The 55060-nt window shown below is 73.8% G+C and carries 53 protein-coding genes and 1 pseudogene (1 of these 54 running past the window's edge); 19 read left to right on the plus strand and 35 right to left on the minus strand.

The window, feature by feature from the left end:
- Positions 1-172: 172 nt before the first annotated feature.
- From CYJ76_RS13040 to CYJ76_RS00565, 6 genes are all read right to left on the minus strand, one after another.
- The gene (locus CYJ76_RS13040; RefSeq protein WP_269148587.1) at positions 173-295 is read right to left on the minus strand and encodes a hypothetical protein; all 123 of its coding nucleotides are present in this window, start codon (positions 293-295) and stop codon (positions 173-175) included.
- Positions 296-636: 341 nt separating this feature from the next.
- Entirely contained in the window at positions 637-906 is a 270-nt protein-coding gene (locus tag CYJ76_RS13180) for a class I SAM-dependent methyltransferase (protein ID WP_202820442.1), read from the minus strand.
- Positions 907-1012: 106 nt separating this feature from the next.
- A complete protein-coding gene (locus tag CYJ76_RS00555; protein ID WP_238138098.1) occupies positions 1013-1660 on the minus strand; it encodes a class I SAM-dependent methyltransferase in 648 nt (215 codons plus the stop codon).
- The gene (locus CYJ76_RS12315) at positions 1657-1809 is read right to left on the minus strand and encodes a hypothetical protein (RefSeq protein ID WP_168168473.1); all 153 of its coding nucleotides are present in this window, start codon (positions 1807-1809) and stop codon (positions 1657-1659) included. The genes CYJ76_RS00555 and CYJ76_RS12315 overlap by 4 nt, the downstream gene beginning before the upstream one ends.
- A 167-nt stretch (positions 1810-1976) precedes the next feature.
- A complete protein-coding gene (locus tag CYJ76_RS00560) occupies positions 1977-3545 on the minus strand; it encodes a M4 family metallopeptidase (RefSeq protein WP_101848933.1) in 1569 nt (522 codons plus the stop codon).
- 218 nt (positions 3546-3763) lie between these two features.
- On the minus strand, positions 3764-4486 hold the full coding sequence (locus CYJ76_RS00565; protein WP_070705264.1) for a PIG-L deacetylase family protein: 723 nt from the start codon (positions 4484-4486) through the stop codon (positions 3764-3766).
- Between the two features lie 55 nt (positions 4487-4541).
- Between CYJ76_RS00565 and CYJ76_RS13130 the strand changes: the two genes are divergently transcribed.
- The gene (locus CYJ76_RS13130; RefSeq protein WP_168168467.1) at positions 4542-5966 is read left to right on the plus strand and encodes a GNAT family N-acetyltransferase; all 1425 of its coding nucleotides are present in this window, start codon (positions 4542-4544) and stop codon (positions 5964-5966) included.
- Positions 5967-5999: 33 nt separating this feature from the next.
- Here CYJ76_RS13130 and CYJ76_RS00575 read toward each other — a convergent pair whose 3' ends face one another.
- Together CYJ76_RS00575 and CYJ76_RS00580 are read right to left on the minus strand one after the other, a co-directional pair.
- The gene (locus CYJ76_RS00575) at positions 6000-7649 is read right to left on the minus strand and encodes an ABC-F family ATP-binding cassette domain-containing protein (protein WP_083323572.1); all 1650 of its coding nucleotides are present in this window, start codon (positions 7647-7649) and stop codon (positions 6000-6002) included.
- Between the two features lie 207 nt (positions 7650-7856).
- Positions 7857-9146 carry an MFS transporter gene (locus tag CYJ76_RS00580; protein WP_070705263.1) on the minus strand — a complete coding sequence of 430 codons (1290 nt, stop codon included), beginning with the start codon at positions 9144-9146 and terminating at the stop codon, positions 7857-7859.
- Positions 9147-9553: 407 nt separating this feature from the next.
- On the opposite strand from CYJ76_RS00580, the pseudogene CYJ76_RS12725 reads away from it, so the two are divergent.
- Positions 9554-10311 (plus strand): annotated as a pseudogene (locus tag CYJ76_RS12725) (glycerate kinase); the annotation flags it as partial.
- Positions 10312-10315: 4 nt separating this feature from the next.
- On the opposite strand, the gene CYJ76_RS00595 reads toward CYJ76_RS12725, so the two are convergent.
- Both CYJ76_RS00595 and CYJ76_RS00600 read right to left on the minus strand, forming a co-directional pair.
- On the minus strand, positions 10316-11590 hold the full coding sequence (locus tag CYJ76_RS00595; RefSeq protein ID WP_101848935.1) for an MFS transporter: 1275 nt from the start codon (positions 11588-11590) through the stop codon (positions 10316-10318).
- Between the two features lie 10 nt (positions 11591-11600).
- Entirely contained in the window at positions 11601-12083 is a 483-nt protein-coding gene (locus CYJ76_RS00600; RefSeq protein ID WP_070705266.1) for an SRPBCC family protein, read from the minus strand.
- Between the two features lie 138 nt (positions 12084-12221).
- Between CYJ76_RS00600 and CYJ76_RS00605 the strand changes: the two genes are divergently transcribed.
- From CYJ76_RS00605 to CYJ76_RS00615, 3 genes are read left to right on the plus strand one after another with little or no spacing between them, the layout of a single operon-like run.
- Positions 12222-13919, plus strand: a complete 1698-nt coding sequence (locus tag CYJ76_RS00605; RefSeq protein ID WP_070705259.1) for an ABC-F family ATP-binding cassette domain-containing protein — start codon at positions 12222-12224, stop codon at positions 13917-13919.
- The gene (locus CYJ76_RS00610) at positions 13916-15007 is read left to right on the plus strand and encodes a YihY/virulence factor BrkB family protein (RefSeq protein ID WP_101848936.1); all 1092 of its coding nucleotides are present in this window, start codon (positions 13916-13918) and stop codon (positions 15005-15007) included. The genes CYJ76_RS00605 and CYJ76_RS00610 overlap by 4 nt, the downstream gene beginning before the upstream one ends.
- Before the next feature lie 35 nt (positions 15008-15042).
- Entirely contained in the window at positions 15043-15750 is a 708-nt protein-coding gene (locus tag CYJ76_RS00615; protein ID WP_070705257.1) for a GTP pyrophosphokinase, read from the plus strand.
- 39 nt (positions 15751-15789) lie between these two features.
- Here CYJ76_RS00615 and CYJ76_RS00620 read toward each other — a convergent pair whose 3' ends face one another.
- Positions 15790-16020 (minus strand): hypothetical protein, encoded by a 231-nt coding sequence (locus CYJ76_RS00620; RefSeq protein ID WP_070705256.1) that lies wholly within the window; start codon positions 16018-16020, stop codon positions 15790-15792.
- A 91-nt stretch (positions 16021-16111) separates the two neighbouring features.
- Between CYJ76_RS00620 and CYJ76_RS00625 the strand changes: the two genes are divergently transcribed.
- On the plus strand, positions 16112-17962 hold the full coding sequence (locus CYJ76_RS00625; protein WP_180802158.1) for a diacylglycerol kinase family protein: 1851 nt from the start codon (positions 16112-16114) through the stop codon (positions 17960-17962).
- Between the two features lie 6 nt (positions 17963-17968).
- Here the strand turns inward: CYJ76_RS00625 and CYJ76_RS00630 are convergent, their stop codons facing one another.
- A complete protein-coding gene (locus CYJ76_RS00630) occupies positions 17969-19213 on the minus strand; it encodes a CapA family protein (RefSeq protein WP_070703481.1) in 1245 nt (414 codons plus the stop codon).
- Between the two features lie 94 nt (positions 19214-19307).
- Between CYJ76_RS00630 and CYJ76_RS00635 the strand changes: the two genes are divergently transcribed.
- Positions 19308-20681, plus strand: coding sequence for an AI-2E family transporter (locus tag CYJ76_RS00635; RefSeq protein WP_237769697.1), 1374 nt, complete (start codon positions 19308-19310; stop codon positions 20679-20681).
- Between the two features lie 111 nt (positions 20682-20792).
- Here CYJ76_RS00635 and CYJ76_RS00640 read toward each other — a convergent pair whose 3' ends face one another.
- The 5 genes from CYJ76_RS00640 to CYJ76_RS00660 form a co-directional block, all read right to left on the minus strand.
- Entirely contained in the window at positions 20793-21143 is a 351-nt protein-coding gene (locus CYJ76_RS00640) for an RNA polymerase-binding protein RbpA (protein WP_070703482.1), read from the minus strand.
- 247 nt (positions 21144-21390) lie between these two features.
- Positions 21391-22026 (minus strand): FxsA family protein, encoded by a 636-nt coding sequence (locus tag CYJ76_RS00645; RefSeq protein WP_237769698.1) that lies wholly within the window; start codon positions 22024-22026, stop codon positions 21391-21393.
- Positions 22023-22817 (minus strand): polyprenol monophosphomannose synthase, encoded by a 795-nt coding sequence (locus tag CYJ76_RS00650; protein WP_070703483.1) that lies wholly within the window; start codon positions 22815-22817, stop codon positions 22023-22025. Before CYJ76_RS00650 ends, CYJ76_RS00645 begins: the two co-directional genes overlap by 4 nt.
- Positions 22818-22886: 69 nt before the next feature.
- Complete coding sequence (lnt, locus tag CYJ76_RS00655) at positions 22887-24494, minus strand: apolipoprotein N-acyltransferase (RefSeq protein ID WP_180802159.1); 1608 nt, start codon at positions 24492-24494, stop codon at positions 22887-22889.
- Between the two features lie 288 nt (positions 24495-24782).
- The gene (locus tag CYJ76_RS00660) at positions 24783-26348 is read right to left on the minus strand and encodes an amidohydrolase (protein ID WP_144043003.1); all 1566 of its coding nucleotides are present in this window, start codon (positions 26346-26348) and stop codon (positions 24783-24785) included.
- Between the two features lie 66 nt (positions 26349-26414).
- On the opposite strand from CYJ76_RS00660, the gene CYJ76_RS00665 reads away from it, so the two are divergent.
- Positions 26415-26906 (plus strand): aminoacyl-tRNA deacylase, encoded by a 492-nt coding sequence (locus tag CYJ76_RS00665; RefSeq protein ID WP_070703486.1) that lies wholly within the window; start codon positions 26415-26417, stop codon positions 26904-26906.
- Between the two features lie 6 nt (positions 26907-26912).
- Here CYJ76_RS00665 and CYJ76_RS00670 read toward each other — a convergent pair whose 3' ends face one another.
- On the minus strand, positions 26913-27377 hold the full coding sequence (locus CYJ76_RS00670; RefSeq protein WP_070703490.1) for an Lrp/AsnC family transcriptional regulator: 465 nt from the start codon (positions 27375-27377) through the stop codon (positions 26913-26915).
- Positions 27378-27446: 69 nt separating this feature from the next.
- Here CYJ76_RS00670 and CYJ76_RS00675 point away from each other — a divergent pair, with 69 nt between their 5' ends.
- Positions 27447-28379 (plus strand): 5'-3' exonuclease, encoded by a 933-nt coding sequence (locus CYJ76_RS00675; RefSeq protein WP_101848992.1) that lies wholly within the window; start codon positions 27447-27449, stop codon positions 28377-28379.
- Positions 28380-28428: 49 nt separating this feature from the next.
- Here CYJ76_RS00675 and CYJ76_RS00680 read toward each other — a convergent pair whose 3' ends face one another.
- The 7 genes from CYJ76_RS00680 to CYJ76_RS00710 all read right to left on the minus strand — a co-directional run bounded on the left by CYJ76_RS00680 (position 28429) and on the right by CYJ76_RS00710 (position 36422).
- Positions 28429-31281 carry a DEAD/DEAH box helicase gene (locus CYJ76_RS00680; RefSeq protein WP_101848940.1) on the minus strand — a complete coding sequence of 951 codons (2853 nt, stop codon included), beginning with the start codon at positions 31279-31281 and terminating at the stop codon, positions 28429-28431.
- 105 nt (positions 31282-31386) lie between these two features.
- On the minus strand, positions 31387-32208 hold the full coding sequence (gene tatC, locus CYJ76_RS00685; protein WP_141494654.1) for a twin-arginine translocase subunit TatC: 822 nt from the start codon (positions 32206-32208) through the stop codon (positions 31387-31389).
- A gap of 5 nt (positions 32209-32213) precedes the next feature.
- A complete protein-coding gene (locus CYJ76_RS00690) occupies positions 32214-32585 on the minus strand; it encodes a twin-arginine translocase TatA/TatE family subunit (protein ID WP_070703924.1) in 372 nt (123 codons plus the stop codon).
- A 41-nt stretch (positions 32586-32626) separates the two neighbouring features.
- Positions 32627-33637: a helix-turn-helix transcriptional regulator gene (locus CYJ76_RS00695; protein ID WP_101848941.1), complete on the minus strand. Its 1011-nt coding sequence runs from the start codon at positions 33635-33637 to the stop codon at positions 32627-32629.
- Complete coding sequence (locus CYJ76_RS00700; protein WP_101848942.1) at positions 33637-34692, minus strand: helix-turn-helix transcriptional regulator; 1056 nt, start codon at positions 34690-34692, stop codon at positions 33637-33639. The genes CYJ76_RS00695 and CYJ76_RS00700 overlap by 1 nt, the downstream gene beginning before the upstream one ends.
- Complete coding sequence (locus tag CYJ76_RS00705) at positions 34692-35078, minus strand: FKBP-type peptidyl-prolyl cis-trans isomerase (protein WP_101848943.1); 387 nt, start codon at positions 35076-35078, stop codon at positions 34692-34694. Before CYJ76_RS00705 ends, CYJ76_RS00700 begins: the two co-directional genes overlap by 1 nt.
- Positions 35079-35183: 105 nt before the next feature.
- Positions 35184-36422 (minus strand): FKBP-type peptidyl-prolyl cis-trans isomerase, encoded by a 1239-nt coding sequence (locus CYJ76_RS00710; RefSeq protein WP_101848944.1) that lies wholly within the window; start codon positions 36420-36422, stop codon positions 35184-35186.
- Positions 36423-36574: 152 nt separating this feature from the next.
- Between CYJ76_RS00710 and CYJ76_RS00715 the strand changes: the two genes are divergently transcribed.
- A complete protein-coding gene (locus tag CYJ76_RS00715) occupies positions 36575-36991 on the plus strand; it encodes a DUF3054 domain-containing protein (RefSeq protein ID WP_101848945.1) in 417 nt (138 codons plus the stop codon).
- Positions 36992-37020: 29 nt separating this feature from the next.
- Here CYJ76_RS00715 and CYJ76_RS00720 read toward each other — a convergent pair whose 3' ends face one another.
- On the minus strand, positions 37021-38094 hold the full coding sequence (locus CYJ76_RS00720; RefSeq protein WP_269148592.1) for a tRNA (adenine-N1)-methyltransferase: 1074 nt from the start codon (positions 38092-38094) through the stop codon (positions 37021-37023).
- A 40-nt stretch (positions 38095-38134) separates the two neighbouring features.
- Positions 38135-39274, minus strand: coding sequence for a M50 family metallopeptidase (locus CYJ76_RS00725; protein WP_101848946.1), 1140 nt, complete (start codon positions 39272-39274; stop codon positions 38135-38137).
- Between the two features lie 138 nt (positions 39275-39412).
- Between CYJ76_RS00725 and CYJ76_RS00730 the strand changes: the two genes are divergently transcribed.
- Positions 39413-40288 (plus strand): RecB family exonuclease, encoded by an 876-nt coding sequence (locus CYJ76_RS00730; protein ID WP_101848947.1) that lies wholly within the window; start codon positions 39413-39415, stop codon positions 40286-40288.
- On the opposite strand, the gene CYJ76_RS00735 is transcribed toward CYJ76_RS00730, so the two are convergent.
- Positions 40278-41033 (minus strand): HAD family hydrolase, encoded by a 756-nt coding sequence (locus CYJ76_RS00735; RefSeq protein WP_269148593.1) that lies wholly within the window; start codon positions 41031-41033, stop codon positions 40278-40280. The two genes, CYJ76_RS00730 and CYJ76_RS00735, sit on opposite strands and share 11 nt — an antisense overlap.
- A gap of 539 nt (positions 41034-41572) precedes the next feature.
- Here CYJ76_RS00735 and CYJ76_RS00740 point away from each other — a divergent pair.
- Complete coding sequence (locus CYJ76_RS00740) at positions 41573-42433, plus strand: PAC2 family protein (protein ID WP_101848948.1); 861 nt, start codon at positions 41573-41575, stop codon at positions 42431-42433.
- Between the two features lie 12 nt (positions 42434-42445).
- Here the strand turns inward: CYJ76_RS00740 and mshC are convergent, their stop codons facing one another.
- Positions 42446-43744, minus strand: a complete 1299-nt coding sequence (mshC, locus tag CYJ76_RS00745) for a cysteine--1-D-myo-inosityl 2-amino-2-deoxy-alpha-D-glucopyranoside ligase (protein WP_070704889.1) — start codon at positions 43742-43744, stop codon at positions 42446-42448.
- Positions 43745-43831: 87 nt separating this feature from the next.
- Here mshC and CYJ76_RS00750 point away from each other — a divergent pair, with 87 nt between their 5' ends.
- Positions 43832-44803: a magnesium and cobalt transport protein CorA gene (locus tag CYJ76_RS00750; protein ID WP_070704892.1), complete on the plus strand. Its 972-nt coding sequence runs from the start codon at positions 43832-43834 to the stop codon at positions 44801-44803.
- A gap of 2 nt (positions 44804-44805) precedes the next feature.
- Here CYJ76_RS00750 and CYJ76_RS00755 read toward each other — a convergent pair whose 3' ends face one another.
- Positions 44806-45165, minus strand: a complete 360-nt coding sequence (locus tag CYJ76_RS00755) for a hypothetical protein (protein ID WP_101848949.1) — start codon at positions 45163-45165, stop codon at positions 44806-44808.
- 62 nt (positions 45166-45227) lie between these two features.
- On the opposite strand from CYJ76_RS00755, the gene CYJ76_RS00760 reads away from it, so the two are divergent.
- On the plus strand, positions 45228-45503 hold the full coding sequence (locus CYJ76_RS00760) for a DUF5703 family protein (protein WP_237769750.1): 276 nt from the start codon (positions 45228-45230) through the stop codon (positions 45501-45503).
- Between the two features lie 144 nt (positions 45504-45647).
- On the opposite strand, the gene CYJ76_RS00765 is transcribed toward CYJ76_RS00760, so the two are convergent.
- The 5 genes from CYJ76_RS00765 to CYJ76_RS00785 form a co-directional block, all read right to left on the minus strand.
- Positions 45648-47066 carry a M20/M25/M40 family metallo-hydrolase gene (locus CYJ76_RS00765; RefSeq protein WP_083323514.1) on the minus strand — a complete coding sequence of 473 codons (1419 nt, stop codon included), beginning with the start codon at positions 47064-47066 and terminating at the stop codon, positions 45648-45650.
- A gap of 67 nt (positions 47067-47133) precedes the next feature.
- On the minus strand, positions 47134-47640 hold the full coding sequence (locus tag CYJ76_RS00770; protein ID WP_070704896.1) for a ferritin: 507 nt from the start codon (positions 47638-47640) through the stop codon (positions 47134-47136).
- A gap of 139 nt (positions 47641-47779) precedes the next feature.
- Complete coding sequence (locus CYJ76_RS00775) at positions 47780-48169, minus strand: hypothetical protein (RefSeq protein ID WP_070704899.1); 390 nt, start codon at positions 48167-48169, stop codon at positions 47780-47782.
- Positions 48170-48196: 27 nt separating this feature from the next.
- A complete protein-coding gene (locus tag CYJ76_RS00780; protein WP_101848950.1) occupies positions 48197-48796 on the minus strand; it encodes a hypothetical protein in 600 nt (199 codons plus the stop codon).
- Between the two features lie 339 nt (positions 48797-49135).
- A complete protein-coding gene (locus tag CYJ76_RS00785) occupies positions 49136-51184 on the minus strand; it encodes a neutral/alkaline ceramidase (protein ID WP_101848951.1) in 2049 nt (682 codons plus the stop codon).
- Between the two features lie 126 nt (positions 51185-51310).
- On the opposite strand from CYJ76_RS00785, the gene CYJ76_RS00790 reads away from it, so the two are divergent.
- The 5 genes in view from CYJ76_RS00790 to CYJ76_RS00810 are tightly spaced (each overlapping or abutting the next) and all read left to right on the plus strand, a layout consistent with a single transcriptional unit that may run on beyond the window.
- Positions 51311-52201, plus strand: coding sequence for a phytoene/squalene synthase family protein (locus tag CYJ76_RS00790; protein ID WP_101848952.1), 891 nt, complete (start codon positions 51311-51313; stop codon positions 52199-52201).
- Positions 52198-53895 (plus strand): phytoene desaturase family protein, encoded by a 1698-nt coding sequence (gene crtI, locus CYJ76_RS00795; RefSeq protein ID WP_101848953.1) that lies wholly within the window; start codon positions 52198-52200, stop codon positions 53893-53895. The genes CYJ76_RS00790 and crtI overlap by 4 nt, the downstream gene beginning before the upstream one ends.
- Positions 53895-54239, plus strand: a complete 345-nt coding sequence (locus CYJ76_RS00800; protein WP_101848954.1) for a lycopene cyclase domain-containing protein — start codon at positions 53895-53897, stop codon at positions 54237-54239. Before crtI ends, CYJ76_RS00800 begins: the two co-directional genes overlap by 1 nt.
- Entirely contained in the window at positions 54236-54550 is a 315-nt protein-coding gene (locus CYJ76_RS12110; protein WP_070706232.1) for a lycopene cyclase domain-containing protein, read from the plus strand. Before CYJ76_RS00800 ends, CYJ76_RS12110 begins: the two co-directional genes overlap by 4 nt.
- Positions 54547-55060, plus strand: the 5' portion of a protein-coding gene (locus CYJ76_RS00810) for a prenyltransferase (protein WP_144043004.1). Its footprint extends 353 nt past the window's final position; only the first 514 of its 867 coding nucleotides appear in the window; the start codon lies at positions 54547-54549; its stop codon lies off the right edge, out of view. The genes CYJ76_RS12110 and CYJ76_RS00810 overlap by 4 nt, the downstream gene beginning before the upstream one ends.

The following is a 55060-nucleotide window of genomic DNA, read 5'->3' on the forward strand; positions in this document are numbered from 1 at the left end:
CCAGCCCAGGGCGGCCCCGTAGAAGGCACGGGCTGCGGGGACGTCGGTGACGTTGATCTCGAACTGCACGGGGCGGTACGTGCTGGCTCTGTCGGAGGGGATGGGGTGTCCACCCTGCCCCTCAGCAGGTCGCCGCGGAACGGGTCGCCACCTGACCTGCGCCGCAGCCGGCTCAGGCCTCGGGCAGCTCCCTGAACGCCTTCTTCGCGGCGCGGTACCAGCCCATGCCCTTCACCGGGTTGCGCCACCGAGCCTTCATGTCGTCGCCGGCCCTCCGCGTGTCGATGCCGTGCACCGACGCCTCTGAGCATGCTGCACGGTCGCGCTCACCTCCCTCGTCGTCTGCGCTGGGCGGTCTCGTCCACTCGAGGGTGTACCTGAATGCCTCCCGCCGGCGCACCCGGGCGCCGGGGAGGTGCTCGCGGGCGACCGCGCGCACCTCGCGCAGCGAGTGCTGTGGATCCCGCACCGGGAACGGGGGCGGCCCCGCCGGCGCCTGGTTCGCAAGCGGGTGCTTCACCACACCGATGACGGGGTTGCTGATGGCGCACGCGATCTCCCACGCGGTGTCCGTGTGGGACTCCCTGCGGGCCAGCCCCACACACAGAAATCGCCCACCGGGGGCCAGGACGCGACTCACGTGCTGGAGGGTCTCTCGGAGCGGGAGGTGATGGAGCACCGCGCCATGACGACGGCGTCCACCGAGCCGCTCGGGAGGTCCGGGAGCTGGGCAGCCCCTACGAGCACGTTCGTGGCACCCAGTGCCGCCGCCCGTTGCAGGGTGGCCTCCCGCATCGCCGGATCGGTGTCACTGGCGATGACCTGCGCCGACCGGCACGCCAAGGCGACGGCGAGCTCACCTCGCCCGCACCCGATCTCGACGACCGTGGAACTCCCCGAGGGCACGCGCCGCAGGACCCAACCGTGGAAAAGTGGGCGTTGTGGCTCCAAGGATGGCGGTCGTTGAACCTTGTCAGGGCACGGATGGCCGCCGGCCCGAGGTCACGCATCCTCACGGCCGGCGGGCGGCGAGCACGAGGGCGGCGCCGTGGTCGTGCCCGGCCGGCAGACGCAGGTCGGCCACCGGCTCGAGGCCGGCCTCCCGCACGAGCCGGGAGAGCTCCTCGGGCTGCCAGCGGTGGGTCGTCCAGTCCACCGGCACCCCGTACGCCTCGGTGCGTCGCACGTCCTCGTGGCCGGCGTGGGTGGTCACGAGGAGCATCCCGCCGGGCACCAGCCACCCGGCCGCCCGGGACAGCACCTCCCCCACCGTCGGGCGGGGCAGGTGGAAGAGCGACCACCAGAAGAGCACCCCACCGAGCGACGACGGCTCGACCTCCAGCTCGGTGTGGCCCGCCACCTCGAAGGACAGGTGCGGGTGCCGTCGCCGCGCGTGCTCCACCATCGCCGGGGAGAGGTCCGTGCCGCGCACCTCCAACCCCAGCCCGTCCAGGTAGGCGGTCACCTGGCCGGGGCCGCAGCCGGCGTCCAGCACCGGGCCCAACCGGCGCACCTCTGCGGCGAAGGCGTCGAGGCACCCGCGCAGCCACGGCTGGCGGCGTACGTCGCCCATGCCCACGGACTCCAGCAGGTCCACGTACGCGCCGGCGGCCCGGTCGTAGGACGACCGGACCGCCTCGAGGTCGTGCGGGGAGCTCACGCGCCGGCGAAAACGAACTGGCCGGCGTCCATCACCTTCTGGTTGAACGCCCCGGTGTCGGCCCAGCGGGCGGCCATCTCGTCGGCGCTCTCCCCGGTGTGCGCGGTCTGGCAGGGGCCACCCAGCTGGGCGCAGGTCATGGTCTTCACGGTCGTCTCCTTCTGGACGGGGCGGGCGGTCCGTCGCCCACCACTCTCGAGCCTTGCACCACGTGTCCGCGGCGGACAACACCGGCCCCGCCGAGCACGCACGAGGGCGCCCCGCACCAGCTGGTGCGGGGCGCCCTCCCCAGAAGAAGATGCCGTGCGGCCGGCGGTCAGTCGCGGGTCAGCGCGGTGGAGCCGGAGCACTTGGCGGTGCCGGCCGGCACGTCGATGGCCGTCATGGCGGCCTCGGCGGCCTTGCACTCGGCCGAGTCGGCGCCGAACAGCTCGATGGCCGACTCGATGACGCCCTCACGGGCCTCGGCGTAGCCGGAGGACGAGGTCAGCTTGGTGGAGAGCGTGGTGTACCAGATCTTCTCCATCGCCTCGCGGCCCCCGCCCTCGACGGTCGAGCCGTCGCAGGTGGGCGAGTCGTACTTCACACCGTCGATCTCCTTGGCGCCCGAGCCCTCGGAGGCCAGGAAGAACCAGTGGTTCAGCGGACCGGAGCCCTGGTGGGGGTCCATGGAGTCGACCTCGGCCGAGTAGCAGCTCGGCGAGGAGCCGTCCTTCTGCGGGTCGTCCATGTAGCGCAGCGGGGTGCCGTCGCCGTTGATGTCGATCTGCTCGCCGATGAGGTAGTCGCCCTTGTCCTGCGCGTTCTGGGCGTGGAACTCCACGGCGGTGCCGAAGATGTCCGAGGTCGCCTCGTTCAGCCCACCGGACTCGCCGCTGTAGACGAGATTGGCCGTGGCCTCGGTGACGCCGTGGCTCATCTCGTGGGCCGCCACGTCCAGGGCCACCAGCGGGTTCTGGTTGCCCTCGCCGTCGCCATAGGTCATCTGCTGGCCGTCCCAGAAGGCGTTGACGTAGTTGTCGCCGTAGTGCACGCGGCTCGTGGCGCCCTTGCCGTCGTCCCAGATGCCGGCACGCTTGTGCACGGCCTCGAAGTAGTTGTAGGTGGACTGGGCGCCGAAGTGGGCGTCCACGGCGGCCGAGGCCGGGTCCTTCATGGTGCCGTCGCCCCAGGCGTTGTCCTCGTCGGTGAGCACCTCGCCACCGGACTGGGCGTTGCCCATGTCGACGGTCTGGTGGCCCTTCTCGTCCTCCATGGTGAAGGCGCCGTCGGAGCCCGCGGTCTCCATCTTCACGTCACCCACGTAGATGCCCTTGCCGGTGCCCTCCACGTGCTTGATCTCGTCCCAGGAGCCCAGCACCTCGCCGGTCTCGGCATCGACGTAGGACTTCACGCGCGAGGGGGTCTGGTCGGCGCGGACGCCGGTGGTGGTCACCTCGTAGGCCAGACGCGGCTCGTCGCCGTGGGCCCAGACCACCAGCTCGCCCTTGCTGGCGTTCTCGGTGGAGGCGGCCTTGCCCTTGGAGAGGGCGGCGGCCTTGGAGAGCTTGGGGGTGGTGCTGGCCACGGCGACCTCGGCGGAGGCCTTGTGGGTGTCCTTGACCTGGCCCTGGCCGTCCACGGCCACCACCATGTCGCCGCCGATGACGCGCAGGCCCTTGTAGGTGCGGTCGTAGCGGACGTGCTCGAAGCCGTTGGCGTCGGTGACGCTGCCCTTCTTCACCAGGACCTCGTCGGAGCCGGCGCCCAGCTGCTGGGCCACGGAGGGCTGGGCGGCCGCGGTGCCGTCGGCCAGCGGCAGGGCGTGCGCGGTCGGCAGCACCATGCCGGCGGTGGCGATGGCGGCAGCGACCCCCAGCGAGCTGCTTCGGACGGTGCGGAACATGGTGCCTCCTTGGTCAGGGCCGCCGCGTGGCGTTCCCCGGTCGTGTGTCGTGCGGCGGCCTCTCCCGTCGCGGTGCCCACACGCTCACCCGCTGGTGTGACCTGGGACAACCCTGTTGACCGAGCCGTGGTCCGTGGCCGAAGAACTCTTGACCGTTCGTGGGGGCGAGCCCGGGACGGCAGCGGTGGACGACGGCCGGAGTTGACCGTCGCCGGCCCTCACCCGAGGTCGAAGACGCGCACCGGCAGGCCGAGCCCGTGGTCGGTGCCCTCCCCGCCGCCACGCAGCATCGCGGGGATGAACTCGGCCGGGTCCGGGTGGTCCGGCAGGGCCTCGAGGTAGGCGGCGTGCTGCTGCAGGGAGGCCACGGCCCGCTCGGCGTCCTGCGGCTCCAGCGCGATGACGTGGTCCGGCTCGGCCGCGCCGGTCACCACCACCCAGCGGGTGCTCCACGGGTCGAGGCCCTCCTCGTCCACGAGCTCGGGGAAGATCCACCGGTTGCCCGCCGCGGCCACGGCATCGACCGCGGTCAGCCCGGCGACGCGGTGGTCGGCCTGGTTGAGGCCCCACGGCGCCACGTCCGCCCAGGTCGTGGTCATGACCAGCTGCGGGCGCACCTGGCGGATGACCCGGGCGATGTCGCGCCGCAGCGCCAGGGTGGGCTCGAGCACGCCGTCGGGGTGGTCGAGGATGCGCAGGTCCCCCACGCCCACCTGGCGGCAGGCGCTGCGCTGCTCCTCCGACCGGATGCGGCGCACCGTGTTGGGCTCCTGCGGCATGCCCGCCTCCCCGTGGGTGAGCAGCAGGTAGGACACGTCGACACCCCGGGAGGTCCAGTGCGAGACCGCCGCCGATGCGCCGTACTCCATGTCGTCGGGGTGGGCCACCACGCACAGTGCGCGTTCGAGGCCGTCGGGGGCGAAGGGCTGCAGTCCGCTCATGCGCCCACTGTGGCACCGCGTCGGCCACGGCGGAACCGCTGGCTACGCTGGCGCGGTGTTCCGCCAGCTGCCGCCCTCCACCCGCACCGACCTGCAGGTCGACGCCCTGTCCGGCTCGGTCGTGACCGATGCCGGGGACCACCTCGTGGTGCGCACCCCCGCCAACCCGGAGTACCACTGGGGCAACGCCGTCCAGGTGACCTCCGGGGACCCGGACGACGCCGCCCGCTGGGTGGCGGTGTTCGAGGCGGAGTTCCCCCAGGCGACGCACCGTGCCATCGGCCTGCCGCGCGAGCCCGACCCGACGGCCTGGGCCGGCACGGGGCTGGAGCCCGACGTGGTGGAGACCCTCACCGCCACGTCGACCCCCTCCCCCACCCCGGTGCCCACCGGCTTCACGGTGCGCCCGCTCGACGACGCCGCCTGGGAGCAGCGCCTGGCGCAGGAGCTCGCGGAGAACGCCGCCACGGGTGAGTACCCGGCCGATGAGTACGCCACGTTCATGGCCGGGCAGGTGGCCGCCCGGCGCCGTCTCGTGGACGAGGGGCGTGCCCACTGGGTGGGGGCCTTCACCGCGCAGGGCGAGCTCGCGGCCTCGTTGGGGGCGGTGGTGCTCCAGGGCGAGCCCGTGACGGCGCGGTACCAGTCGGTGCTCACCGCTCCGGCCCACCGTCGGCGGGGTCTGGCGCGCCACCTGCTCACGGTCGCGGCCGAGTGGGCGTGGGAGCGCGGCGCCCGCGAGCTGGTGATCGTGGCCGACGCGGACTCCGACGCCGGGCGGCTCTACCGCGCGGCCGGCTTCACGCCCGGGCCCCGCGGCCACGGCATGTACCGCGCGGCGGTCGAGCCGCGCACCGACACCCGCCCCGGCGAGGTGGTCGGCGGCACCACCACCTGGCCGGGACTCACCGACCCCGACCACTCCGCCTGGTACACCGAGCGCATGCGCTCGCTGGCCGCCAGCGGGCAGGACGTGCAGGGCGAGACGCGCCTGGTGGACGTCCTGGCGCCGCGCGGTGCCCGCCTCCTGGATGCCGGGTGCGGCCCCGGGCGGCACGCCGGCCACCTTCTGGGGCTGGGTTTCGACGCCGTGGGGGTGGACGTGGACCCCGCGCTCGTGGCCGCGGCCCGCGAGGACCACCCCGACGGCACCTGGTTGGTGGCCGACCTGGCCACGCTGGACCTCGCCGCCCACGGGCAGCCGGAGCCGTTCGACGGGGCCCTCATGGCCGGCAACGTGCTGGACTTCGTGGCGCCCGCGGCTCGTGGTGCGGTGCTGCAGCGGGTGGCCGCGCACCTGGTGCCCGACGGCTTCGTGGTGGTGGGCTGCCGCACCACCACCGGTTTCGACACCGCCGCGCTGGACGCGCTGCTGGCCCCGGCGGGCCTCACGCTGGAGCACCGCTTCAGCACCTGGGACCTGCGCCCGTGGACGCCCGAGGCCGAGTTCGCGGTGAGCGTGCTGCGCCGCCAGGGCTGAGGCTCATGCGGGGCCGGTGAGGCCGGGGCTGGCCTACCCCAGGTGGTGCCGTGGCCAGGACGAGATGTCCCGCAACAACTGGCGGTCGTGGGTCGCGACCACGACGGCGGCCGCGGTGCCCTGCATCCACTTGGTCAGGTCGTCCACCACCCCGGCCGAGAGGTGGTTGGTGGGCTCGTCCAGGAGCAGGAGGTCCGGGCGCTGCGCCAGCACCAAGTGCAGGTGCAGGCGCCGCTGCTGCCCCGGGGAGAGACGCCCCACGGGGGTGCGCAGGAGGTCGGCGTCCACGAGGCCGGAGGGTGCGGCGTGGCGGCCGCGCTGTTCGGCCAGGGTCCTGTCGATGAGGTGCTGCGCGGTCATCTCCTGTGGCCAGTCCGGCACCTCCTGCGAGAGCAGCACCACCCGGCCGGAGGGGTGCCGGTGGACCGTCCCGCCGGTGGGCTCCAGCGTCCCGGCCAGGAGTCGCAGCAGGGTCGACTTGCCCGCACCGTTGGCCCCGGTGACCACAAGGTGGTCACCACCACCCACGGTGAGGGTGGTGGGCACCAACCGCCCGGTCACGGCCACCTCATCGCAGTCCAGCAGGACGCGCGCGCCCGCTCCGGGGAGTTCGGGGAACCGCCGCTCGGCCGGGGGTGGCGGCACCGTCAGGGCGTACGCCTCCAGGGCCTCCTGCCGCCGGTTGAACGCCTGCACCGCACCCGCAGCCCGGGTGGCCCGCTGGTGCTTGCCGGTGCCCTTGTCCGGCCGCCACCCAGTGCGGAGGCGGCCGCGTGCCTCCTCGGCAGCCTGTTCCAGCTGGGCGCGTTCCTCGGTCTGCTCGGCGTACTCCTGCTCCCAGCGGGCGCGGTCCCGGCGGCGGCCCTCCACCCAGGCCTCGTGACCTCCCGCGTACAGGCGTGGCCGGCCGTTCGAGCTCGGGTCGAGGTCCAGGAAGGAGGTGGCCACGTCGTGCAAAAGCGCGCGGTCGTGGCTGACCACGGCCCATCCCCCGCGGTGCTCGCGCAGGCGGTCAGTGAGGAAGGCCAGGCTGGTGGCGTCGAGGTGGTTGGTGGGCTCGTCCAGCAGCAAAAGGTCGGAGTTCCCGCCCAGCGCGCAGGCCAACCGGACGCGGTACCGCTGGCCCACCGACAGCCTGGCCAGGGCGCGTTCGCGGTCGGTGCAGGCATCCAGACCGGCGAGGGCAACGTCAATGCGGCGCTCGGCATCCCAGGCGTCGAGCACCGTGGCCCGGTCCAGGGCGGCTGCGTACTCCTCGTCCGCCCCTGCGCGTTCCTCCGCAAGGGCCTGCGTAGCCCCATCGAGCCGTGACAGCGCGTCCAACGAGGGGGCGATGGCGTGACGCACCAGGGAGCCGACGGTCTCCCCCGCACGGGAGGCCAGGTCCTGCTCCACCAGGGTGAGGGTGCCCACCCGGCTCAGCTGCCCCGCATCGGGCTCGAGGGTGCCGGCCAGGACGTGGAGCAGGGTGGTTTTACCCCGTCCGTTCTCGCCGACGATGGCCAGCCGGGACCCGGCGGTCACGCTGACGTCGACGTCGGTCAGGAGGGTGCGGTGCCCCAGGGTGACGTGGATGCCCTCGGCGCGGATGTGGGCGCCGGCACCCGCCGGGACGTCTGGCTGGGAGGGCGCGGAGGAGGGCGTGTCAGGGGTGGATGAGGCGCGGTGATCGATGTTCTGCATGGTGCTCTCTTCGACTCGTCAGGGAGCCGGGCAGCACTGACAGGACCGCCCGGCGGGGACCGTGACGGCGTGCAGAGGAAGAAGGGTCGACTCCGCCGCCGTCAGCGGCGGGTGCGGAGCCTCATCGATGCGGTCATGCACCCATCGTAGGCGCGTGGGCCGGGCAGTGCAGCGAGTTTCCTGCGTCGCACCGGGGTGCCGCGTCGCTCAGGAGGCCGCGGCGGTGGCGCGACGGTCACGGGCGGCCACCCACAGCAGCGGGACCACGGCCAGGCCCAGCACCGCGCCGAGCCAGGACAGGCCCGCGAAGCTGCTGGCAGCCACGACCATGCCGGAGAAGGCACCTCCAGCGGCACCGGCCAAGGCGATGAGGACGTCGATGGTGCCCTGCGTCCGGGCGCGGTTGGCCGGGACGGTGCCGTCCACCACCAGGGCCGTGCCGGAGATGAGGCCCAGGTTCCAGCCCAGGCCCAGCAGTACCAGGGCCAGGACGATCCACCCCATCGACTCGCCCGGGGCCAGGGCGGCCACCACCCCGGCGGCCAGGAGCGTGGCGCCGGCTGCGGCGGCCATGGGCAGGCGCCCGACGCGGTCGATGAGGGCGCCGGTCACCAAGGAGGGCAGGTACATGGCGGCGATGTGGAGGCTGATGACCAGCCCCACGTCACCCAGGTCGTGGTGGTGGGCCCGCATGTGGACCGGGGTCATGGTCATGATCGCGACCATCACCACCTGGGTCATCACCATGACGCCGGCGCCCACCCAGGCGGTCGGACGTGCCGGGGGCAGAGAGGTGCTGGCGGTGACCGGTGCCGTGGCAGCCCCGCGTGTGTCTGGTTCGTGGGCCGCGGGGTCCGGATCGGCATCCGTTCCGGCCAGCGTCTTGGCCAGCAGGAAGGGGTCCGGTCGCAGCATGACCAGCAGGACGGCGCCCGCCGCCAGGTAGGCGACCGAGGCCAGCATGAACGGACCCGCCAGCGACGGAATCCCCCAGGCTCCGGCCAGTCGGCCCAGCGGTTCCACCAGGTTCGGTCCGGCGACGGCGCCGACCGTGGTGGACACCATGGCCATGCTCACCGCGGTCGCGCGGCGCTGCGGCGTGGCCAGGTCCGTGCCGGCGTAGCGGGCCTGCAGGTTGGTGGCTGTGCCGGCCCCGTAGACGAACAGAGCGAGGAACAGCAGCCACACCTGGCCCAGCACGGCCGCGAGGACCACGCCCGCGGCACCCACACCACCGACCGCGAAGCCGACCCCGAGGCCCATGCGTCGACCCCTGCCCTGGGTCACCCGGCCCACCAGGTAGGCCGCGAGCGCTGACCCCAGGGTCACGATCGCCACCGGGATGCCGGCCAGCCCCTGGGAGCCGAGCATCTCCTCGGCCAGCAGGGCACCGACGGTCGCGCCGGCCGCCAGTCCCGCGCCACCGAGCACCTGGCTGAGCACCACCACCCGCAGGGTGCGGGTCTGGATGGCGTCCCGTTGTTCCGGCGTGGACACAGCAGGGCCTTGAACAGCTGTGGGTGCGGTCACAGTGGTGCTCCTTCGGTCGGCCGCCGGTCATCCTGCCCCACGGGGAAGTGACCCCACGCGCCGCCGGCAGCATGCGCCTGTGGCAAGCACCTTCCAGGTCGTGACCGACACCCGGCACAGTCCCGCGCAGCTCTTCGAGCTGTCTCTGGACGTCGGCGAGCACGTGGGCTCCATGCGCAGCTCGGGAGAGATGGCCATCGCGGGGGTGACCTCCAGGATCCTCGACCTCGGCGACCAGGTGACCTGGCGTGCCCGCCACCTCGGCCTGTGGTTCCGGCTGACCGTGCGCATCACCGCCCTCGACCGCCCCCACCCGCGCCCTCACCGCCACCAGCACCGGGACCGGCGAGCTCGTCTCCGCCGCCCTCGATGCGGGGAACCGTCACCTCATCGTCGGCGTGGGTGGGTCCGCCTGCTCCGACGGCGGACTCGGCCTGCTCACCGCCCTGGGCGCCCATGTGCTCGACGCGGACGGTCAGCCCGTCCCGCCCGGCGTCCCCGGCCTGGAACGCGCCGCCCGCCTCGACCTGACGCCCGTCCGCGAGCGCCTCACCGGCATCCGCCTCACCCTGGCGGCCGACGCCACCAATCCCCTGCTCGGCCCCCACGGCGCCGCCGCCACGTACGGACCGCAGAAGGGCGCCGATGCGGTGACGGTCGACCGCATCCAGGCCGCCCTGACACGGTGGTCAGGTCTCCTGGTCGAGGCGGGGTGCCCGCCCGGGCTGGTCGAGTCACCCGGTGCGGGGCGGCCGGAGACGTGGGTCTGGCGTTGATGGCCCCGGGCGCTGAACGGGTCTCCGGTGTGGACATGCTGCTGGACCTCGCGGGGCTGGATGCGAACCTGTCCACCGCCGACCTGGTGGTGACGGGCGAGGGTCGCCTGGACGGTCAGACCCTCTCCGGCAAGGCACCCGCCGGGGTGCTGGAACGGGCGCGCCGGGCGGGTATTCCCGTGGTGGCCGTGTGCGGCACCACAGAGCTCAGCGAGGCCGAGGCCCGAGCGGCGGGGTTCACCGGCGTGGCCACCCTGCAGGAGCTCGAACCCGACCCCGCGCGGTGCCTGGCCGATCCCGCACCGCTGCTCCACCGCATCGGGGAGGACCTGGGGCGGCAGCTCAGCGCCGGCTGACCGCTCAGCGCGCGGCGGCCAGTTCGTCGTCCACCAGGACCTCGGCCGCACCGCGCCATCCGGCAAGGGCCAGCAGCACGCCGGAGAGCGCCATCAGCCACAGCACGATCGTCACGCTGCCGGTCGCGGCCACGATCGCCCCCACCGCCAGCGGCCCCACCGCCGCGAAGATGTAGCCCACCGGTTGCACGATGCCCGAGAGCCGCGCCGTGATCAGCGGGTCGGCGGTCCGGGCCGGCAGCAGCGCGATCACCATCGGGAAGGCGAAACCGCCGAGGCCCAGCACCAGCGCCCACACCAGGGCCAGCGAGTGCGGCGCCACGAGCAGCCCCAGGTACCCGATGGTGGTCAGCCCACCGCAGATCACCGCCAGCGTGCGCAGCGAGGACACCGTCTCGATGAGGCCGGGCATGATCCACCCGCCCAGCACGCCGCAGGCGGCGATGAGCGCGGTGTAGAAGCCGCCCATCCCGGCCGAGACGCCACCCTCGGTGTAGATGCGCGGCAGCCAGCCGAACTGGGTGTAGGCGTTGGTGGACTGCAGGGCGAACATCGCCGTGAGCGCCACGGCCGTCGGCGAACGCCAGATGCTCACGTGGGAGGCCTGCTCGGCCAGGGCGTTCCGCGGGAAGTCGTGGCCGGTCCGCCGGACGACCACCGCCCACATCGCCAGGGGCACCAGGGCGATCACCGCCCAGGCCAGCACCGAGATCCGCCAGTCGCCGCCGGAGGGGTCGGGTCCGTGACCGATGCGGGGCAGCACCGACGCACCCGGCAACCCGGTGAGTGGGATGGCCAGCATCGCGCCGGCCGAGCCGCCGATCGACAACACGGCCACGTAGACCGCCATCAGCTGCCGCTGCTGGGTGCCCGAGCTGTGCCGCTTCACCCACGCCGGCACGAGCACGTTGCCCAGCGCCCCGCCCACCAGGGCCAGGACGCTCAGGGCGAGGAAGATCCCCATCGAGCCGACCACCGGTCGCAGCGCCAGGCCCGCCACGGAGATCCCCAGCGCCGCCACGATGGCACCGCTCAGCCCCAGCCGGCGGCCAATGGGGACCGCCGCCAGCCCCAGCACGCCGAAGATGAAGGGCGGCAGCGCGGTCAGCACTCCGGCACCGAGCCCGCCCCCGCCGAGGTCGGCGGAGATGTCCGGCAGCAGCGGGCCCAACGAGGTGGCCGCGGGCCGCAGCATGAGCGCCACGGTGGCCACGGCCACGATTGCCACCACCGGACCCACGGGAAGACGGCGCCGGGATCCGATGGTGGGGGTGCTCATGGAGCGAACCTTAGGAGGCGGCCTCCTCCAGCGATGCCAGCGACTCCGCCAGGTAGTCCACCCCGAAGGCGGGCAGCGGCACCTCCTCGCGGAACCAGTCCGGGGTGTCGGTCCAGTCGTAGGTCAGCGTGACCTCGGTGGCCAACCCGCCGGCCTGGTCCACCGGCTCCAGCTCGTACCGCCAGGTCCACCACGTGTCCTCGGATAGGTGCCCGTCTCGCAGCATCCCCGGCGCCCACGCGATGACGCGCTCGGGCTCCAGCGCGATCACCCGGTTGTGCATGACGTACGGCTCGCCGTTCTGCGGGAAGGCCATGTTCATGCCGAACACCTGGCCCACGCGCGTCAGGGGCTCGGGCTCGATGGCGTCCCGCACCCAGTTGGTCGGCTCGGTGTCCTGGTGCCGGGCCGGGTCGCTCAGCACGGCCCACACCGCGGCGGCCTCCACGGGCATCCGGCGGGAGGCGGACATCACCTCACGGTCATCGCTCATGGAGCAACGGTCCCAGACAAACCCGTTGCGGTCCACGCCCACGGCTGTCAGGGTGACGCCATGGACTCCTGAGCTGACGCCCTCCCTCGTGACGCGGCATGCGCCCCGCGAGGAACGACGCTGCCCTCGGAAGGCCCCATGAACCACCCTCACCCCACGGACCCCACCACGTCCGCCGGCCACACGGCATCGGACCACCTGCGTCTGGACGGCATCTCCCGCACCTTCCCCGACCGCCGCGTGCTCACCGATGTCTCCCTGACGATCCCCGCCGGTCAGGTGGCCGTCCTCATCGGGGAGAACGGGTCCGGCAAGTCCACCCTCCTGCGCCTCGCCGCGGGCCTCGACGAGCCCGATGCGGGGACCGTCCACCGCACCGGGACGGTGGGCCTGCACCACCAGGAGCCACCGTTCGACCTGCACCTGACCGTCGAGCAGGTGCTCCAGCGGGCCACGGCCCCGGTCCGTGCCCTCATCGATGAGGTGGAGCGCGCCGGGCAGGAAGTCGCCGCCGACGTACCCGGGGCGACCGAGCGCCTGGCCGATGCCCTGGCCCGGGCCGAGCACGCCGACGCCTGGGAGATCGACCACCGCACCGACCGGGTGGTCGAGGGTCTGGGCATCTCCCGCATCCACCGCTCCCGCCGCGCGGACGAGCTGTCCGGCGGCCAGGTCTCGCGCCTGTCCCTGACGTGGTTCCTGCTGCGCTCGCCGCACACCCTGCTGCTGGACGAGCCCACCAACCACCTGGACGACGCCGCCGCGGGCCTGCTCACCGACCTACTGACAGCGTGGAAGGGGCCGGTCCTCCTCGCGAGCCACGACCGCACCTTCACCGACCAGGTGGCCGACGTGCTGTACGACCTCGACCCCTCTCCCCTGCCGTACGCGGACGTGGCGACCGACCACGACTCCCCCGGTTCCGGCCACGGCGTCACCCGGTTCACGGGTCGATGGGGTGAGTACCTCACCTGGCAGCGGCGCACGCGGGCCGAGTGGGAGACCCGCTTCCGCGACGAGCAGGCGGAGATCCGCCGGCTGGAACAGCGCGAGCGAGACGACCACACCGTCGGCCGCCCCGAGCGGGGACCGCGCACGGAGGCACGGGTTGCCAAGAAGTTCTACGCCGACCGCAACGCCAAGGTGGTGGCCCGGCGAGTCAACGACGCCCGCACGGCGCTGGAGCGACTCCGCGAGGAGCAGGTGCGCAAGCCCCCGGCCACCCTCACCTTCCGTGCCCTGGACGGGCTGTCCCGGGCGAGCGTGCCCCCGGGGCCGGTGCTCACCGCATCGGGCGTGGCCGTCACCGGACGCCTGGCGCCCACCTCGGTCTCGCTGACCGCCACCGACCGCCTGCTGGTCACCGGCCCCAACGGCAGCGGCAAGTCCACCCTGCTCGCCGTGCTGGCCGGCCCGCTGCGGCCCGATGCGGGGAGCGTCACCCGTGCGCCGCGGCTCACCACCGGCCTGCTCACCCAGGAACCGCGCCTGCCCGACGGCGACCCGACGGTCCGCGAGGCCTACCGGCTGGCCGTCGGCGACCGGGTGGCGCAGGAGGTGCCCCTGGCGGCCACGGGCCTGCTGGCCGGGCGCGACCTGGACCGCCCCGTGAGCCGCTTGAGCGTGGGGCAGCGCCGACGCCTGGACCTGGCCGTCGCCCTGGCCAGCCCGCCGGAGGTCCTGTTGCTCGACGAGCCCACCAATCACCTGTCCCTGCGGCTGGCCACGGAGCTGGAGGAGGCGCTGGTGGACTATCCCGGTGCCGTGGTGATCGCCACCCACGACCGCTGGCTGCGCGAGAACTGGGACGGCCGGGTGCTTGACTTGACCCCGTGACGCCCGCCTCCGCCGCCGACCACGCCGACCCGCCGCCGCGGCACCGGCGGGCTCGACGGGGTGGCCGCCGGGTGCTGGCCACGCTGGCCCGCACCCGGCTGGTCCGAGCGGCCCGCCGCTACCTGCTGGCGCACGGCAACGTGTACGCCGGGGGTGTGACGCTCTCGGCCATGATCTCGCTGGTGGCCGCGTTGACCCTGGGCGTCACGGTCTTCCGCCTGCTGCTGGGGCGCCACCCACGGCTCATGGACGCCCTCGTGGGCGCGGTGAACGACAGCTTTCCCGGACTGCTCGGCGACGAGGGACAGTCCGGCCTGGTCTCCACCGGGGACCTGGCCCTCCACGGCGGTCTCACCCTGGCCACCCTGGTGACCCTCCCGGTGCTGCTGTGGACGGCCACCAACGCGATGACGGACCTGCGCCTCTCGCTGCGCGCGATGTTCGGTCTGGGCTCGCTGCCGCTGCACCCCGTGCGGGCCAAGCTCTGGGACCTCGTGGGGATGCTGCTGCTGGGCACCTCCGTGGTGCTCACCGCACTGCTCTCGTGGGGCGCGACCTGGGCCACGCGCCAGGCCCTGGACCTGGTGCGGCTGGAGGCCGAGGCCGAGTGGCTCGTGCGCGGGGCCGCGCTCGCGGCGGCCGCCCTGGTGGACGCGCTCACCATCGGACTGCTCGTGCGGGTGGCGGCCAAGGTGCGCACCCCGTGGCCGCAGCGGTGGCGGGGTGCGCTGCTCGGTGCGCTCGGGTGGGGCGTGCTGCGCCTGGCCGGCACGTCCGTCATCGGGGCGTGGGACAACCCGCTGGTGGCCTCGTTCGCCGGCCTGGTGACCCTGGTGGTGTGGATCAACCTCGCCGTGCGGTGGGCCCTGTTCAGCGCGGCGTGGACGGCCGACCCGCCGGCACCCCGCGCGCTGGAGGGCGAGGAGGTGCACGCCGCCGAGGTGCCCAACTACGTCACCCTGGCCGCCCCGCACACGCTGCTGTGGCCCCACCACCGGGTGACCGGAGCCGTGCTCGCGCCCCGGGACGCGTGGCCGGACCACCGGGCCGGTGCCCACGCCCCGGGCCACGACCCGACTCCGGGTTGATGAATTTCCCAGCCGTCAGGTCTACCGTCCGGGACATGCCCCACGACGTGCCGATGACCTCGATCGACCTCGTCATGGCCCTGGCCGGTGACGACGTCGAGACCCGCGACCCCGACGAGGTGGCGCGCAGCATCGGGACCCGCCTGTCGGACTTCCGGCTGCGCTACAAGTTCGCGCTCGACGAGGTGCTCACCAAGATCGACATCCTGCGCGAGGAGGCCGAGGCCCGCGGGCAGCGCGGCCCCATCGAGCACGTGAAGCACCGGGTGAAGTCCTTCGACTCCATCCTCCACAAGATGAACCGCTTGGGCACCGGTCCGGACCTGGACGTGGTGGCCCGGGAGATCCGCGACATCGCCGGCGTGCGCGTGACCTGCCCGTACATCGAGGACACCTTCCGCCTGGCCGAGATGCTCATGGGCCAGCCGGACCTGACGGTGCTGGAGACCAAGGACTACATCTCCCACCCCAAGCCCAACGGCTACCGGTCGCTGCACCTCATCGTGAGCGTTCCGGTGTTCCTCTCCGAGGAGACGCTGGAGGTGCCCGTGGAGATCCAGATCCGCACCATCGCCATGGACTTCTGGGCCAGCGTGGAGCACGAGATCCGCTACAAGTACGCCGGCGGGCTGCCGCTGGAGGTGGCCGACACCCTGCTGGCCTCGGCGGCCACCGCGTGGGAGCTGGACCGGCAGATGTCCGGTGTGCGCCAGAGCGTGCGCTCCCTGGCGCCCCCGGCCTGAGGGCCGGCGCGCCCCGGGGCGGGGCACGCCGGCGCGGGCTCAGTCCTCCCGGCGCTCGTCCAGCTCGCGCTCGAGCTGCTCCACCGGGTTCTCCACCCGCGGCGGGTGCAGGATGGCGCGCGAGACGTTGTGGAACTCGTACCGGGCCAGCAGCTGGGCGGCGTCCTCCACCGGCAGCTCGTAGGCGTTGGCCAGCATGCGCACGTTCTCCGTGTAGAAGGCATGCAGCCGGTCCACGCTCTTGATGAACTCGATCTCCTTGGAGGCCATGGGGGGTCCCTTCGTCGGCGTGAACTTCAGCGTCCCCATCTTGCCCCACGACGCGATTCCGCGCACCCAGAATCGCACTAGGCTCCCCGGCATGGACACGTCCCCGCAGCTGGCCGTGGTCGTCAATCCCGTGCACGCCCTGTCCTCTCCCGCCGTCCGGGCCACGCGCGAGGTGGTGGCCGAACTCGGGTGGCCCGCGCCGCTCGTGCTGTCCACCACCCCCGACTCCCCCGGCGCCGAGCAGGCCCGGGAGGCGCTCGCAGCCGGGGCCACGCGCGTGGTCGTGGTGGGAGGCGACGGCACGGTGCGGCAGGTGGCCGACGCGCTGGCGGGCACCGAGTGCGTCCTGGGCATCGTGCCCACCGGTACCGCCAACCTGGCCGCCCGCAACCTCGGCCTGGCCCAGCTGACCCGCAAGGGCCTGCGCCACGCGGTGACGGCCGCGGTCACCACCGCCGGCGACCACATCGACGTCGGGCGCGCCACCTGGCGCGGCACCGAGGGGCTGCAGCGCGGCACCTTCCTGGTGACCGCCGGCATGGGTCACGACGCCGCGATCATCCAGGACGTGGAGAGTGCCGACAAGGAGCGCCACGGGTGGCGGGCCTACGTGCGCCCGGCCCTGGCGCGGGCCGCCGACCCCGGCTGGCCGGTCACCGTGGACGGCGAGGAAGGGGAACCGTGGAGCGTGCTGGTCACCAACTCCGGGGCCATCCCGTGGGGGCTCGGCGTCTCCTCGGCCCGCATGGACGACGGCCTGCTCCAGGTGGTCGTGGTGGACCCCGACCCGCTCGTGGAGTGGCTCACCGTGGCCCTGGCGGGGGTGCTGCCGCAGGTGCCGCGCCTGCCCGGCATCCGCCGGCACTCCACGGCGACCGCCACGCTGCGCCCCGACTCCCCCGCCCCGGCCCACCTCGACGGCGACCCGCTGGGCGAGGTGTGGGAGCTCACCTGCTCGGTGGAGCCCGCTGCCCTGTGGGTGGCCCGCCCCCACCCGGCGCGCGACTCCAGCCCCGCGCTCGACCCGCACGTGCTCACCAGCGCCACCCCCGCCGGGGTTGTCGCGGTCATCCGCTCCCTGCGCGAGGGTGGCATCACCCCGGCCGAGCGCGAGGCGGTGACCTCCGCCCTGCTGGCCCTCCAGGGCGAGCACTTCCAGGAGGTCAAGTACCTGCTCAACTCCGGCGGCGACGGGCACGACCTGGAGCACTTCGTCTACGACGTGCTCGATGCCGGGCAGCGGCGCCGGGTGCTCGACCACATCGCTGCCCAGGCGGTGCCGCACGACGAGCTGCGGGTGCTCAGCGACATCGACGACACCTTCAAGGCCAACCTCCACGACCGCCGGTACGACCGGGGCACCGTCTACCCGGGCGTGGTGGAACTGCTCGTGGCCCTGGACCGCTCCGACGCCGCGGGCGACGCCTCCCGCCCGGGCGACCTGACCTTCGTCACCGCCCGTCCCGCCGGTCCGCGCGACCTGCTGGAGCGCTACTCGGCCAAGGGCTTCACCGGGCTGGGGCTGCCGGCGCACACCATCCTCACCGGGACCGTCCGCGGGCTCGTGGACCGGGGACGGATGCGCGACGGCAAGGTGCGCAACATGCGCCGCGATGCCGCGCTGTTCCCCGAGTGTCGGCAGGTCTTCCTCGGCGACTCCGGCCAGGCCGATGCCGAGGTGGCCCTCGAGGTGCGCCGCCGCTGGCCGGATCACCTCACGGCGGCCTTCATCCACTGCGTCACCGAGGTGGACGAGGCCACCCGCGAGCGCTGGCGGGCCGCGGGAGTGCACCCCGTGGACGACTGGGCCCAGGCCGCGCGGGTGGCCGGGCAGCTCGGCCTCATCGACACCGCGGCGGTGCAGCGCGTGGAGGCCGCCGTCGCGGCCGGGGTGCCGGCGCTGGCCGACACCGACGGCACCCGGCCCGTCCCGGCCCGCTGAGCGGGCTCACTTCTCGAGGCGCTCCAGCCGGTCGAGGATCGCGCGGCCCCGCCCGGAGGTCTCGTCGAGGGCCACCGGGTAGCCGCCACGCAGCGCCACCGGCGTGAACGACAGGTCGGTCACGCCCTGGTCGTCCAGTGTGAGGTGCAGGATGGCCGAGTCGGTCTGCTCGGCGCCCTCGGGGTAGCCGTCGAACACGAAGTTGCCCAGCCCCCAGGCCACCGCCGTGCCGTCCTGCGGGTCCTGCCGGTAGCCCTGGAGCACGTGCGCGTGGTGGCCCAGGACGGCCGTGGCGCCGGCGTCCAGGGCGGCCTGTGCGATGGCGCGCTGTTCCTCCACGAGGAAGGTCTTGTTCTCCCGCCCGGCGTGCATCACCACGAGCACGTCGTCCACCTGGTCACGGACCGCGGCCACGTCCTGGGCCACCTGCTCGGGGTGTCCCCAGGCGACGCCGGCGCGCTGGGAGGTGGCCTCCCACTGCTTGTTGGAGAAGAAGATGCGGGCGTTGTCGGCAGGCACGTCCATGTAGCTGAGCACTGCGATCCGCCGGCCGTTGGCCTCCAGGACCGCTGGCTCGCGGGCGGCCCGGGGGTCGGCGCCGGCCCCCGAGTGCGGCAGCCCCGCCTGGTCGAGGGCACGGACGGTGGAGAGGATGCCGGGCTCGCCGAAGTCGTAGACGTGGTTGTTGGCCAGGCTCACGTGGTCGAAGCCGGCGTCCAGCAGCACCTCCGGCGAGGAGGGCGGCGACATGAAGGTGTACCGCTTGTGCTGCCGGTCGCCCTGGTCCCGGGCGGTGCCCAGCGTGGTCTCGAGGTTGCCCAGCGTGAGGTCGGCGGAGGCCAGCTCGTCGGCGACGCCGGCGAACACCCGGGACCCCCGGCCCGCGGTGATGTCACCGGCCGCCCGGTGGGCGAGCTTGAGGTCGCCGACGACCGCGAGGTGGACCGGGCCGGCGGCTGGGTCGTCGGGACGCTGCGCGGGCGGCACCACGGCACCCTCCGGGGCGGGGTCGGAGGAGGGCGAGGGCTCGGAGGAGCTGGGGGCCGACGGGTCGGCGGAGGCCGCGGTGGACGGGGAGTCCGACGGCTCGGACGACGCGGACTCCCCCGGCGAGCCGGTCACGGGCGAGGAGGCGGTGGTCGCGGTGGAGCCGGTGGACGGGTCCTGCCCGGACTGCTCGGCACACCCACCCACGACGATCGACGTGGTGGCGGCAGCGGTCAGGGCGAGGGTACGGCGCGGGGAGATCACGCCCGGCACCCTAGGGGGTAGCACTGTCAGTCGGCTGTCACGCCCCGCCGCGGTCCGGGTGCCTGCAGGCTGCCACCGTGACACCATGGCGCGCGTGAATCGACTGACACACCTGCGCAGGTGGGAACCCAAGGGTCTGGAGGCCCTGCGGGTCCGCAATGACGATGCCCGACGCGCACCGGATCGCGACCCCGACTCCGTGGGCGACCGCAGCGAGGTCATCGCCCGGGGGTTCCGCTCCACGGCGGCGTTCGCGGGCCGCCTCCTGCTCGTCATGGCGGCGCTGGGGGCCGTGCTGTGGCTCGTGGGCAAGCTCTGGGTGGGCGTCCTGCCCCTGCTGCTGGCCCTCATCCTGGCCTCGGTGCTCCAGCCGGTGGCCCGGCTGCTGCGCTCCTTCATGCCCAACGGTCTGGCGGCCCTGACCACGGTGCTCGGGGCGCTGGTGCTGCTGCTGGCGGTCCTCTCGGCCATCATCCCCTCGATGGTGGACCAGAGCGGCCAGCTGGCCGAGCGCACCGTCACCGGCATCGAGCAGGTGCAGGACTGGGCCTCCCGGCCGCCGCTGAACATCCAGGACCAGCAGGTCAACAAGGCGATCGACCAGCTGACCACCAAGATCCAGGACGCCAGCGGTGAGATCGGCAAGGGTGTCTTCAGCGGCGTCGCGGCCGTCGGGTCGGCCTTCGTGACGGCCCTGATGACCCTGGTGCTCACCTTCTTCTTCGTCCGCGACGGCGACCGCTTCCTGCCGTGGGTGAGCCACCTCTCGGGACGCGCCGCGGCCCCGCACATCACCGCCCTGGGCACCCGCCTGTGGAGCACCCTCAGCGGCTACGTGCGCAGCCAGGCCATCATCTCGGCGGTCGACGCCACCCTCATCGGCATCGGCCTGGTGGTGCTCGGCGTGCCGATGTGGGGTGCCCTGGCCATCCTCACCTTCCTCGGTGGCTTCGTGCCCATCGTGGGTGCCGTCACGATCGGTACGTTGAGCGTGCTCGTGGCGCTGGTCTCCGTGGGCCTCACCAAGGCGCTCATCCTGCTGGGCATCGTGCTCTTCGTGCAGAACGTGGAGGGCAACATCCTGCAGCCGATCGTGCAGGGCAAGGCCATGCAGCTGCACGAGGGCATCGTGCTGCTCTCGGTGGCCGTGGGTGGCTCCATGTGGGGCATCCCCGGCGCCTTCCTGGCCGTCCCGGTGGCCGCGAGCGTGGTGGTGGTGCTGCGCTACCTCAACGAGCAGGTGGACCTGCGCTCCATGGACGACCCGGAGACCCGCGCCCGCCGGCAGGACCTGCTGGAGGACGAGGAGACCCGCCGGGAGCAGGAGGAGTCCCGCGAACCGACCGCTGTGGTGCCGGTCTGCGTCGACTCCGACGGCCAGCCGCTGGACCCGCAGCCGGGTCCCGACGGTCCCCGCGACCGCGGCAGCGGAGCCACCGTGGAGGGGCTGGACCCCGAGCGCGGCTGAGGCCGCAGCGGGTCCTGACACGACGGAGCCCCACGCGCCGGAGGGGGGATGGTGCGTGGGGCTCCGTCGTGCGTGCCGGCCGAGGGGGTCGGCACGCGGCTCGGGGGATCGTCAGCTGGCCTTCTTGGTCACGCCGCGACGGTCGCGCAGGTACTGCAGGCGCTCCTCGAGGAGCTCCTCGAGCTCCGGGATGGAACGGCGCTCCAGGAGCATGTCCCAGTGGGTGCGCACCGGCTTGGTGGGCTTGCGCTCCGGCTCCGGGCCGTTCTCGAGCTTGGCCTCCTTGCCGCAGCGGCACTCCCACAGGGCGGGGAGTTCGGCCTCCACGGAGAAGGGCAGCTCGGTGACGTGGCCCTCGGGGCAGTTGTAGCGCACCAGCTGTCGCTCGCTGAAGGTGACGTTCTCGTCGCTCTCCATCGACAGGGCGGACAGGTTGGTGCCACGCAGGGAACGCTCGGCCATGCTTGTACTCCTGATGCCCCGGCGAGGGGGCGGACGCTGGGTGACTGGTGGTCCGTCGGTGGGCGTCGGCGCGGTCTCGTGACGCGCGACGGCCCGTGCCACGCACAGGTGAACGCACGGTGACGTGCGCGTGTTCCCGGGTGGCCACCCCGATGGGGTGTGAGGTGCCGCTGCAGAGCGGCAATCCGTCAGTGTGCCAGAGGTGCGGTGTTCACCGCCAGTTCACGGCCCCGTGGCGTGGCACACCTCAGCGCGACCACCGGGGCGGGTCGACGATCTCGCCCTCGAGCACCTCGTCCTCCCCCGCCGTGGCGGACCCTGACGTGCCCGCACCCGGGCGGGGCGGACTCGTGCGCGCGTCGTCGGTGGGGGTGCCGAACCCGGAGGGTCCCGCGGGGCCACTCCCCCAGGCGCCGAAGCCCATCGGCTCCTCGCCGAAGGGGTCGCCGCCGATGAGGCCGCCGAGGAGCTTCTTCTCCACCACGCGCTGCAGCACCCGGCGCGTGATCGGCCGGGTGAAGGGCACCACGAGGAACAGGCCCATGGCGTCGGTCACGAAGCCGGGGGCCAGCAGCAGCGTGCCGCCCACCAGCACCAGCGCGGCGTCGGTGAGCTGCCGCGAGAGCTCGTGGCCGGTGGCCAGGGAGTTCTTGAGCAGCTTCCAGGTGCGCGAGCCCTCGCGCGTGACCAGCCAGGCGCCGAGGCTCGACCAGAAGACGAGCATCAGCAGTGTCCACCCGATGCCGATCTGCTGGCCGACGCTGATGATGACGGCGACCTCCAGCATCGGCATGACCAGCAGCAGCACGCTGAGGGCCACCATCCAGCGGGGGCGACGGCGCCGGGTGCGCCCGGCGCCGGAGGAGATCACACGGGGGCTCACCGGTGGCCCAGCTCCTGAGTCCGGCCGCGGCCCAGGGCGCGGCGCACCTGGCCGAGGCGGTGCTCCACGGCCCAGCGTGTCACCCGCACCAGCGACTCCTTGACGATGGAGGAGTCCATCTTGGAGTTGCCGCGCTCGCGCTCGATGAACTCGATCGGCACCTCCACCACGCGCATGCCGGAGCGGACCGCACGCCAGGCCATGTCCACCTGGAAGCAGTAGCCCACCGAGTCCACGGTGGTGAGGTCCATGGCGCGCAGGGCGCTGGCGCGGTACACGCGGTAGCCGCCGGTGGCGTCGCCCAGCGGCATGCCCAGGGCGATCTTGATGTACAGGTTGCCCGCCATCGAGATGATCTTGCGGTCCAGCGGCCAGTTCACGACGCTGCCGCCGGGCACCCAGCGGGAGCCCAGCACCAGGTCGGCACCGCGGTCGGCGGCCTCCAGCAGCAGGTGCAGCTGCTCGGGCTGGTGGGAGCCGTCGGCGTCCATCTCCACCGCGGCGTCGTAGCCCTGCTCCAGGGCCCACGCGAAGCCGGCGAGATAGGCGCGTCCGAGGCCCTCCTTGCCCTTGCGGTGCAGCACGTGCACCTGCGGGTCGGCAGCGGCCATGCGGTCGGCGATCTCACCGGTGCCGTCCGGGGAGTTGTCGTCCAGCACCACCACGTCCACCTGCGGGGTCGCGGCGCGCACGCGCCCGACGATCCACTCGATGTTCTCGGCCTCGTTGTAGGTGGGGATCAGGACGGCCACGCGCTGCAGGGGCGCGGTGCGGGCGGTGGTCTGGCTCACGGGGTCTCGTTCTCCATCGGGTCTGGGGTGGTCGCCGGTGCAACACCGGGAGACGTCCGGGTCATCCCATCATGCCGCGCGGTGTGCGCCGGTCCCCCGAGGGGCCGACGTCGCCGTGGCGCGGCGCGTCAACAGCCCGGCGCTGGTGCCCAGGGCCGCGACGGCGCCGAGCACCCAGGTGGGCCAGTTGCCCAGGCGGGTGGCCGGCGTGGTCGCGTCGTTGAGCGGGGCGGTCACCGAGAGCAGGGCGGGCTCGTACAGGCCGGTCTGCGTCCGCCCGTCGTGGGTGGTCAGGGTGCGCCCGTCGGGGCCGATGACGGCGCTGGTGCCCATGGTGCTCACCTGCGCCACCGTGCGGGCGTGCTCCACGGCCCGCACCCGGCTGATGGCCAGCTGCTGGGTGGACTGGGCGCCGTGGCCGAAGCTCGCGTTGTTGGTGGGCACGAAGAGCATGCCTGCCCCGCGCTCCACCGGGTCGCGCATGAGGTCGTCGTAGGCCACCTCGAAGCAGATGCCCAGGCCCAGGCGCAGCACCCCGTCCTGTGAGACCTCCCGGCGCACCGGCAGGTCCATCACCCCCGGGGCGGCGCCGGCCACGAAGTCCTGCGGCACGAGGTCGGCCTTCGCGGTGATCGCCCGGACGAGGGGCCGCAGCGGCACCCACTCCCCGAAGGGCACGAGGTGCTGCTTGTCGTAGCGGGCCACGGGACCCTGCCCGGGCAGGTACTGCAGCACCGCGTTGCTGGGGCCCGGGCCGGGCTCGCGCGGGATGGCGCCGAGCAGCATCGGGGCGTCGACGGCCAGGCTCGCCTCGGCCACCAGCTCGGCGGCGCGCTGGTCGGTCAGCGGGTTGGCGTCGGCGGCGTTCTCCGGCAGCAGCACCACGTCCGGGGCGGGGCGCGTGCCGTCCGCCACCTCGCGGGCGGCCTGCTGCACCAGGGCGGTGTGGTTGGTGAGCACCTGGCGGGCGCCGTGGTCGAACTGGAAGCCGGTCTGCGGGGCGTCGCCCTGCACCGCCAGCAGCTCGACCTCCGGGCCGGTGGGGGTGCTCAGCGGCAGCAGCAGCGGCGATGCCGTGAGCGCACCGGCCGCCGCGAGCGACCCGGCCGCATGCCCCCATCGCGCCCGGGCCGCGGCGAGCACGGCGACGGCCAGCACTCCCCCGGTGGCGGCCACCCAGGCGGAGAGCCCCGCGGCGGTGAGGTACTGCGCCACCGGCAGCGTGGGGGCGTGGGACTGAGAGAAGGCCAGTCGGGCCCAGCTGAAGCCGCCCCACGGCTGGGATCCGCGCAGCCACTCCTGGGAGACCCACAGCGCGGCGGTGAGCACGGGCAGGGCCACGGCCTCGGCGGCCGGCCGCAGCCGGGAGGTCCACCGCTGGGTGGCGGCCAGGGCCCACCCCATCGGCACGAGGTAGACGGCTTGGAAGACCGCGAGGGCGAGCCACGCCTCGACGCCGAGGTAGACGCCGGACCACGGCAGGAGCGGCACGAAGGTGCACAGGCCGGCCAGCAGGCCCAGCAGGGCGCCGGTGCGCAGCCGGGCACCGCGGGTGGCCAGGGTGAGGAGCGCGACCCCCGGGGCGGCGGCCCACCAGAGGTCGGCGTCGGGGTGCGCGAGGTACACGAGCGTGCCGCCCACGGCGGCGGCGAGCACGCATTGGAGGAGGGCGACCACGCCGGGAGTGTAGGCGCGACGCTGGCTGCGTCGCCCCTCGCCCCCGGTACGTCGCCGGCTGACCGTGCGGTGACCGAGAGGACCACGCCGTTGGGGCCGCGGTCGGGCCGGCTGGGTGCCGACACGTCCACGTTTTCTACTGAGCGTGGTCCTCCCGGTCACCGGGCGCCCCGTGGGGAGCCATCGGTGATGCGCAGAAACTACCTGCTGGCTGGCGCGAGTCAATCCGGCCCTGACCTGCGCAAACGGACGTTTTCGCAGGTCAGGGGCGGGTGCCTCGCGGGTGAACTACATCGTGGGGATTCCGCTGGACTGCGCCAGGTGGCCGTCCACCACGGTGAGCAGGGCCTGCGGCGTGGAGGAGTCCGCCACCCAGTCGTCGAGATCCCGGGCCTCGGTGGGCACGCGGGTGTCCCAGAGCACCAGGTCGTCCTCGCCGCCGCGGCGCAGGGTGCCCCCGGCCCGCCCGGCGGCGTGCCACCCGGCCTGCGTGTGCAGGGCCAGGGCACGCGGCGCGGTGAGCAGGCCGCCGGGGTTCTGCGGGCGCACGCACGAGCGCAGGGCGCCCCACGGGTCCCAGGGGGTCACCGGGGAGTCCGACCCGAAGCACACCGGCGCGCCGAGCTCGTCCAGGCGGCGCCACGGGTTGGTCTCCTGCCAGCGGCGGCCCAACCGAGTGGCGTAGAGATCGTCCCCGCCGCCCCACAGGCCCTCGAACATCGGCTGCATGGAGCAGGTGACCCCGAGGCGCGCGAAGGTGCGCATGGCCTGGGGGGAGGGCAGCTCCACGTGCTCGATGCGGTGGTGCGCGGCGCGCACGGCGGCGTCGCCCAGCTGCCGGGCGGCCTCCTCGAGGGCCTCGGCCGCCACCTGCACCGCCGCGTCGCCGATGGCGTGGAACCCGCCCTGCACCCCGGCCCGCGTGCAGGCCACCAGGTGCGTGGCGGCCTCCTCGACGGTGAGGTACAGGTCGCCGGTGGTGTCCGGGGCGTCGCTGTACGGCTCGAGCAGGCCGGCGTTGCGGGCGCCGAAGCTGCCGTCCAGGTAGAGGTCGCCGCCCAGCCCGATGACGCCGAGGGCCTGCCGCAGGTGGGAGGCGCGCACCGGGTCGTCGACCCACTCCCCCCAGTAGGCGTCCGTGCGTACCGTGCCGGCTCCCCCGGCGTCGACCACGTCGCGCACGTCGTCGGGGCTGGTGAGATTGGGCGCGCCCATCTCGTGCACCGTGCCCACCCCGGCGCGGGCCGCGGCATCGAGGGCGAAGGCGATGTTGCGGCGGCGGGCGTCCGGGCCCACGCTCGCCGCCCAGGCGGCCACCACCGCGTCCTGGGCGGCCCGGGTGGCGGTGCCCACGCCGTCCCACCCGTCCTTGCTGGCCACCTGGGCCACGGCCGCCAGGGAGGAGGACACCGTGGCGGCGTGCATGTCCACACGCGGGGCGTAGACCACCCCGCCGCCGGAGGCGCGGTCGAGCTCCGCGGAGGTCATGGCCCGGTTCTCCGCCCAGTGGGTCTCGTCCCAGGAGTGGGCGAACACCGGAGTGCCGGGGCGCTGGCGGGCGGCCTCGGCGATGCGGTCCAGGGCCTCGCCGACGCTCCGGGTGCCCGCCAGGTCCACCCCGCCGAGCACCTCACCGGTGGCCGAGACGTGCGCGTGGGCGTCCACGAACGCCGGCGTGACCAGGCGCCCCTCACCGGCCAGGACGTGGGCGTCGCGCAGCCCGGAGGTGTCCGGCGCCCGGTCGGCCGGACCCAGCCAGGCCACGCGGCCGGCCTCCAGCACCACGGTCTGCCCCGGCACCGGCAGGGTGTCGGGATTCCACAGCGTGACCTGCTCCAGGACGATCGTCTCCATGGCGCCAGTGTGGGCCAGCAGGCCCCGGCGCGCGCCGCGACCCACCCGGCTTGGCAGGATCGGGGCATGAGGATCCCCACCACGCCCGCCACGCTCGCCCTCGACGCCGCCGGCGTCCCGTGGACCGGCCACGCCTTCGGCCACGAGGACGACGTGGAGGGCTACGGGCAGGAGGCCGCCGAGGCCCTCGGGATCCCCGAGGAGCGCATCTTCAAGACGCTCGTGGTGGACTCCGGGGCCAAGGGCCGCCACGAGCTGGCCGTCGCCGTGGTGGCCGTGGCCGACCGCCTGGACACCAAGGCCGTGGCGCGTGAGCTGGGGGTGAAGCGCTGCTCGATGGCGGACGTGGCCGCCGCCGAGCGCGCCACCGGCTACGTGGTGGGTGGCATCTCCCCCTTCGGGCAGAAGACACGCCTTCCGATGCTCGTGGACCAGCGCATCACCGACCACGGGACCGTGTTCGTCAGCGGAGGGCGCCGCGGCTTCGACGTGGAACTCTCCCCCGACGCGCTGCTCACCGCCACCGGTGCACGGCTGGCCGACGTGCGGCAGGCCTGAGGCGCCTCACTCCCCCAGGTGGGCGAAGGCCGTGCGGTTCTCCCACGGCGTGGTGAGCACCATCGTGGTGGTGGTGGAGCACCGTGCGGTGGAACGGATCTCGGCGATGAGCTCCTCCAGCACGCTGGGCCGGCTGACGCGCACCAGCAGCACGTAACTGGCCGACCCGGCCACCGACCAGCACGCCTCGATCTCCGTGAGGTGGTGCAGGCGCTCGGGCACGTCGTCCGGGGCGCCGGGGTCGAAGGGCGTCAGCGAGAGCAGCGCCGTGATCGGCAGACCCGCCGCCTCGGGGTCCACCACCGCCCCGTAGCGGCGGATGACCCCGTTGTCCTCCAGCCGGCGCACGCGCTGGTGGGCCGCGGAGGTGGACAGGTGCACCCGCTGCGCCAGCTCGGTGTAGCTCATGCGGCCGTCCTGCGAGAGGTGGCTGACGATGGAGCGGTCGGTGGCGTCGAGTTCCTGGGGCACGGGGCCAGCGTAGGCGGCCGGCGTCCGCGCCACGCCGCCTACGCTGAGGGTGTGACCGACGCACCACTGATGCTCATCGACGCCGCCAGCCTGTACTACCGGGCCTTCCACGGGGTGCCCGACCGTCGCCGCGACCCGGCCGCCCCGCCCACCAACGCCGTGCGGGGTCTGGTGGACATGACCGCCTCCCTCGTGACGCACCGCTCCCCCGGCGGCCTGGTGATGTGCTGGGACGACGACTGGCGGCCGGCCTTCCGCGTGGAGGCCATCCCCTCCTACAAGGAGCACCGCCTGGCGCCCGGCGACACCACGGGCACCACCGAGGACACGCCGCCGGACCTCGTGCCGCAGGTGCCCGTCATCGTGGACCTGCTGGCCGCCCTCGGCATCGCCCGGGTGGGGGCGCCGGGGTACGAGGCCGACGACGTCATCGGCACGCTGGTGGAGCGCACCGCCGGGCGCCGCCCCGTGGAGGTGGTGACCGGCGACCGCGACCTCTTCCAGCTCGTGGACGACGCGGCCGGGGTGCGCGTGCTCTACACCGCGCGCGGCGGGGTGCGCGACGCCGACGAGGTGGACGAGTCCTGGCTGGTGCAGAAGTACGGACTGGCCAGCGGGCGCGCCTACGCGGAGATGGCGGTGCTGCGCGGCGACCCCTCGGACGGACTGCCCGGCGTCAAGGGCATCGGCGAGAAGACGGCCGTGCAGCTGCTGGACACCTTCGGGTCGCTCGCCGGCATCACCGAGGCGCTCGACCGCGGCGACGACCGCCTCAAGGGGGCCCGCCGGGCGCGGCTCGAGGAGGGGCGCGACTACCTCGCCGCAGCGCCCCGGGTGGTCGACGTGGCGCGCGACGCCCCGCTGGAGGTCACCGACGAGGCGCTGGCCCTGCCCCGGGAGGTGGCCGACCCCGCGGCGCTCGCCGACCTCGTGGAGCGCTACGACCTGGGCGGGCCCGTCGGGCGCCTGCTGGACGCGCTGGGCCTGCCGCCGCTGGCCTGACCGCGGCGACCCCGCACCGGGGAGGGGCGCAGGGCCGACCCAGCCCGGCTCAGTCCAGGCGGTCGGCGGCCACCACGCCGCGCAGCACCTGCTGCATGGCCTTGCGGGCCGTGCCCTGCACCGAGGCGTGGGGAGAGGCCAGCTCCACCTGGCCCAGCAGGTCCACCACCTGCTTGGCGCGGCGCACGAAGTCCCCGGCCGAGAGGTCCGAGTCGCGCAGCACCGTCTCCAGGCGCGCCCCGGTGGCCCACCGGTGCACCATCCATGCGATGCCGGCGTCCGGCTGGTCGGTGGTGGGCAGGTGGTGCTCGGCCTCCGCGTCCTCGATGCGGGACCACAGGTCCACCATGCGGTCGTAGGCCTTCTCCACGCGCGGGGTGGGCATCGACGGGGTGATGGAGACCTCCCCGCGGCGCGGCTCGTGCACCACGATCGACACCGCCGCGGCCAGCTCGGCGGCGTCGAGGCCCTGCCACAGCCCGCGCTGCAGGATCTCGGCCACGAGCAGGTCCTTCTCGGTGTACGTCCGCTGCAGGACGCGCCCGGCCTCGGTCACCTCCTGCCCGTCCTCCGAGAGGTAGCCCCACTCGGTGAGCAGCGCGCAGAGGCGGTCGAAGGTGCGGCTCACGGTGTGGGTGCGTCGGGCCACCTTGCGGCGCAGGCCGGCGGTCTCCCGCTCCAGGGTGTGCAGGCGCGTGGCCCAGCGGGCGTGCTCCTCCCGGTCCGGGCAGGCATGGCAGGGGTGGCGCCTCAGCGCGGCCCGCAACTCGTCGATGCGGTCGACCCCCGAGGCGCCCCGTGCACCGGTCGAACCCTCACCCTGCACCTCAGGGTGGGCGGCGGATCCCTCCTCCCGGGCGGTCAGGGGCGGGTCGGCGTCGGGCACCTTGGCCCGCATCGTGGCGGCCAGGTCCTTGCGGTCCTTGGGCTTGCGCGGGTTGAACCGTTGCGGAAGCTGCACGCGCCCCTGCACCACCGGCGGCTCGTCGAGGTCGGCGGCCACCACGGTGCGCAGCCGTCCGGCATCGGTCACCAGGGCCACGTCGTCGTGCTGCTTGCGCACCCCGTGCGTCCCGGTGATGACCACCGCGCGCCCGGCCCGGCGCCCCGAGCCGATACGGATGACGTCACCGGGCACCAGCTCGCCCAGGGCGATCTCCACCTGCGCCCGCCGGGCCGCCCCGCGCTGCTTGGCCGCGTCCTTCTCCGCCTGCGTGAGCTCCTGGCGCAGCGCGGCGTACTCCGAGAAGTCGCCCAGGTGGCACTCCATGGCCTCCCGGTAGCCCTCCATGGCCTCGGTGTTGCGCTCCACGGACCGGGAGTGCCCCGCCATCGCGCGGTCGGCCTGGAACTGGGCGAACGACTCCTCCAGCAGCGTGCGGGCGTCCTGCCGCCCCAGCCGGTCCACGAGGTTGACGGCCATGTTGGGCGAGGGTCGGAAGCTCGAGCGCAGCGGGAAGGTGCGGGTGGAGGCCAGACCGGCCACGTGCGTGGGGTCCACCCGCGGGCCGGCCAGCACCACGGCGTGCCCCTCCACGTCGATGCCGCGGCGCCCCGCCCGGCCCGTCAGTTGGGTGTACTCGGCCGGGGTGAGGTCGGCGTGCGTCTCGCCGTTGAACTTCACCAGCTTCTCGATGACGGTGGTCCGCGCCGGCATGTTGACGCCCAGGGCCAGGGTCTCGGTGGCGAACACACACTGGATGCGCCCGGCGGCGAACAGCTCCTCCACGATCTCGCGGAAGAGCGGCAGCATGCCGGCGTGGTGGGCGGCGTAGCCGTTGGTGAGGCCTTCCACGAAGTCGTGGTAACCCAGCACGCCGAGGTCCTCGGGGGCCACCGAGAGCACGCGCGCCTCCACCTCGTCGTGGATCGCCTCGCCCTCCTCGTCGCTGATGAGGCGGGTACCGGCCGAGAGCAGCTGGCGCACCGCGGCGTCGCACCCGGCCCGGCTGAAGATGAACACGATGGCCGGCAGCAGGCCGTCCTCGTCGAGCGCGCGCACCACCTGCGCCCGCGAGGGGGTGCCGGTGCGCCGGGCACGGGCCGGCCCGCTCCGGCGGTCGTCGCGCCCGCCGCGGGGCCCACCACGCCGTCCCCGCCCCCGGCGGCCGCTGGGGGCCCCGGCGTCCTCGCGGTGCCAGCCGCCCCGTTCGGCCCCGGCGGTCCGCAGCCGTGCCACCAGCTCGGGGTTCACCGCCCGCGCCGTGCCGCGTCGGGCGCCCACCCCGCCCTCGGGGAACAGGTCGTAGAGGTCGTCACCCACCATCATGTGCTGCCACAGCGGCACCGGGCGCACCTCGGAGACCACCACCTCTGTGTCGCCACGCACCTGCCGCAGCCAGGCGCCGAACTCCTCGGCGTTGCTCACCGTGGCCGAGAGACTGATGACCTGCACGTCCTGGGGCAGGTGCAGGATCACCTCCTCCCACACCACGCCGCGCATGCGGTCGGCCAGGTAGTGCACCTCGTCCATGACCACGAAGCCCAGGCCGTGCAGGGTGGTGGAGTCGGCGTAGAGCATGTTGCGCAGCACCTCGGTGGTCATGACCACCACGGGCGCGTTGCCGTTGATGCTGGAGTCGCCGGTGAGCAGCCCGACGTTGGCGTCCCCGTACTCCTGCGCCAGGTCGTGGAACTTCTGGTTGCTCAGCGCCTTGATGGGGGTGGTGTAAAAGCACTTGCGCCCGGTGGCCAGGGCCAGGTCCACGGCGAACTCCCCCACCACCGTCTTGCCCGCGCCGGTCGGGGCCGCCACGAGCGCGCCGTGCCCGTCCTCGACGGCCTCGCAAGCGGTCACCTGGAAGGCGTCCAACTCGAACGGCTGCCGCATGAGGAAGTCCTGCAGGTGCGGGTGGCGGGCGCGCCGCTGGGCGGCGGCGAAACGATCCGAGGGACTGGACATGCGTCCACCCTAGGTGGAGCCACCGACAGCCCCACGGTGACCGCCCGGGCACGCGAACGGCCCGCCCCGGAAGGGACGGGCCGACGTGGGACCGGGCGGCGCGGCTCAGAGCGCCGAGGCGGTGTCCGGGTCGAGGTCCAGGTACTCCGGACGGTCGCGCTTGCGCATCTTGTCGCGCAGGATCGCGATGCCGCAGGCGATGACGTACATGAGCATCATCGGGATGGTGAGCGCCACCATCGAGGTGGGCTCCGGTGCCGCCAGGGCCGCGAACACGAGCACACCGATCGTGGCCCAGCGCCAGCCCCGGAGCATGACCCGGCCGCTCAGCAGGCCGGCGTGGTTGACGGCCACCATGATGACCGGCAGCAGGAAGGCCATGCCGAACCAGAGGATGAAGTTGCCGACGAAGGCGAAGTACGGCTCGGCCGCCGTGAGGTTGGTGCCGCCCTCCGGCATGAAGGCCCCGATGAGCGCCTTCACGGCCGACGGCAGGGCCCACAGGGCCAGGGCGCAGCCGAGCAGGAACATCGGCACCGCCGCGAGGAAGTACCCGAAGGCGATCATCTTCTCCCGGCGGTACAGGCCAGGGAGGATGAACGCCCAGAACTGCCACAGCCAGATCGGGCTGGCGATGATGACGCCCACGACCGCCGAGATCTTGGCCTTGATGGTGAACGGCTGGGTCACGCCACCGGCGCCGAAGTTGACCGAGAAGTCGTCCTTGCCGCGTTCCTTGGCCACCTCCACGATGGGGCGCATCAGGAACTCGGCGATGGCCTCGTAGTAGTACCACCCCACGCACATCCCGACGAACACCGCAACCGCGGCGATGAGCATGCGGTTGCGGAGTTCCTTGAAGTGCTCCACGAGGGCCATGCGGCCCTCCGGGTTCGGAGCCTTCCTCGAGAAGGGGTTGCGGGCCACGCGCGTCAGTTCAGGCGGGTGCCGTCGGACGGCTTGTTGGCCTCGGCCGAACGGGTCGGGTCGGCCAGACGGGAGTCCGGACGGGCGGCGTCGTAGTCGGCGGCGTGGGCCTCGGGGGTCCACTTCTCCTCACGCACCGTGGTCTCGGTGACGCGGGTGCCGTCGGGGCGGGCCTCGGCGCGCACCTCGGTGGCCTTTCCGTCGACCGTCTCGTCCTTGCCGTCCTTCTTCATCTCGCCCACCTCGGACTTCAGCACGCGGGCCGAGCGCCCCAGGTTGCGGGCCATGTCCGGCAGCTTCGCGGAGGCGAAGATCAGCACGATGGCGATGACGAGGATGATGAGGATGAGCGGGTTCTCGAAAAGACGTGCACCCATGTCGGCTCCCTAGGTTGAACGAGTGCCCGGTTCGGGCCCTGTCACCTTACGGTACGGCGCACGCCGCTCGACAACTGCGCCACGGCGCGGGACGCGCCCTGCGACACGGCCGTGAGAAGCGTCTCAGGGGCCACCACCTGCACCGCTCCCCCGGTGCTCCACACCAGACGGGTCACCCAGGCGGGGTCCGCGGCGCGCACCACCACGCGGCGACGCCCCTGCGGCACCGGGCCCAGCCCGCCGTCCTCGGCCCCGTCCTGCCCGCCGTAGTACTCGGCCACCCAGTCGGCCTCGGCGCTGAGATCCAGCACCACCTCGGTGTCGTCCGGCCCCCCGGTGTACGCCCCGGCCCCCAGGTCCTTGGGCTCGGCCTGCGCCGGCGGGGTGCCGTCGGCGTCCAGCACCTCGGCCGCCGCGATGCGGTCGAGCCGGAAGAGCCGCACGTCGCCCGCGGTGTGGCACCACGCCTCGAGGTAGGTCTGTCCGTCCACGGCCACCACCCGCATCGGGGAGACCTCACGGGAGGTCGCCTCGTCGCGGCCGTGGGCCACGTGCTCCAGGCGCACGAGCCGCCGGTTGCGCACGGCGTCGCGCAGACGGGCGGCCAGCTCCTCGTCGGTGGGGGCCGACGCCTCGTGCACCACGGTGCCCTCCACCACCGGGCGCAGCGGGCCGGCGGCCTCGGCGATGCGGGTGGCCAGCTCCTCGGCGCGGGCGCGGTCGTCCTCCCCGAGCCCGGGCGCCCCGGCCAGCGCCCGCAGCCCGGCCACCAGCGCGGTCGCCTCGTCGGCGCCCAGGCGCAGCGGACGGGCGATGGTGTCGGCATTGCGCAGGTACACGTGGCCGTGGTCCCACTGCGCGTCGATGAGGTCGTCCGGCATCCGGCCGGGCAGGCCGCACAGGAAGACCAGCTGCAGGTCGCGCTCCAGCGAGGCCGGGGTGACGCCGAAGGTGGCGGCGGCCTCCTCGATCTCGACCCCCTGCCGGTGCAGGAGCCAGGGCACCATCTCCAGCAGGCGCTCCAGGCGCGCGGTCGCGGACTCGGCGGCCATCAGCCCTCCCGGGAGGTCGTCGTCGGTGCGCCGGCGGTGGCCAGCACCTGCTCGAGGCGGTCGACCACCTGGGCTCGCAGGTCGTCGGGCTCCACGGCCAGCAGGTCGGGGCCCAGCTCGGCCAGCTGCCCCACGATGCGGGAGCGGTCGGCCGCGGGCAGGTGCAGCACGTCGCCGGCATCGGTGCGGTCCACCGCATCGGCCCAGCGGCGCAGCGCCACGCCGCGCCCGGGGGCCACCGTCACCGTGGCGGCCAGCGTGTCCGGGCGGCCCTGCGTGGCGCGGTCGATCATCGCCGCGGGGTCGTGGTCGGCGGGCACCTCCACCACGCCCGGGCGGCCGGTGGCCCGCACGGGGCCCACCACGCGGGTGAGGCGGAAGACGCGCGGGGCGTCGCGGTCCAGGTCGAAGCCGGTGACGTACCAGCGGCCGCGGCGCAGCAGGAGCGCCCACGGGTGTACGCGGCGGGTGCTCACCGGGGCCCCGCTGCGGCGGTAGTCGAAGGTGACCGCCCGGCGCTCGGCGATGGCGTCGCGCAGGCCGCCGAATGCGGCCTCCGGGGTGCGGATCACGGGCTGGACGCCCAGGGCCGGGCTGGCCGGGGTCGTGGGGCCGTCCGCATCGGTCCCCGGTGCCTCGTCACCGGGCACGGCGCCGTCGGCGGCGCTGATCTTGCGCAGCGCCCGCTCCCCGGCCGCCGAGAGCGAGGCCTGGCCCCACACACGGGCGGCGACGCCCAGCATCGTGAGCTCCTCGGCGGAGAAGACGAGCTCGGGCAGGGCGTACTCGTCGGGGTCGACGCGGTAGCCCTCCTCGTCGTCGAAGCCGGGGTCCACCGGGGCCGTGGTCACGGGCACGCCCAGGGCGCGCAGGTCGTTCTTGTCCCGCTCGAAGGTGCGGTCGAACGCCTCGGCGCTGCCCTCCTGGTACTCCGGCATGATCCGCCGGATCTCCGCCTTGGTGAGCGGCCGCCGGGTGTGCAGGAGCGCGAGCAGCAGGTTGAGCAGCCGCTCGGTCTTCAGGTTGGGGTCGTGCCCGCGCCCGGCAGCGGCCATCAGCGCTCGGCCACCGCCACGAGGTCCACCACGAAGATGAGGGTCTCACCGGGGGCGATGACGCCACCGGCACCGGCGTCGCCGTAGGCCATGTGCGGCGGGATGACGAGCTTGCGGCGGCCGCCCACACGCATGCCCTGCATGCCCTCGTCCCAGCCGGCGATGACCTGGCCGACGCCCAGCTGGAACTGCAGCGGGGTGCCGCGGTCCCACGAGGCGTCGAACTGCTCGCCGGTGGAGAAGGCCACGCCCACGTAGTGCGCGGCGATGACGTCGCCGGCGCCGGCCTGCGCGCCGTCGCCCTCCCAGAGGTCCTCGACCACCAGCTCGGTGGGGGCCTCGCCCTCGGGGAAGTCGATCTCGGGCTTGGTGGGCTGGTCGCTCATGGTGCCTCCGGGGGTGCGGCGGGAAGGGCGCACGAAAGGGCCCTCACACGGTCGGTGTGAGGGCCCAGTGTGCCTGATGGGCGGGGGCTCAGGCAGCCCCAGGTGTCACTTGCCGGACTGGTCGCCGCCCTGCTGTCCGGAGGACTGGGTGTCGAGGATGTCGACCACGAACACCAGGGTGTCGTCGCCCTTGATGCCGCCGGCGGGCATGCCCTTCTTGCCGTAGCCGTCCTTCGGCGGCACGACCAGCTCCACGCGGGAACCGACCTTCTTGCCCACGAAGACCTCGTCCCAGGCCGGGATGACCTGGCCGACGCCGATCGGGAAGGCCGCCGGCTCGCCACGGTCGTGCGAGGAGTCGAACTTCTCGCCCTCCTTGCCCTTGGCCCACTTCACACCGGTGTAGTGCACGGTGATGGTGTCGCCCTTCTTCACGGTGTCGCCCTCGCCCTCGATGAGGGTGGCCTGCTTGAGCTTCTTGGGGGCCTCGGCGTCGGGGATGGTGATCTTGGCCGGCTTGTCGGTGAACACCTCGGCCTTGGGCAGGTCGGCCGGGGCCTCCTTCTCGGTGCCCTGGGCCTCCTTGAGCGGCTTGGAGCCGTCCTTGATCTTCATGAGGTAGACCACGGTGTCGCCGGGCTCCAGGCCCAGCTGCGGGGCGCCCTGCTTGCCGAAGGCCTTCTCGCCGGGGATGGCCACCGCCACGGTGGAGCCGACCTTCTGGCCCTCCATGGCCTTGCGCAGCTCCTCGATGGTCTGCTCGTCGTTCATCTTCAGCGGCACGGTCTGCTGGCCGAACGCGTTCTGCAGCTCCTTGCCGGAGGTGCCGTTGTAGAGGGCGTACTCGAGCATGGCGGTGTGGTCGGAGGTGAGCTCCTCGCCGTCGCCCTCCTCGACGACTCGGGTCTGGGTGTCCGAGACGGTGAACGGCTTGTCGCCGAAGGTCAGCGACGGCTTGTCGCCACCCTTGGCCTCGAGGTCGTCCAGCTTGCCGGCCTTCTTGGGGTCCGGCTTCTTGCCGTCGGCGTCCTTCTGCTGCTTGGCGTCCTTGCCGCCCTTGCCGTCGGCGTCCTTGCCGCCCTTGCCGGAGGCGGACGGGTCGGCCGGGGACTCGCTGGCACCCGCAGACGAGGCGGCGTCCGAGGAGGCCCCCTCGCTGGAGCCGTCGGAGGAGCCCTCCGACGGCGAGGCCTCGTCGCTCGGCGCGCCGGACTCGGCCGGGGCGCTCGAGGAGCTGCTCGGGGAGTCCGAGGAGTCCCCCTTCGACTCGTCGTTGCCGCAGGCGGTCAGGCTCAGGGCTGCGGTGGACACCAGGGCGATCAGGCGGACGGACGTGCGCTTCACAGGTGGATCCTCATCGGTTGACGGTGGTTTCGCCGCATCGTAGACGCGCCTGCCTGAGCACTGGCTGGGAATCCGCCGTGGTTTTGGTCAGGATCCCGCCGGCCGGGGCAGGGCGACGGAGGCGCAGCCCCCCGGCCCCGTACGGTGGCGCCATGTCCTCCACCCCGCGCCCTGACCGTGCCCCCCGCTCCGCCCGTGCCCTGGCCCGCCGCGTGCCGCTGTGGGCCGCCGCCCTCCTCGATGCCGGGTCGATCGCCCTGTTCGCCGGGCTGGGCCGGCGCAGCCACGAGACGGGCCACGTGCTCACCGGCGTGCCGGAGACCGCCTGGCCGTTCTGGGCCGGGGCGGCCCTGGGCTGGGTGGCCACCGCCGCGGTGCGCCGCCGCGTGCCGGACACGCTGGCCGATGGGGGCGTCGTGCTCGTGGCCACCGTCCTGGTGGGCATGGCCCTGCGCCAGCTCACCGGTCAGGGCACGGCCTGGTCCTTCGTGCTGGTGACCACCCTCGTGCTCGGCGTGCTGCTGCTCGGCTGGCGCGCCGTGGCCGCGCTGCTCGCCCGACGCGGCTGAGGCGGGCCGAGAGCGCCCTCCGGGGCGCCTCAGGCGTCGTCGCCGAGGCGGGTGCTGCCCAGGCGCTCGTGGTGCTCCTGGTCGCGGCGCACGCGGCGCAGCTTCTTGGGGCTGATCCAGCGCTCCCCCAGGTTCTCCCCGGTCCAGTCCTCGGCGTCGAATCGCTCGGTCCAGCCGCCGGCCGAGACGTCGGCGTCCGCTCCGGCCTTGGCAGGGCGCTTGGCCAGCTCCGGGGCGTCGGTGGCCGGGGCCAGGCGCCGCATCGAGATGAGGAAGCCGGTGTGGCCGTGCATGCGGTGCTCCGGGCGGACGGCCAGGCCCTCCAGGTGCCAGCCGCGCACCATCGACTCCCAGGCGCGGGGCTCGGTGAAGCCGCCGTGGTCGCGTGCGGCCTCGGCCACGCGGGAGAGCTGGGTGGCCGTGGCCACGTAGCAGATGAGCACGCCGCCGGGCGCCAGCGCGTCGGCCACCGCCGCCAGGCAGTCCCAGGGGGCCAGCATGTCGAGGACCACGCGGTCCACGCTGCCGGGCTCCAGGGTGCGGGGCAGCTCCTCGGCGAGGTCGCCCAGGTGGATGCTCCACGCCGGGTGGTCACCGCCGAGGAAGGCCCGGGCGTTGGAGCGCGCGATCTCGGCGAACTCCTTGCGCAGCTCGAAGGAGTGCAGGCGGCCGGTCTCCCCCACCGCCCGCAGCAGGCTCATGCTCAGCGCGCCGGAACCGACGCCGGCCTCCACCACCACGGCGCCGGGGAAGATGTCGGCCATGCCCACGATCTGGGCGGAGTCCTTGGGGTAGACCACGGCGGCGCCGCGCGGCATCGACATGACGTGGTCGCTCAGCAGCGGGCGCAGGGCCTGCCACTGCGCGCCCGTGGAGTGTGTGGCCACACTGCCGTCGGGCGCGCCGATGAGGTCGTCGTGGGCGATGTGGCCACGCGTGTTGTGGAAGCGCTTGCCGGGCTCCAGCACGATGGTGTGCATGCGGCCCTTGGGGTCGGTCAGCTGCACCCGCTCCCCCACGCGGAAGGGGCCGCGGCGGCCCTGCTCACCGGTCCACCCGGCATCGGGGGTGGGCTGGGCGGGGGACGGCTGGGGGGAGGTCATGGGCGCCGATTCTAGGTGCACCCCGGGGGCCGGGCTCCCGTCAGCCGCGGGCGTTGGCGCGCATGCCGGCCTCCATGGAGGCATGGTCGGCCAGGCCCACGATGCGCGGCGGAGTGGGCCGGCCGTCGGGGTCGAGCGGGCCGGGCTCGCGGATGGCGGCCACCTGCAGGCGGCGGGAGGTCACCGCCTCGAGCAGGCGGGTGATGTCCTCCTGCGGGGCGGCGTCCACCGTCCAGTCGCCGGGCACGGTGCGGGCCACGGCGGACAGGGGCGTGGAGTCACGCAGCTCGGCGGGCACCTGGGCCAGGGCGGAGGGGTCCACCAGCCCCACGGCGCGGTGCTCGGCATCGGTGGTGACGACGCCCACCGGCACCGGGAAGCCGCGCACTCCCAGCAGCGCCGAGACCGGCGCGTCCTGCGGCAGCCCCACCGCGGGCCGCATGACCGACCCGGTGGAGTGGCGGCCCAGCTCCTGGCGGGCCGCCCCGGCCTGGATGGAGCGCGTGGCCCCGGCCCACAGCACCCACGCGATGAGGCCGCCCCACATGACGGTCACGAGGCTGCGGCCCTGGACCACCATGAGCGCGACGAAGGCGATGACCACCAACGCGATGAGGCGCCCGGTCCAGCCGGCGGCCACCAGGCCCGTCGGGCGGCTGCCGGTGGCCTTCCAGACCAGCGAGTCCACCACGTGCCCGCCGTCCAGCGGCATGCCCGGCAGCAGGTTGAACAGGCCCACCAGGCCGTTCACCCACAGGGCGCTGGCCACCACCATGTGGGGCACGCCGTCGGGCACCACGAACAGGGCCGCGGCCGCGAGCGCCGCGAGCACCAGGTTGGCCAGCGGGCCGGCCACGGCGACGATCGCGTTGCTGCCCGGGGAGGTGTTGTCGGACTGGTGCGCGGTGTGCCCGCCGATGAGGTCGAGCTGCACGCGGGTGACCGTGTAGCCGCGCCACTGGGCGGCCAGCACGTGGCCCACCTCGTGGACGAAGACGCTGAAGACCAGCATCGCGGCGTAGGCCAGGCCCAGGCCGTAGGCGGTCACCGGGCCGAGGGCGTCGGTGAGCTGGCTGCCGTTGAGCACCACCACCAGGACCACGAGCAGCGGCCAGGTGGTCCCCAGATACACCGGCACGCCGCGCACGCTGCCGATGCGCCATCCGGAGGGCTGGGCCATGGGGACTCCTACGGGTCGTGGGGGCGGCCACCATCGGGCCGGCTGCGGGCGCCCAGCCTACGGGCGGGGCGGCCGGTCGTCCGGGCGGGTGGGTCGCTGGCGGAGCGGATGTCGGTGGCGGCACCTATCGTGGCGCCCATGGTGACCGCAGCCCTCTCCCCCAGCCGCGCCGGCGACTTCATGCAGTGCCCGCTGCTCTACCGGTTCCGGGTGGTGGACCGGCTGCCCGAGCCGCCTTCGGCCGTGGCGGTCCGGGGCACCTTCGTGCACGCGGTGCTCGAGGACGTGTTCGACCTGCCCGCGCACCGGCGCCGCCCGGACGACGCGGTGGGGCTCATGGAGGCCGCCTGGGAGCGGGTGGTGGCCGAGCGCCCCGAGGCCGTGGAGGTGGTCGGCGAGGGGGCCGAGGCGACGCCGGACGAGATGGCCACGTGGATGGCCGAGGCCGAGGCGCTGGTGCGGCGGTGGTTCACCCTCGAGGACCCGAGCGTGCTCGAGCCGGCCGAGCGTGAGCTCTACGTGGAGGTGCCCGTGGAGCGCGAGGGCGAGCAGGGGCAGTTGACCCTGCGCGGGTACGTCGACCGGCTCGACGTGGCCCCGGCCGACGGGGCGCTGCGGGTGGTGGACTACAAGACCGGTCGTGCCCCCTCGGAGCTGTTCCAGGCCAAGGCGCTGTTCCAGATGAAGTTCTACGCGCTGGCCATCTGGCGGCTGCGCGGGAGGGTGCCGGCCCTGCTGCAGCTGGTGTACCTCAAGGACGGCACCATCCTGCGCCACCAGCCCACCGAGGCCGAGCTGGTGGCCACCGAGCGCAAGCTGCTGGCGCTGTACGACGCCATCGAGCGGGCCGCGGCCACCGGGGACTGGCGCCCCAACCGGTCGCGGCTGTGCGACTGGTGCAGCTTCCAGTCCATCTGCCCGGCGTGGGGTGGCACTCCCCCGCCGCTGCCCACCGACGCCGCGGACCGGGCCACCGACGAGGCCGTGAGCGGGGCCGCCTCGCTCAGTGGGTGAAGCGCTCCCACAGGGAGCTGAGGGTCTCCCCCTCGAGGGTGGTGACGGTGACCGTGTTGGGGGTCTCGGGCAGGTCGACCATGAGCGGGATGGCCACCAGGTGCGTGCCGGCCGCTGAGGCCGAGCCGACGCCGGAGGGCGAGTCCTCCAGGGCCAGGCAGGCGGCCGGGTCCACGCCGAGGCGCTCCGCGGCGGTGAGGTAGGGCTCTGGGTGGGGCTTGCCGTGCGTCACGGCGTCGCCGGTGACCACGGTGTCGAAGGTACCGGCCGGCAGGGCGTCGGTGAACGCCTCGGCCAGGGAGGTCCACGACATCGTCACCAGGGCGGTGGGCACGCGCCGCTCGACGCACTCGGCGAGCAGCTCACGGGCCCCCGGGCGCCAGGGCATGTGCTGGCGGACGCCGGCGGTCACCTCGGCGAGCAGTCGGTGGATGATCTCGTCGCGCGGCAGGTCCACCGGGGTGCGCTCCAGGATGATCTCGGCCGACACCTCCAACGGGTTGCCCACCATGGCCAGGGCGTCCTCGTGGGTCCACGTGCCGCCGAAGGACTCCACCAGTGCGGTCTCGGCAGCCATCCACAGCGGCTCGGAGTCGATGAGGGTGCCGTCCATGTCGAACAGGACGGCGGCCGGCAGGTCCGGGCGGACGGTGGCTGTGGCGGGTGCGGCCTCGCGGTCGGAGGCGGCGGGCTGGGGGGCGTCGGGCTGGGACACGGTCGAAGTGGGCACGGCGGGATCGGTCACCCGGCCAGTCTCCCAGCCGCGTCCGGCCCCGCCCCGACGCCCCCGGCCCGGAGGCGCCGGCCCCGACTGCGTGGGCCGGGACGTCCCGGGCACGACTGCGTGGTCGCTTCGTCGCGGTGGCCCCCGTGGGAGGGGTGTGCTATCGCGCGATAGGTCGACCTTTTCCCAGTCACCTGCCCGCGATTCGGTCGACCTATCGCGCGATAGGACACCCTTCCGGGCACACCCTTCCGGGCACACCCTTCCGGGGCACGGTGCGCCAGGCGGGTGGGGGCAGCGGTGCCGTTCGCCGGGCACCTGGGCGGAACGGCGCGGACCCGCGGCACGGGCCCAGCGCGACGGGGGCTCGGGGTTCAGGCACGGGAGAGGTGGCGCGGCACGGGACAGGTGTTGCTGGCACGGGACAGTGCGCGTGCGGGGAGCACGCTTCCCGTGCGCGGTGGGGTTTCGCGTGCGGCCCGGCGTGCGCCGGGCCGGGCCTCCCGCCGGCGGCCCCTCCCATGGCCGGGGCCGCCGCGGCGGCCACCTACCCTGTGCCAATGCTCAACGAGGACCCCGCCCCGCTGCGCGACCCGGTCGTGGTCGCCGCCTTCGAGGGGTGGAACGACGCCGGGGAGGCGGCCACCGCGGCCATCGCCCACCTCATCGAGGTGTGGGGCGCCGAGGAGGTGGCGGCCTTCGACCCCGAGGACTACTACGACTACCAGGTGCACCGCCCACGCATCGTGCGCCGGGGCGGCCGCCGTCAGGTGGAGTGGCCCACCACCAGCTTCCACGTCGCGCAGCCGCCCGGGCTCGACCGCGACGTCCTGCTCGTGCAGGGCCTGGAGCCCTCGATGCGGTGGCGCGCGTTCACCGAGGAGCTGCTCGGCTGGGTGGCCGAGGCCGGCGCCACCGAGTTCGTGACCCTCGGCGCGCTGCTGGCCGACGTGCCCCACACCCGTCCGCTGCCGGTCAGCACCACCACCAGCTCCCTGGCACTCCAGCGCCGGCTCGACGTGCAGGCCGCCGACTACGAGGGCCCCACCGGCATCGTGGGCGTGCTCAACCAGGAGGCCGAGGACACCGGCCTGGACGCCGTGAGCCTCTGGGTGTCCGTGCCGCACTACGCCGGCGGCGTGCCCTCGCCCCGAGCCACCTGGGGACTGCTCACCGCGCTCGAGGAGGTGCTCGACACCGTCATCGACACCGCGGACCTGCAGGAGCTCTCCCGCGCGTGGACCCGCGGCGTGGAGGAGCTCACGCGCCAGGACGAGAACGTCGCTGAGTACGTGGAGGCGCTCGAGGAGGCCGTGGACGAGCTCACCTCGCCGCAGGCCTCCGGCGACGCGCTGGCCAAGGAGTTCGAGCAGTACCTCAAGCGCCGCGAGGGCGACGGCGGGAGCACCCCGCCGGTCTGAGCCGACCGGGCCTCAGCGCAGGTCGATGCCGAGCAGGGCGTCCACCGCCACGAGCAGCGCCGGGCCCTCGGCGAGCGCCCCGGTGCGCGCCTGCTCCGAGCCGTCCAGCACGTGGTCGGCCCAGCGGTCCACCACGGCCAGTGCCCCGGGGGTGTCGAGGTCGTCGGCCACGCGAGCGGCCACGTCGCGGGCCACCGCGTCCCCGCCGGCTTCGCCCGCCACCTGGTCCCCCGCACCACCGCCGGCGGCCACGAGCTCGGTCGCGGCACGCCATCGGGCCAGGCGGGTGCGGGCCTGCTCCAGGTGGCCGTCCGTCCAGTCCCACGCGGTGCGGAAGTGCTGGCTGAGCAGCGCCAGGCGGATGGCCGCCGGGTCCTCCCCCGCCGCCCGCAGCCGCGAGACGAGCACCAGGTTGCCCTTGGACTTGCTCATCTTCTCGCCGTCCAGGCCCACCATCGCCTGGTGCACGTAGTGCTGCGCGAACGCCTCCCCGGTGAGGGCGCGGCTCTGCGCGGCGCTCATTTCGTGGTGCGGGAAGACCAGGTCGTCGCCGCCGGCCTGCACCAGGAAGGGCGTGCCCAGGTGGTCGCGGGCGATGGTGGTGCACTCGATGTGCCAGCCCGGCCGCCCGTCGCCCAGCGTGCCTCCCTCCCAGTGCGGCTCGCCCTCCCGGTGGGCGCGCCACAGCAGCGGGTCGAGGGCGTCCTTCTTGCCGGCGCGCTCGGGGTCACCGCCGCGCTCGGCGAAGACCGCCATCATCTCCTCGCGCGACCACCCGGAGACCTCCCCGAAGGCCGGCGTGCTCGCCAGCTCCAGGTACACGTCCGATGCGGTGCCCGGCGCGTCGTCGGCCGGCAGCCGGTAGGCGTGGCCGGAGTCCAGCATCGACTCCACGGCGGCCACGTCCGAGGGGATCCCCTCCACGGCGCCCACGTAGGCGTCCGGCGCGATGATGCGCAGCGCCTCCATGTCGTCGCGGAACAGCTGGATCTCGCGCTGCGCCAGGTCCTCCCAGTGCACGCCGTCGCGCTCGGCGCGCTCCAGCAGCGGCTCGTCCACGTCGGTGACGTTCTGCACGAAGCGCACCGGGTGCCCGGCGGCCCGCAGCGCGCGGTGCAGGGTGTCCACCGTGAGGTAGGTGGCCGCGTGGCCCATGTGCGTGGCGTCGTACGGCGTGATGCCGCAGACGTACAGGCCGGCCTCGCCCTGCGGGGTCAGCTCCTCCTGCCGCCCGGTGGCCGTGTCGTGCACCCGCAGCGGCGGGGCGGTCAGCGGCAGGGCGGGCACGGTGGGCGAGGTCCAGGATTCCACCCGCACAGGGTAGGCCGTGGCGGGCGTGACGCAGGTGACCGGCCGAGGGGCCCGTCGGCGGGCGGTGCCGCTGCCAGAATGCGCCCCATGATCGTGGACAAGGCGGTGTACGCCGACGGGCGGCGGTACGAGTGCCAGGACGTGGCCGAGGGACTGGCCCGGGCCCAGCAGGCCGACGGGAACGCCTTCCTGTGGGTGGGCCTCTACGAGCCGTCGGCCGAGCAGGTGCAGCACTTCGCGCGCCTGCTGGACCTGCACCCCCTCGTGGTGGAGGACATCGCCACCGGCCGCCAGCGCCCCAAGCTCGACGTCATGGACGACTCCGCGATGCTGGTGTTCCGCACCCTGGCCTACTTCGAGGAGAACAGCGACGTCGAGACCGGCGAGGTGCTCATGGTGTGGGGACCGCACTGGGTGCTCACGGTGCGCCACGGCAAGCACACCCGCCTCACCGGCGTGCGGGCCCGGCTGGAGCGCTCCCCCGAGCTCATGGCCCACGGGCCGGCCTCGGCGGTGTTCGTGGTGGCCGACCACATCGTGGACACCTACACACGGGTGGACCTGGAGCTCAACGACGACCTCGCGCGGGTCGAGCAGGCCACCTTCGGCGGGGAGCAGGACGTGGACGTCACCGAGATCTACCGGCTCAAGCGGGAGATCCTGGAGGCCCGCAGCGCCGTGCACCCGCTGGTGGACCCGGTGCGGCGCCTCGTGCACTCCTCACGCCTGGTGCCCGAGGAGCTGCAGCCCTACCTCAGCGACGTGCAGGACCACCTGCTGCGCGCCGACGACCACGTGCTGGGCTACGACCAGTCCCTCACCGACATCCTCCAGGCGCACCTGTCGATGGTGTCGGTCAAGCAGGGCGAGGACACGCGCAAGATCTCGGCCTGGGCCGCGTTGGCGGCCGTCCCCACCATCGTGGGCGCGGTGTACGGCATGAACTTCGACCACATGCCCGAGCTGCACTGGGTGTGGGGCTACCCGGTGGCGATGCTGCTCACCGTGGTGATCGTGGTGCTGCTGTACCTGCGCTTCCGGCGCTCCGGCTGGCTCTGAGCTCAGCCGCGGACGTCGTCGTCCTCCACCTCGGAGTCGTCGTCGTAGTCGTAGGAGTCCTGGTCGCCGTCGTACTCGTCGTCGTACCGACCGGCGAGGGGACCGTCCTCCTCGTCGTCGTCGAAGTCGTCGTCCTCGAGGTCGTCCTCGTCCTCGTCCTCGTCGGAGTACACCTCGAAGGGCGTCACCTCGCCGTGGGCCTCCAGCAGGGCGTCGTCGTAGTCCTCGAAGGCGTCCGCGAGGTCGTTGTAGGCGGCGATCACCCGGGGGTCCTCCTCCCCGGTGCGGGAGGAGCAGGCCTCGAGGTGCCGCTCCAGGGCGGTGACGAGGGTGGTCAGGGCGCTGCGCGGGTCGGTGGCCATGGGGCCACCGTAGCGCGGGAGGCGGGGCGGCGTCAGGGGAATTGCCCGTGCACACTGTGGCGATGCAGCCCAGCCAGCCGCCCCGCCGTCAGCCGACCCGCGCCGTCGCCGCCCACCACCGGGCCCGTGCGGCCGCCGTGTGGGAGTACCGGGTCGTCCAGGCCCCTCGGGAGCTGTCGCGGGCGGACCTGAGGCAGCTGCTCACCGAGCTGGCCGAGTACGAGGGCTGGAACGTGCACACCGTGCGCCTCTACGAGGGCGGGCGACGGAAGGTCCGCCTGCGCCGCAAGGTGATCCGCCAGCGCCGCCCGCAGACGCTGCTGGGCCCGCCCGCCTGAGGCGGCTCCCCTCATCGAGCCCGCGCCCGAGGGACCGGCGTCGAGCGGGCCTGGCGCAGATGTCCGGTTGCGGTCCAGAGGTACGCCTCATGGCCCGTACCTCTGGACCGCAGGCGGACATCTGGGGCCACGGGGCGGGACGGCTCAGGACTCGAGCACGAAGCGGTGCAGCACCCGGGCGCCGAACTCCAGCGCGCTGACCGGCACCCGCTCGTCGACGCCGTGGAACATCGGCGCGAACTCCAGGTCGGCCGGCAGCTGCAGCGGGGCGAAGCCGTAGCCGGTGATGCCCAGCTCGGCCAGGTGCTTGTTGTCCGTGCCACCGGAGAGGCAGTACGGCAGCACCCGGCAGCCGGGGTCCTCGGCCTCGAGCACGCTGCGCATGACGTCCACCAGCGGGGCGTCGAAGGGGGCCTCCAGCGCGGGCCCCAGGTGGTGCACGGAGACCTCCACGTGCTCCCCGGCCAGCTCGGCGATGGTGTCGAGCACGTGCTGCTGCTGCCCCGGCAGGAAGCGGCAGTCCAGCCCGGCGGTCACGGTCTGCGGCACCACGTTGTGCTTGTACCCGCCGTTCACCATCGTCGGGTTGCTCGTGTTGCGCAGGGTGCCGGCCACGAACTGCGAGGCGCCACCGGTCTGCGCCACCACCTGCTCCAGGGAGGGCGCGTCGTCCACCGACCAGTCGATGCCGGCCTGCTCCCCCACCCCCTCGAGCAGCACCCGCACCGACTCGATGGTCTCGGCCGGCCAGTCGTGGGCGTGGATGGCCGCGAGCGCCGCCCCCATCCGGGCCACGGCGTTCTCGGCGGTGGGGACCGACCCGTGCCCGGCGCGGCCACGGGCGGTCAGCGTGAGCCAGGCGATCCCCTTCTCGGCGGTCTGCACCAGGTAGGTGCGCTGCGCTTCGGCGCCGTCGGCCACCTCCTGGCCGGGCACGGTGATGGAGTACCCGCCCACCTCGCTCACGGCCTCGGTGCAGCCGGCGAACAGCTCGGGGTGGTGCTCCACCAGGTGGCCGGCGCCCTTCACGCCGCCGGCCTCCTCGTCGGCGAAGAAGGCCACCACCAGGTCACGGGCGGGGCGCTGGCCGGTGCGGGCCATGTAGCGCACCACGGCCAGGATCATGGCATCCATGTCCTTCATGTCCACCGCGCCGCGGCCCCACACCATGCCGTCGCGCAGCTCGGCGCCGAAGGGGTCCACGGACCAGTCCTCGGCACGGGCAGGCACCACGTCGAGGTGGCCGTGCAGCACCAGGCCCGGTCGGGAGGAGTCGGTGCCCTCCAGCCGCACCACCACGCTGGTGCGGCCCGGGTCGGACTCGAACACCTGCGGCTCCAGGCCCACCTCGCGCAGCCTGGCCACCACGTAGTCGGCGGCCTCGCGCTCGCCGGGGCCGGAGCCGTCGCCGAAGTTGCTGGAGTCGATGCGGATCAGCTCGCGGCAGAGGTCGGTCACCTCGTCGGTGGGCAGCGGCACGCCCGCCGGGGTGCCGGCGGTGGGGTCGGTGGCCCTGCCGGAGGTGCGGTCCGCGGCGGTCGGGTTCACGGCATCGGAGGACATGGCCTCCACGCTACGGGCCCCGCACCTCGCCGGGAGGTGCGGGGCCCGTGGGCGCGACGGGGTCGGCTCAGGCGCCGGTGGTGCCCCGGCTGGCCAGGTCCGCGTCGATGCGCAGCAGGCCCGGGCCGTCGTCGCCCACGCGCTCCAGGGCGGAGAGCACCTCGCCGACCGTGGCCTCCTCCTCCACCTGCTCGGCGACGAACTCGTTGAGCAGCGGGCGGGAGTCCAGGTCGCCGGCGGCCTCAGTGGCCACGTAGAGCTCGCGGATGGCGGCCGACACCTTCTCCTCGTGGGCGAGCGCGGCGCGGAAGGCCTCCAGCGGGGTGGGGTTGGTGAGCGGCTGCTGGGCCGGGACCTCGCCGATGACGGGGCGCCCGCCGCGGTCGAGCACGTGGTCGATGAAGCGCTGGGCGTGCAGCACCTCCTCGTCGGCCTGCCGGGTGAACCACGCGGCCGTGCCCGGCAGGCTCTGGGCGGCCATCTCGATGGCGAGCTGCCGGTAGGTCAGCGCGGCCCGGAACTCCAGGGTGATCTGCTTCTCGAAGGCGGGCACGAGGCTCTCGGGGATCTTCATGGCGCCGAGCGTAGGTGCGTGCGACCTTCCCGGCACCCTCGCTGAGGCTTGCCTGTGCCCCCGGCGAGGAGTGCCCGGTATGAACGCTGTGGGTCCCGCACCCGGAGACGGGGGCAGGGCCCGCGGGGTGGCCGTCTGGTCAGGTCACGATCCAGACGTCCTGGGGGCTGCCGCAGGCCTCGGGCAGTTCGAACTGGGTCACCTCGTGAGCCTCGTCGGTGGGGAATCCGGCTCCGCCGACGGTCACCTCGGAGTCGAGGGCGAACGCGTCGTCGGGAGTCTTCACGGTGCCGTCCTCCACGGAGCTTCCCCCAGGCAGGACGGCCACGTGGTCGGTCCCCTCCACGGTGACGTGGAGGCACCCCTCGCGGTCGGTGAACGTGCCCGTGTATCCGCGGTCCGAGTGACTCCACGGGGTCGACCAGGTGCCGAACGTCGGGCCGTCCCCCGACGGGGTGCACCCCGCCGTGAGGACTCCGATGCCCAGGGCCAGCGCGGCTTTGAAGACGGTGCGGTGGGTGGTGTTCATGGTCAGCTCCCGGAGAGAGTCGCTCCGTCATGGGAACTGGTACTCCCGCAGTGTGCCGTGCCGGTGATGGCCACCCGGCCGCTGCGTGCGGCCGTGAGACCTGCCGTGCAGAAGGTGCCTCGCCAGGTGCCGCCCGATCCGAACTCCGGGCCGCTGGTGGCGGACGAGGTGGTCACCTGCACGTGCTTGACGCCCGCAGGAAGCGTGATGCCCTCGAGAAGGTGCTGCGCGGTCGCCGCCCGCACCGGCATCGGCCGTGGAGGCTGCATCGAACCCGCCCAGCACGATGGTGACGGTCTCCGCGCCCGGGCTGACCTCGGCCGACACGTCGTGGCGTCCCTCGATGAGCGTGGCTGCCTGCTCCACCACTTCGTGCTCGATCTGTGCGCGACGTTCGGCGCTCGGGCGGTCGGAGGCCACCACGTACCTGGCCTGGTTCCCCGCGGCACGGCGCGCCTCGCTCAGGATCGACCGGTGGACCTCGATGAGCGTGGCCCGGGAGTCGGGTCCGTCCCAGACCGCGTCGACGAAGCCGTCTGGATGGGCGCTGGACAAGTCACTGACGACCTGGGCGAAGGTGCCCTGACCGTCGGCGTAGGAGGTGACCTCCTGGGTGGAGCGCCCCATCTGCTGTGCGGTGGTGCTGACGTCCGCTTCCGACGGAGACCGCTCCGATACGGACGCCGTGGACGTGAGGGTTCCGGCGAGGACCCCTGCGACCGCGAGGCCGAATCGTGACTACACGGCATTCCCCTTCCCCGAGGCGATGGTACCGCTGTGTGTGGTGCATTGAAGATAGCCCCGTCCGGATGACAGGGGAAGGATGCGTGACGATTGTGTTGCGGCAATCCGATTCTGTGAGGCGGGTGAGAGAATCCCGGAGGAAACCTTCGGTGGACATGGCGCCCACGCGACGGGCCCCGCACCTCGGCGTGAGGTGCGGGGCCCCTGCGGTGCGCCAGCCTGTCAGCTCACCCGGAAGGGCATCGTGATGCCCTGGAAGGCCGCGATCTTGCCCGTCCACCCGTTCTTGTGGTGTCCGCGGTGCAGGATGCGGTACTCCCCTGCCGTGGCGTCGGCGGGCACGTCCCACTCGATGGTGGCCGTGGAGTACCCGAGCGCACCGTTGGTGCGCTTCCAGCGGTAGCGGGTGTCGAAGTCGGTGTCCACGCGCTCGGTCACCCAGCCGGCGGCCGTGCGGCGCTGCACCTCCAGGAAGGTGCCTCCCAGCAGCAGGCCGTTCTTGGGGTGGCCGGTGACGAACACCGCCGAGACCGTGGCACCGCGCGCAGTGTCCTTCGGCTCGGTGATGACGCCGCCGTACGGCTTGCCGGAGTGGGGGCTGTCGAACACCACGTCGGTCTGGAAGTCCGCCATGCCGGCCGGGTTGGACACCGGGGCGGCCCCGGCATCGACGGTGGCGCCGGTCTTGAGCGCAGTGGCCAGGCGCGAGGTCTCCTGCTGGTAGGCGCACAGCGTCCAGCGGCCGAAGAGCGTGGAACCACCCTCGTACTCCTGGGTGTCGTACTCCTGCGGGGTGGTGACGTACTGGGAGTAGCCGTTGGTGTAGCCCTGCACCACCACGTCGTCCAGGCGCGCGCCCACGGCCTCGGCCACCTGCTGACGCAGGCGCAGGCCGGCCACAATGGTGACCTCGGCCGGGATGCCCACGATCCACAGCTGGCCGATGCGAGCCACGGTCACGGCCAGGCGCGAGGGGGCGGCATCGGCCAGGCCCACCGGCACCAGCCCCACCTTGGGGTACTGCACGTCGGCCACCCAGTCCGGGGTCTCCCCCGGCACCTTCACCGGCCAGTGCACGCCCTCCTTGAAGATGTCCGGGCCCGGGCCGTCCTCGGTGGACCCGGCCAGCATCGACTCGCCGAGCACGGCCGGCGCGGTGCGGGCGGGCTTGCCCTCCGGGGTGAAGCGGGCGTCGATGCGCACCGCATCCATGTCCACGTACCGGGTGCGGGCACCGACCGGGCCGGTGACGACCTCGGTGGCCCCCTCCCAGGCGCGGTGGGCGGCATCGCGCTGGCGGGCGCCGATGATGCGCATGTTCTCGAACTCGTCGTCGGTGGGGCCGGTGCCCGGCTTGAGCGCCAGGTTGGGCGTCATGTCCCCGGAGTTGGACTGCGCGAAGGCCGCGACGAACCGGGGGCGCGGGTCCAGCGGGTCCTGCCCGAGCAGCTCCCGCTCCCACGACCACGCGGCATAGCCCTTGTTGTCCCCGGAGACCAGCGTGTTGGTGTTGGTCAGCGAGGTGCCGTGGGTGGGGTACCAGTTGAGCATGCCGATGTCGCGGGTCCCCTGCCGGAAGCGCAGCACCAGCACGGTCGGGTCGATGCCGCCGGGGAAGTGCGCGCGGTCGGCGGCCGGGTTGGCCTCGAACGCCGCCAGGGAGCGGTTGCGGGAGGCGTCGTGCAGCTCGGTGCGCCCGATGTGGATGCTGCCGGCAGCCAGCGAGGCCTGGGCGCGCTCCACGGCGGTGACGATGCCGTCGACCAGCGCCTCGAAGGCCTGCTCCTGGAACCCGTAGGTGGCCAGGTTGTAGATGACGTCGTGCGTGCAGCCGCCGACGCTGGCGTGGGTGTGCGTGCAGGTGACCATGAGGTTCTGCACGTCCCACGTGCCGGGGTGTCGGGCGGCCAGGCGCCGGACGGCCCCGCGGTGGGCGGCCACGGAGATCACGCCGTGGTCCACCACCACCCAGCCCAGGCGGCCGCCGGCGGAGTCCACCACCACGAAGGCACGGGCCATCAGGCGCATGTGCAGCCCGGTGGCCTGCTGCTCCAGCGAGGAGTAGCCCATCATCCCGTTCTCGGCCACGGGGCCGGTGACGTCGGCGATGCCGGCGCCCACCTTGTAGGCGCCGTCGGCGCTCGGGGTCGCGGCCGAGGCGGCGGTCGGCGCGGTGCCACCGGCCGCCAGGCCCACGGCGGTGGCGGCGCCGGCGCCCGCCAGGACGGCGCGGCGGGAGGGCTGGGAGGACTGCTGATGCGGTGCTGACATCACTGGCTCCTGTGGGTGGGCCGCCTGCGTCGGCGGCGGTGAGGGGTACGCGGCACAGGGTGACACGGATTTCACCGATGGTGGGTCAAGAATTGCCCAAGATCCCGGGCATGTGACGATGGGCGCATGACCTCCCCCGAGCTGCTCGCGCGGCGGGCGCTCGCGGACCACACGGCCGCCTCGCACGCTGCCGCCGAGCGCGTCATCGCCCACTACTCCACCTCGTTCGGTGCCGCCTCGCGGCTGCTCGGGCACCCTGTGCGGCAGCGCGTGCGGTCCCTGTACGCACTGGTGCGCGTGGCCGACGAGGTGGTGGACGGCGCCGCGGCCGGGGCGGGCCTGGGCGTGGATGCGGTGGCCGACGCCCTCGACGAGCACGAGCACCGCACCCTGCGGGCCCTGGGGTGCGGGTACTCCACCGACCCGGTGGTGCACGCCTTCGCCGACGCGGCGCGGGCCACCGGCATCGGGGCTGACCTGGTGCGCCCCTTCTACGCCTCGATGCGGGCGGACCTGCACGTGGCCGCGCACGACGACGCCTCGCTGGCGCAGTACGTGCACGGCTCGGCCGAGGTGGTGGGGCTCATGTGCGTGCGGGTCTTCACCACCGACGGCGCGCCCGCCCCGGTGGTGCCGGCGCCGCACCTGGAGGAGGGCGCGCGGCGGCTGGGCGCGGCCTTCCAGCAGGTGAACTTCCTGCGCGACCTGGCCGAGGACACCGACGGGCGGGGGCGCACCTACCTGCCGGGGGCCGGGGCCGTGTTCACCGATGCCGACCGGGACGCCGCCGTGGCACGGGTGCGGGCGGACCTCGCGGCGGCCGAGGCCGTCATCGACGGTCTGCCGGGCTCCAGCCGGGCGGCCGTGCGCGCCTGCCACGACCTGTACGCCGCGCTCACCGACCGCATCGCGGCCACGCCGGCGGCCGAGCTGCGCCGGCGGCGGGTGCGCGTGCCCGATGCGGTGAAGGCCGGCATCGTGGCGCGGGCCGCCCTGCGCGAGCGGGTGCGGCGATGAGCGGGCGGCGCGCGGTCGTCATCGGTGCCGGGGTGGCCGGGCTGGCCACCGCCGGACTGCTGGCCCGCGACGGGTACGAGGTCACCGTGCTGGAGCGCCGCGCCGTGACCGGCGGCCGCGCCGGCTCGTGGGAGGCCACCACCCCGGCGGGCACCTGGCGCTTCGACACCGGCCCGTCCTGGTACCTCATGCCCGAGGTGTTCGAGCACTTCTTCGCGCTCATGGGCACCTCGGTGGCCGACCGGGTGCCGCTGGTGGACCTGGACCCGGCCTACCGGGTGTTCGGTCAGGGCCACGCGGCGCCGCTGGAGGTACGCACCGGGCGCGCGGAGGCCGAGGCGCTGTTCGAGGCGGTGGAGCCCGGCGCGGGCGCCGCGCTGGGGCGCTACCTGGACTCCGCGCGGAGCAGCTACGAGCTGGCGGTGGCGCACTTCCTCTACACGACCTTCCGGCGGGTGCCGCTGGCCACGGTGCGGGCCGTGCTGCCCCGGCTGGGCGTGCTGGCGCGGCTGCTGGGCGAGTCTCTGCACCGGCGGGTCGCGCGGACGGTGCGCGACACCCGGCTGCGGCAGGTGCTGGGCTACCCGGCGGTCTTCCTGGCGGCCACGCCACGCACCGCGCCGAGCCTGTACCACCTCATGAGCCACATGGACCTGGCCGACGGTGTCCGCTACCCGATGGGGGGCTTCGCCGCGCTGGTGCGGGCCGTCGAGGACGTGGCGGTGGAGGCCGGCGCGCGGATCCGCACCGGCTGCGAGGTGGTGGAGGTGACCACCGACGAGGCGGGGGCCGGGCGGTCGCGCCGCGGGCCGCTCCCCCGCACGGGCTCCCGGGCCCGTGCCACGGGAGTGCGCCTGGCCTCCGGCGAGGTGGTGCCGGCCGACGTGGTGGTGAGCTGCGCCGACCTGCACCACACGGAGACCGCGCTGCTGCCGCCGCACCTGCGCACGGTGGACCACGCGGCCTGGGCGCGGCGCACCTCCGGGCCGGGGGCGGTGCTCGCGCTGCTGGGCGTCCGCGGGCGGCTGCCGCAGCTGGCTCACCACAACCTGTTCTTCACCGCCGACTGGGACGCCAACTTCGCGGCCATGTTCGGCCCCGACGCGCAGACCTGTCCCGCGGTCCCCCGCCCGGCCAGTGCGTACGTGTGCATGCCCTCGGCCACCGACCCGTCCGTGGCGCCGGCGGGGCACGAGAACCTCTTCGTCCTGGTGCCCGTCTCCCCCGATGCCGCGGACGGCACCTCGGTGGGGCGCGGCGCCATCGGGCCGGACGGGGCGCGCGGCCCCGGTGACGAGGCGGTGGAGCAGGCGGTGGACGATGCCATCGCGCAGGTGGCCGAATGGGCGGGCGTCGACGACCTGGCGGAGCGGGTGGTGGTGCGCCGCACCATCGGGCCCGGGGACTTCGCCGACGAGTACAACGCCTGGCGGGGAAACGCGCTGGGCCCGGCGCACACGCTGTGGCAGTCGGCCTTCCTGCGCGGCCCGGTGACCAGCCGCCACGTGGACGGGTTGCTGTACGCCGGGGCCACCACCGCGCCGGGCGTGGGGCTGCCCATGTGCCTCATCAGCGCGCAGAACGTGGTCAAGGCGCTGCGGGGCGACCACTCCGCCGGGCCCATGGATCCCGCCACCTGGCTGGGCGCCGGCGGGCGTGTGGCGGCTGGCCGCGCCACCGGGGGCGGTGCCTGATGCCGGGGCTGTACCTGGCGGCCATCGCCGTCTCTGAGCTGGGGATGCTCCTCATCGACCGCCGGTGGCGGCTGTACCTGTGGGCCGATGCGCGGCGCGCGCTGCGGGTGCAGGCGGTGGGCGTGGGCATGTTCCTGGTCTGGGACGCGGTGTGCATCGCCCTGGGCATCTTCATGCGTGGGCCGGGGCCGTGGCAGACCGGGCTGCTGCTGGCGCCGGAGTTGCCCGTGGAGGAGCTGGCCTTCCTGTGGTTCCTGTGCCACTTCTCGATGGTGGTGTTCACCGGCATCGAGCGGGTGCTGGCCGCGCGGGGCGAGCGTGCAGGGCGGCAGGTGCACCGGTGACCTACCTGTGGGTGAACCTGGCAGTGCTCGCCGTCGTCGGCCTGGTGGCGTGGTGGGCGCTGCGCGGCGTGGCCGGGCCGGTGCGGCGCCGCGGTGTGCTGGCCGCGGGCCTGGCGATGGCGGTGAGCCTGGTGTTCACGGCGGTGTTCGACTCGCTCATCATCGCTGCGGGCATCGTGGGCTACGACCGGGCGCACCTGGTGGGGTGGTTCGTGGGGCGTGCGCCGGTGGAGGACTTCGCGTACGCGGTGGCCGCGCTGGTGCTCCTGCCGGCGTTGTGGCTGGCGTGGCGGCGGGGAGGTGAGCGGTGAGCCTGCTGCGGACGCTGTTCTGGACCGCGCGGCCCGTCTCGTGGGTGAACACGGCCTATCCCTTTGGCGCGGCGTACCTGCTGGCCGGTGGCTCGTGGAGCGACTGGGTGTTCTGGGTGGGCGTGCTGTTCTTCGCGGTGCCCTACAACCTGGCCATGTACGGCATCAACGACGTGTTCGACCACGCCTCGGACCTGCTCAACCCGCGCAAGGGCGGCGTGGAGGGCGCGCTGGCCGATACGGCGCACCACCGGGCCATCCTGGCCGCCTCGGTGCTGGGGTGCGTGCCGTTCGTGGTGGCGCTGCTGGCCGCGGGGACGGTGGCCTCCGGGGTGGCGCTGGCGGTGACGATGTTCGCGGTGGTGGCGTACTCGTGGGCCGGGCTGCGGTTCAAGGAGGTGCCCTTCCTGGACTCGGCCACCTCGGCCACGCACTTCGTGGGGCCCGCGGTGGTGGGCGCGCTGGTGCCGGGCGGGCCCGTGCCGGGCGTGGGCTGGGCGGTGCTGGCGG

Origin of the sequence: Kytococcus schroeteri, from assembly GCF_002847825.1 — a bacterium.
In the GTDB taxonomy this organism is placed as follows: Bacteria; Actinomycetota; Actinomycetes; order Actinomycetales; family Dermatophilaceae; genus Kytococcus; species Kytococcus schroeteri.

Bases quoted from the DNA above. Each gene is read 5' to 3' on its own strand.
- CYJ76_RS00690 (WP_070703924.1), bottom strand. From the start codon at position 32,585: ATGGGTGCACGTCTTTTCGAGAACCCGCTCATCCTCATCATCCTCGTC.
- CYJ76_RS00730 (WP_101848947.1), top strand. From the start codon at position 39,413: ATGGTGACCGCAGCCCTCTCCCCCAGCCGCGCCGGCGACTTCATGCAG.
- CYJ76_RS00800 (WP_101848954.1), top strand. From the start codon at position 53,895: ATGCCGGGGCTGTACCTGGCGGCCATCGCCGTCTCTGAGCTGGGGATG.
- CYJ76_RS00715 (WP_101848945.1), top strand. From the start codon at position 36,575: ATGTCCTCCACCCCGCGCCCTGACCGTGCCCCCCGCTCCGCCCGTGCC.
- CYJ76_RS00600 (WP_070705266.1), bottom strand. From the start codon at position 12,083: ATGAGCGATGACCGTGAGGTGATGTCCGCCTCCCGCCGGATGCCCGTG.
- CYJ76_RS00770 (WP_070704896.1), bottom strand. From the start codon at position 47,640: ATGAAGATCCCCGAGAGCCTCGTGCCCGCCTTCGAGAAGCAGATCACC.
- CYJ76_RS00625 (WP_180802158.1), top strand. From the start codon at position 16,112: ATGGACACGTCCCCGCAGCTGGCCGTGGTCGTCAATCCCGTGCACGCC.
- CYJ76_RS00620 (WP_070705256.1), bottom strand. From the start codon at position 16,020: ATGGCCTCCAAGGAGATCGAGTTCATCAAGAGCGTGGACCGGCTGCAT.
- CYJ76_RS00750 (WP_070704892.1), top strand. From the start codon at position 43,832: ATGATCGTGGACAAGGCGGTGTACGCCGACGGGCGGCGGTACGAGTGC.
- CYJ76_RS00605 (WP_070705259.1), top strand. From the start codon at position 12,222: ATGAACCACCCTCACCCCACGGACCCCACCACGTCCGCCGGCCACACG.
- CYJ76_RS00700 (WP_101848942.1), bottom strand. From the start codon at position 34,692: ATGGCCGCTGCCGGGCGCGGGCACGACCCCAACCTGAAGACCGAGCGG.
- CYJ76_RS00765 (WP_083323514.1), bottom strand. From the start codon at position 47,066: ATGTCCTCCGATGCCGTGAACCCGACCGCCGCGGACCGCACCTCCGGC.
- CYJ76_RS00575 (WP_083323572.1), bottom strand. From the start codon at position 7,649: ATGCAGAACATCGATCACCGCGCCTCATCCACCCCTGACACGCCCTCC.
- CYJ76_RS00680 (WP_101848940.1), bottom strand. From the start codon at position 31,281: ATGTCCAGTCCCTCGGATCGTTTCGCCGCCGCCCAGCGGCGCGCCCGC.
- CYJ76_RS00740 (WP_101848948.1), top strand. From the start codon at position 41,573: ATGCTCAACGAGGACCCCGCCCCGCTGCGCGACCCGGTCGTGGTCGCC.
- CYJ76_RS00615 (WP_070705257.1), top strand. From the start codon at position 15,043: ATGCCCCACGACGTGCCGATGACCTCGATCGACCTCGTCATGGCCCTG.
- CYJ76_RS00665 (WP_070703486.1), top strand. From the start codon at position 26,415: ATGAGGATCCCCACCACGCCCGCCACGCTCGCCCTCGACGCCGCCGGC.
- CYJ76_RS00660 (WP_144043003.1), bottom strand. From the start codon at position 26,348: ATGGAGACGATCGTCCTGGAGCAGGTCACGCTGTGGAATCCCGACACC.
- CYJ76_RS00775 (WP_070704899.1), bottom strand. From the start codon at position 48,169: ATGAACACCACCCACCGCACCGTCTTCAAAGCCGCGCTGGCCCTGGGC.
- CYJ76_RS00675 (WP_101848992.1), top strand. From the start codon at position 27,447: ATGCTCATCGACGCCGCCAGCCTGTACTACCGGGCCTTCCACGGGGTG.
- CYJ76_RS00560 (WP_101848933.1), bottom strand. From the start codon at position 3,545: ATGTTCCGCACCGTCCGAAGCAGCTCGCTGGGGGTCGCTGCCGCCATC.
- CYJ76_RS00565 (WP_070705264.1), bottom strand. From the start codon at position 4,486: ATGAGCGGACTGCAGCCCTTCGCCCCCGACGGCCTCGAACGCGCACTG.
- CYJ76_RS00760 (WP_237769750.1), top strand. From the start codon at position 45,228: ATGCAGCCCAGCCAGCCGCCCCGCCGTCAGCCGACCCGCGCCGTCGCC.
- CYJ76_RS00720 (WP_269148592.1), bottom strand. From the start codon at position 38,094: ATGACCTCCCCCCAGCCGTCCCCCGCCCAGCCCACCCCCGATGCCGGG.
- CYJ76_RS00640 (WP_070703482.1), bottom strand. From the start codon at position 21,143: ATGGCCGAGCGTTCCCTGCGTGGCACCAACCTGTCCGCCCTGTCGATG.
- CYJ76_RS00695 (WP_101848941.1), bottom strand. From the start codon at position 33,637: ATGGCCGCCGAGTCCGCGACCGCGCGCCTGGAGCGCCTGCTGGAGATG.
- CYJ76_RS00790 (WP_101848952.1), top strand. From the start codon at position 51,311: ATGACCTCCCCCGAGCTGCTCGCGCGGCGGGCGCTCGCGGACCACACG.
- crtI (WP_101848953.1), top strand. From the start codon at position 52,198: ATGAGCGGGCGGCGCGCGGTCGTCATCGGTGCCGGGGTGGCCGGGCTG.
- CYJ76_RS00780 (WP_101848950.1), bottom strand. From the start codon at position 48,796: ATGGGGCGCTCCACCCAGGAGGTCACCTCCTACGCCGACGGTCAGGGC.
- CYJ76_RS00705 (WP_101848943.1), bottom strand. From the start codon at position 35,078: ATGAGCGACCAGCCCACCAAGCCCGAGATCGACTTCCCCGAGGGCGAG.
- CYJ76_RS00785 (WP_101848951.1), bottom strand. From the start codon at position 51,184: ATGTCAGCACCGCATCAGCAGTCCTCCCAGCCCTCCCGCCGCGCCGTC.
- CYJ76_RS00725 (WP_101848946.1), bottom strand. From the start codon at position 39,274: ATGGCCCAGCCCTCCGGATGGCGCATCGGCAGCGTGCGCGGCGTGCCG.
- CYJ76_RS00755 (WP_101848949.1), bottom strand. From the start codon at position 45,165: ATGGCCACCGACCCGCGCAGCGCCCTGACCACCCTCGTCACCGCCCTG.
- CYJ76_RS00595 (WP_101848935.1), bottom strand. From the start codon at position 11,590: ATGAGCACCCCCACCATCGGATCCCGGCGCCGTCTTCCCGTGGGTCCG.